This is a genomic window from Moritella sp. 5 (assembly GCF_018219455.1).
GTDB lineage: Bacteria > Pseudomonadota > Gammaproteobacteria > Enterobacterales > Moritellaceae > Moritella.
Genome location: NZ_CP056122.1, coordinates 115,344 through 173,014, shown reverse-complemented (window position 1 = coordinate 173,014; position 57,671 = coordinate 115,344). Strand labels below are relative to the sequence as shown.

The following is a 57,671-nucleotide window of genomic DNA, read 5'->3' as shown; positions in this document are numbered from 1 at the left end:
GAAGGGATATTTACAACTTTACCGTTTACAACGATTGCTTTGTGGCTTACTAACTGGCGCGATTCCGCACGAGTTGAACCAAAGCCCATACGATAAACAACGTTATCTAGACGGCCTTCTAATAAAGCAAGTAGGTTTTCACCAGTGTTGCCTTTTAGACGAGCAGCTTCTTTATATAAGTTACGGAATTGCTTTTCAAGTACACCGTACATACGACGAACTTTTTGCTTTTCACGTAGTTGTAAACCGTAGTCAGATAGACGAGGTTTACGAGCACCATGTACACCAGGTGCGTTATCAATTTTACACTTAGATTCAATCGCGCGTACGCCACTTTTCAAGAAAAGATCTGTACCTTCACGACGACTAAGCTTGAGCTTTGGGCCCAAATATCTAGCCATGTTCTTTCTCCAATATTCCTAAAAACGTTATACGCGACGCTTTTTAGGTGGACGACAACCATTGTGAGGGATTGGTGTAACATCAGTGATGTTAGTAATTTTATAACCAATCGCATTCAATGCACGAATAGAAGATTCACGACCAGGACCAGGGCCCTTAACCATAACTTCTAAGTTTTTAAGACCGTACTCTTTAGCCATTTCACCAGCACGCTCAGCAGCAACCTGCGCAGCGAATGGAGTTGACTTACGAGAACCACGGAAGCCTGAGCCGCCTGCAGTTGCCCAAGATAAAGCATTACCTTGGCGATCTGTGATTGTCACAATAGTGTTATTGAAAGAAGCATGAACGTGTGCAATACCGTCAGCAACTTGCTTTTTAACGCGCTTACGAGCGCGAGTTGGGGTTTTAGCCATTACTCGTCAGCTCCTATTTCTTGATAGCTTTACGCGGACCTTTACGGGTGCGCGCATTTGTTTTAGTGCGTTGACCACGTAGAGGTAAGCTGCGACGGTGACGAATACCACGGTAACAACCGAGGTCCATCAGACGCTTGATATTCATACTTACTTCACGACGTAGGTCACCTTCTACAGTGTATTTACCTACTTCTTCGCGAAGAAGTTCTAGTTGAGCTTCTTCTAGCTCTCTGATCTTAGCTGTTTCAGCGATACCAGTTGCAGCACAGATTGCTTTCGCACGTGTTGCACCAATACCGAAAACACCAGTCAGGGCAATGACTGTATGCTTTTGATCAGGAATGTTAATGCCGGCTATACGGGCCACTATACCACTCCAATTAAGGGTTTAAAAAAATTTTGCACTCTTCGAAAAGCCCGTAAGGATACTCAGAAGAGAGATGTATTGCAATAGAAACTTGGGAATAGATTAATAAATCTAGCCCAAGTTTCTATTATTGTCTAACCTTGGCGTTGTTTATGCTTTGGTTCAACACAGATTACGCGTACTACGCCGTGACGTTTAATCACTTTGCAATTACGACAAATCTTTTTAACAGATGCACGAACTTTCATTTCTTACTCCGTAACTGTTATAGGACATGCTCAAACTAATTTAGCGACCGTAGCCTTTTAAATTAGCTTTTTTAAGAACATCACCATATTGATGAGACATCATATGGGTTTGAACTTGAGCCATAAAGTCCATGATTACCACAACCATAATAAGTAATGACGTACCACCGAAGTAGAACTGCACACCCATAGCTTGTGTCATGAACAATGGTACTAAACAAATAAATGTAATATACAAAGAACCCGCTAGAGTTAATCGTGACATTACTTTGTCTATATACCTTGAAGTTTGTTCGCCTGGTCTAATACCTGGGATGAACGCCCCGCTCTTCTTCAAGTTATCTGCCGTTTCACGTGGGTTAAATACCAACGCTGTATAGAAGAAACAGAAGAAGATAATTGCTGCTGCATAAAGCATTACATACAAAGGTTGTCCTGGCTGTAGAGCCAAGGAAATGTCAGTAAGGAAAGATAAACTTTCATTCTGACCGAACCATTGTGCAAGCGTTCCAGGAAACAAAATTATACTCGAAGCAAAAATAGCTGGAATAACACCGGCCATATTAAGCTTTAACGGTAAATGCGTGCTTTGAGCTGCAAAAACACGTCGTCCTTGTTGGCGTTTTGCGTAGTTTACCACAATTCTACGCTGACCGCGCTCTACAAATACAACAAAGTATGTAACAGCAAAAACAACACCAGCTAACACTAACAATAACAGACCGTGAAGGTTACCATCGATAACCTGCTCAACCGTTTGTCCGATAGCTGGCGGCATACCAGCAACAATACCTGCAAAAATTAATATTGAGATACCATTACCAATACCGCGTTCGGTAATTTGTTCACCTAACCACATTAAGAACATAGTACCAGTTACTAAACTAACTACAGCAGTAAAGTAAAAACTTAACCCTGGATTATGGACAAGTCCATCAACCATGTTAGGTAAGCCTTTTGCAATACCAATAGCTTGGAAAGTACCTAAGAACAATGTTCCGTAACGGGTATACTGGCTAATTTTACGTCGTCCTGCATCACCGTCTTTTTTCAATTCGGCAAGTGTAGGATTAACAACAGTTAATAACTGTATGATAATAGAGGCCGAAATATACGGCATAATACCCAACGCAAAAATAGACGCACGCTCAAGCGCACCACCAGAGAACATGTTAAACATTTCTAAGATGGTACCCTTTTGCGAGTCAAACAGCGTAGCAAGTACAGAGGCATCAATACCAGGGATCGGAACAAAAGAGCCTGCGCGAAATACAATAATTGCACCTAACACGAACCATAAACGACTTTTCAATTCTGATAAGCCACCTTGAGATTTATTCGTTTCCAATCCTGGTTTTTTAGCCATTTGTACTATCCTTCGATTTGACCGCCTGCAGCAACAATCGCTTCAACAGCACCTTTCGTAGCTTTAATGCCACGAATAGTAACTGGTCGAGTGATTTCACCAGATAAAACAACTTTAACAAACAGGATGTTTTTTGTAACAAGTCCTGCTGCTTTAAGTGTGTTTAAATCAACAACATCGCCTTCAACTTTTGCGATTTCATTTAAACGTACTTCAGCTGTTACTAGCTGCTTACGTGAAGTGAAACCAAATTTAGGTAGACGTTGTTTCAAAGGCATTTGACCGCCTTCAAAACCAGGTCGAATACCGCCGCCTGAGCGCGATTTTTGACCTTTGTGACCACGACCACAAGTTTTGCCTAGACCAGAACCGATACCGCGGCCTACACGTTTAGCGCTTGGCTTAGAACCAGCTGCTGGAGATAGAGTATTTAAAAACATTACGCTTCCTCCACTTTAATCATGTAAGCTACTTTATTAATCATACCACGTACACATGCTGTATCTTCCAATTCAACAGTGTGGTTGATTTTACGAAGGCCTAAACCAACAAGTGTCGCACGGTGTTTAGGTAAACGACCGATTGCACTTTTAGTTTGAGTTACTTTAATTTTAGCCATGGTTTATTACCCCAGAATTTCTTTAACAGGTAGACCACGTTTAGCAGCGATTTGTTCTGGTGATGACATACCAGTAAGCGCGCCAATTGTAGCTCGTACAACGTTAATTGGGTTAGTAGAACCGTAACATTTAGAAAGTACGTCATGGATGCCTACAACTTCTAGTACTGCACGCATTGCACCGCCGGCAATGATACCTGTACCAGCTGATGCTGGACGCATGAATACTTTAGAACCAGAATGACGACCCTTAATTGGATGTTGAAGAGTCACACCATTTAGTTCAATGCTTACGATATTGCGTTTCGCTTTTTCCATTGCTTTTTGAATAGCAGCTGGAACTTCACGTGCTTTACCATAACCAAAACCAACGCGACCGTTACCGTCACCCACTACTGTAAGAGCAGTGAAACTGAAGATACGACCACCTTTAACAACTTTTGAAACACGGTTAACTGCAATTAATTTCTCTTGCAGATCACCTGTTTGGTTTTCAACTTTAGACATTTCCTACTCCTGCCTTAGAACTGAAGGCCAGCTTCACGAGCGGCATCAGCTAGTGCTGCAACACGACCGTGATATTGGAAACCTGAACGATCGAAAGCAATTTTAGTAACGCCTTTTTCGATAGCTCGCTCAGCAACCAGTTTACCGATTACTTTAGCTGCTTCAACGTTACCACCATAGCTGATCATTTCACGAACTGCTTTTTCTGTTGTTGTAGCAGAAACCAATACTTCCGCATTCGGTGTAATAACCTGTGCATAAGTATGGCTTGGAGTGCGGTTAATCACTAAACGTGTAGCACCCAATTCTTGCATTTTCTTACGTGCGCGAGTTGCGCGACGAAGACGTGCAGATTTCTTATCCATAGTATTACCCTACTTTTTCTTGGCTTCTTTACGACGCACAACTTCATCAGAATAACGAACACCTTTACCTTTATAAGGTTCAGGCGGACGGAATGCACGAATGTTAGCTGCAACTTGACCAACAGATTGTTTGTCAGCGCCAGTAATAACAATTTCAGTTTGGCTTGGGCAAACTGCAGTAATACCTTCAGGAAGGTTATATACTACAGGATGTGAGAAACCTAATGTTAGGTTTACATCAGTGCCTTTAACGTTTGCACGGTAACCAACACCATTTAGTTGAAGAGTTTTAGTAAAACCTTCAGCTACGCCTTTAACCATGTTATTAACGTTTGCACGAGCTGTACCAGCTTGAGCCCAAGCATCTTTTACGCCTTCAACAGGACCAAAAGAAACTTTTTCATCAGCGATCGTAAGAACAACAGATGAGTTAACAACAGCAGTTAAAGAACCTTTAGCGCCTTTAACAGTGATTTCCTGACCATTTAGAGAGATCTCTACGCCTGCAGGGATGGCAACGGGTGCTTTAGCAACACGAGACATATATAACCCCTTAAGAAACGTAGCAGATGATCTCGCCACCGATGCCAGCTTTGCGAGCTGCACGGTCAGACATCATGCCTTTAGAAGTAGAAACGATAGCAACACCTAAGCCACCCATCACTTTAGGAAGATCATTACTTCCTTTGTAGATGCGTAAACCTGGGCGACTAACGCGCTCAATTTTTTCGATTACATTTTTGCCTTCGAAATATTTCAAAGACACTTCAAGTTCAGCTTTCACTTCACCTGAAACAGCGTAACCATTAATGTAACCTTCTTCTTTAAGCACAGCTGCTAGTGCAACTTTTTGCTTAGAACAAGGCATTTTAACTGCAACCTTAGAGGCTGACTGACCGTTACGGATGCGTGTTAGCATATCCGCAATAGGATCTTGCATGCTCATTTTCGTATACTCCCGAAATTAGTGACTTACCAACTAGCCTTTTTAAGACCTGGAACTTCACCACGCATCATGTGCTCACGTAGTTTGATACGGCTTAAGCCGAACTTACGTAGGTAGCCATGAGGGCGGCCAGTGATGTTACAGCGATTACGCTGACGACATGCACTAGAATCACGAGGTAACGATTGCAATTTAAGAACTGCATTCCAACGATCTTCGTCTGAAGTATTCACACCAGAGATGATTGCTTTTATTTCAGCACGTTTCTCAGCGTATTTATTTACTAGCTTCGCGCGTTTTACGTCGCGCGCTTTCATTGATTGCTTAGCCATGACCCTACCTTACTTACGGAATGGGAAATTAAAGGCAGTCAGCAGAGCGTGACCTTCTTCATCAGAATTCGCAGTAGTAGTGATAGTAATATCCATACCACGAATTTTATCGATTTTATCGTAATCGATTTCTGGGAAGATGATTTGCTCGCGAACACCCATACTATAGTTACCACGACCATCGAACGATTTAGGGTTCAGGCCACGGAAATCACGAATACGTGGAATTGAGATACCGATTAGGCGCTCAAGGAATTCCCACATACGCTCGCCACGTAGGGTAACTTTACAACCAATAGGATATCCTTCACGGATTTTAAAGCCAGCAACGGATTTACGAGCTTTAGTAATCAATGGTTTTTGACCAGAAATTGCAGCCATATCAGCAGCAGCATTTTCTAATACTTTTTTATCATTGATTGCTTCGCCCACACCCATATTAAGGGTGATCTTTTCAATCCGAGGGACTTGCATGATAGATTTATAGCCGAACTTAGTTTTAAGTTCAGGCGCTATCGTCTCTTTGTAGTATTCATGCAGTTTCGCCACAGTTAACTCCAATTAAACAAGTTCATTATTAGATTTGAAGAAACGTACTTTTTTGCCGTCTTCAAATCGGAAACCGACACGGTCAGCCTTGCTAGTCGCAGGGTTGAATAGTGCCACGTTTGATGCGTCTAAAGCTGCTTCTTTCTCAACAATACCGCCAGCTACGCCCAATTGTGGGTTTGGCTTTTGGTGTTTCTTGATAAGATTAACGCCTTCAACGAATATTTTACCGTCTGCTCTTACTTCAGTAACTTTGCCTTGTTTACCAGCATCTTTACCTGCAACAACGATAACTTCATCATTTTTTAAAATTTTAGCTGCCATTTTTCGTTCCTTATAGTACTTCTGGTGCCAGAGATACGATTTTCATGAACTGATCAGTTCGTAGTTCACGAGTAACTGGGCCAAAGATACGAGTACCGATCGGCGCGCCGTTAGCATTAAGCATAACAGCTGCGTTACGGTCGAAACGGATAGCTGCACCGTCTGTACGACGGATTGCTGACCTAGTACGCACAACCACTGCGTTCAGAACATCACCTTTTTTTACTTTTCCGCGAGGAATTGCTTCCTTCACAGAAACTTTGATGATATCACCAACACGCGCATAGCGGCGGTGCGAACCACCTAGGACCTTGATACACTGAACGCGACGTGCGCCTGAGTTATCGGCTACGTCCAACGTAGACTGCATTTGGATCATTATTAGTGCTCCGCAATAATTTCATCTAACCCAACATGGATTAAATGAGTCCCCTCTCTTTCAAGAGGTGGCGCATTATAACACCACGGCTTTGAAAAAAGCAACGGGAATCGACTAAAAAACAAACGACCCCTATATAGGGGCCGTTATCATAAGAAGATCAGTATAAACTTAAAATTAAGCTTTTACTAATACTTCTACTAATGCCCAAGTTTTAAGCTTAGACACTGGACGAGTTTCACGAATAGTTACAACATCATTTAGTTGACATTCGTTATTCTCATCATGTGCGTGTAGTTTAGTAGTACGCTTGATGAACTTACCGTATAACGGATGTTTCACTTTACGTTCTACTGCAACAACGATAGTTTTATCGCCTTTGTTGCTAACAACACGACCCTGTACAGTACGAATAGTGCTCATATTATACACCCGCCTTTTCGTTCAGGATGGTCTTAACACGCGCGATATCGCGACGTACATTTTTGATTAAATGCGTTTGTGCTAGTTGGCCAGTACTTAACTGCATACGTAAGTTAAATTGCTCACGTAGTAGGTTAAGTAACTCAGCGTTTAGCTCTTCAACATTTTTTTGTTTAAGTTCGCTAGCGTTCATTACATTACCGTCTTAGTTACGAAAGTTGTAGAAATTGGAAGTTTCGCATCAGCTAGGCTGAATGCTTCACGTGCCAATTCTTCAGGAACTCCAGCCATTTCATAAAGGATTTTGCCAGGTTGTACTTGGCAAACCCAATACTCAACGCTACCTTTACCTTTACCTTGACGTACTTCAAGCGGCTTTTGTGTAATAGGCTTGTCTGGGAACACACGGATCCAGATTTGACCTTGACGCTTAACGTGACGAGTCATAGCACGACGTGCTGCTTCGATTTGACGAGCAGTAATTCGACCACGACCAGTAGCTTTAAGACCGAATTCGCCGAAAGTTACGTTTCCGCCTTTTGCAAGACCGCGGTTACGGCCTTTATGCATTTTGCGGAACTTCATGCGTTTTGGTTGCAACATATCAGAGTCTCCTATTTAGCAGCTTTAGGGCCACGACTGCGACGTTTAGGCTTAGAAGGTGCTTCAACTTCTTGAGTAAGCGGTAGCTTACCTAGAACTTCACCTTTAAAGATCCAAACTTTCACACCAATGATGCCGTAAGTTGTAAGAGCTTCTGCAGTTGAGTAATCGATATCTGCACGAAGTGTATGTAGAGGCACACGGCCTTCACGATACCATTCAGCACGAGCGATTTCTGCGCCGCCTAAACGACCGCTTACTTGAACTTTAATACCCTTAGCACCTAAACGCATTGCATTTTGTACTGCACGCTTCATAGCGCGACGGAACATAACACGACGTTCAAGTTGAGAAGCGATACCTTCAGCTACTAATTTAGCATCAAGTTCAGGCTTACGGATTTCTGCGATATTGATTTGTGCAGAAGTACCAGTCATCTTAGCGATAGCATTACGTAGTTTTTCTACGTCTTCGCCTTTCTTACCGATAACAACACCAGGACGAGCAGTGTGAATAGTCACACGGATGCTTTTCGCTGGACGTTCGATAACGATACGTGAAACAGATGCATTTTTCAGTTTTTTAGTTAAAAACTGACGTACTTCGAAATCACCGTACAAGTTGTCGGCGAAGTCTTTAGTATTCGCAAACCAAGTAGAATTAAACTGCTTGGTGATACCTAGGCGAATACCATTTGGATGAACTTTCTGACCCATTGTTTTCTCCTAGTCTCTTAGCGTGTTGCTACAACAATTGTGATGTGGCTAGTACGCTTCAAGATGCGATCTGCACGACCTTTAGCACGTGGCATGATGCGCTTCATAGTAGGACCAGCGTCAACAAACGCTGTAGCTACTACTAACTCATCAATATCCGCACCTTCGTTGTGTTCAGCGTTTGCGATAGCTGACTCAAGAACTTTTTTAACTTGTACAGCAGCTTTTTTAGTGCTGAAAGTTAAAACTTCAAGAGCCTTGTCCACTGGTAAACCACGGATAAGGTCAATGACCAAACGTGCTTTCTGTGGAGAGCCTGAGGCGAAACGGTGTTTAGCTAATGCTTCCATCTAATTTCTCCTAACGCTTTTTAGCTTTCTTATCTGCAGCATGGCCGCGATAAGTACGAGTCGGTGCGAATTCGCCTAACTTATGACCAATCATTTCGTCAGTAACGAAAACTGGTACATGTTGACGACCATTATGGACAGCGATGGTCAGACCAATCATATTTGGAATGATCATAGAACGACGGGACCAAGTCTTAACTGGTTTTTTTTCCCCGCTTTCCACCGCTTTCTCTACCTTCTTCAGCAAGTGTAGGTCTATGAAAGGACCCTTCTTGAGAGAACGTGGCATGGTGATACCTCTATAAAATTACTTGTTGCGACGACGTACGATAAGTTTATCAGTACGCTTGTTCTTACGAGTTTTGTAACCCTTAGTTGGCACACCCCAAGGTGAAACCGGATGACGGCCACCTGAAGTACGACCTTCACCACCACCGTGCGGGTGATCAACTGGGTTCATTACAACACCACGTACTGTTGGGCGAACACCGCGCCAGCGGCTAGCACCAGCTTTACCAAGTTGGCGAAGCATGTGTTCTGAGTTACCAACTTCACCAATCGTTGCACGACAATCTACTAATACTTTACGCATTTCGCCAGAGCGAAGACGTAGAGTAACGTATGAGTTGTCACGTGCAATGATTTGTACGTATGTACCAGCAGAACGTGCAATTTGAGCACCTTTACCTGGCTTCATTTCCACAGCGTGTACAGTTGTACCTACTGGGATGTTACGCATTGGTAATGTGTTACCAGCTTTAATAGCTGCATCAACACCAGAAACAATAATATCACCAGCTTGCATACCTTTAGCAGCTAGAACGTAACGACGTTCACCATCTGCGTAAAGAGCAAGTGCAATGTTTGCTGAACGGTTTGGATCATATTCCAGACGTTCCACAGTTGCAGGGATACCATCTTTATCATTACGTTTTAAGTCAATGATACGGTAATGTTGCTTATGACCGCCGCCGTGATGACGAACAGTAATACGACCGTTATTATTACGGCCACCAGATTTAGATTTTTTCTCTAAAAGTGGAGCATGTGGTTTGCCTTTATGCAAATCCGGGTTCACTACCTTAACAAGGTGGCGACGACCTGGAGAAGTAGGCTTACACTTAACAATAGCCATTATTCAGAATCCCCTTGATTATTCAGCACTGCCGAAATCGATGTCAGCGCCGTCAGCTAGAGTAACGTAAGCTTTTTTGATGTCTGAACGACGGCCAAAACGAGCGCCAGTGCGCTTAGTTTTACCTTTCAGTACCAATGTGCTTACATTTTTAACTTCAACTTCAAAAAGTTTTGCAATAGCTGCTTTAATTTCAGCTTTAGTTGCATCTAGTGCAACCTTGAAAACGATTGTGTTGTTGTTTTCAGCAGACATAGTGCTCTTTTCAGAGATATGTGGCGCTAGGATAACTTTCAATAAACGTTCTTCACTGATCATTTTAAGTTCTCCTCAATCTGCTTAACTGCTGCAGCAGTCATAACAACTTTGTTGAACGCGATTAAGCTAACTGGATCAATACCAGCAACATCACGAACATCAACTTTGTAAAGGTTACGAGCAGCTAAGAATAAGTTCTCATCAACTTCAGTACCTACGATTAGAACGTCGTTCAGATCGAAGTCTTTAAGTTTAGCAACTAATTCTTTAGTCTTAGGTGTTTCAACAGCGAACTGCTCAACAACAATAAGACGCTCTTGACGTACCAATTCAGAAAGGATGCTTTTGATCGCTCCACGGTACATCTTAGTGTTAACTTTTTGGCTGTGGTCCTGTGGACGCGCAGCAAAAGTTACACCACCTTTACGCCAGATCGGGCTGCTTGCAGTACCTGCACGAGCACGACCAGTACCTTTTTGACGCCATGGTTTCTTACCACCACCTGCAACGTCAGAACGGTTTTTCTGTGCACGAGTACCTTGACGCGCGCCAGCAGCATACGCTGTAACTACCTGGTGAACCAGAGCTTCATTAAACTCACGTCCGAAGGTAGTTTCTGAAACTTCAAGAGCACCTTGTGCGTCTTTCAATAACAATTCCATTACTAATTCCTCGGATTAAGCTTTAACAGCTGGTTTGATAATTACGTTGCCGTTGATCGCACCTGGAATAGCACCTTTAACAAGTACTAGGTTACGTTCACTATCAACACGTACCACATCAAGAGACAAGATCGTTACACGTTCTGCTCCCATGTGACCTGCCATTTTTTTGCCTTTAAACACGCGACCTGGAGTTTGGCATTGGCCAATTGAACCCGGTGCACGGTGAGCAAGAGAGTTACCGTGAGTAGCATCTTGCATAGCAAAGTTCCAACGTTTAATAACGCCTGCGAAACCTTTACCTTTAGATGTACCTGTAACGTCTACTTTAGCCGTTTCAGCAAAGATGTTTACGTTTAGCTCAGCGCCAACTTCAACAGCTTCGCCTTCGCCTGTTTCCAGACGGAATTCCCAAAGGCCACGACCAGCTTCAACTTTAGCTTTAGCGAAATGACCCGCTTCTGGCTTGTTTACTCTGCTAGCTTTTTTCGTGCCAGTGGTCACTTGAAGTGCGCGGTAACCGTCAGTTTCAAGTGTTTTAACTTGAGTAACGCGGTTAGGCTCACATTCAATAACGGATACTGGGATAGAAACGCCATCTTCAGTGAAGATACGTGTCATACCAACTTTACGTCCGATTAGACCAATCATTATAATAACCTCAATATAAATCGTTGTTTTAGAACTTACTAGCCAAGGCTGATTTGAACATCAACACCAGCAGCTAGATCTAAACGCATAAGAGCGTCAACGGTTTTTTCTGTTGGCTCAACGATGTCAACCAGGCGCTTGTGAGTACGAATTTCGTACTGGTCACGCGCATCTTTGTTAACGTGCGGAGAAGTAAGCACTGTGAAACGCTCTTTGCGCGTTGGTAGTGGAATAGGTCCACGTACTTGTGCGCCAGTGCGTTTTGCAGTTTCAACGATTTCCGCTGTAGACTGATCGATAAGACGATGATCGAACGCTTTTAAGCGGATACGGATTCTTTGGTTCTGCATTAGACCAGAGCTCCAATAAAGTTAAACACACACAAAAATTCGACATCCCACATCTAACTAAATAGACTGCGAGAGCGATATCTTTAACTCGATGACTCCCCTATCGGGAGTCTTGATGACTGACCACTAATACTTTAGCTCAAGGCTAAAATAATAATTTAATGATTCAGTTTCTTGCCTAAGCAAGTGGGACGTATTATACATGACCTCTTGCCTTTAGCAAGAAAAAGTTCAACATAAAGCATTTAATCATTATATCGACTTCATTAAGTCATAAAGTATTGAATCATCATAATGACGTTCAGCACAGTTAACCGTAACCCTAATTTGTCGACACAGTATATAGAGAGTAAAGATTAAGTTCAAGCTTCTTTGTCGACATTGTTTAAACCCAAAAAAAGCACCCATATCAGGGTGCTTTAAGTCGTAGAGAATAAAATTAAGACGCGAGTTTTTCCGCTTTTAAGTTTACTGTTTGGCTAACCACATTTAGCTTAAACTCTAACGCAACCTCATCACACGCATGCTGACGTGGGCAAATATCACAATCTTTCAATACTTTTTCAGGCAGCATTGACTTACTGGTTGAGCTAAAGCCCAGCTTCATGAAGAATTCAGGTACACGTGTTAATACAAACACTTTTTGGATCGCCATCTGTTCGGCTTTACGTAACATATATTCGACAACCGCTTTACCCTGCCCTCCACCTTGATAGCCAGGTTCAATACCCAATGAACGGATCTCAGCAAGACCAGTATCGTAAACATAGATAGACGCACAGCCTGTCACTTGATTATGTTTCTCTGTCACCGCAAAGGTACCGACAGCTTTAACTAAATCAGAACGGTTACGTGGTAAATTCTCACCAATATTAGCCCAGTAATTTACCATACGTTCAATATCATCGAGATCTGTCAAACGAGCAGCTCGAATACTAATACCTGATGTATCTCGTTCTTCTAAACGTTTTTCCGCATTAGTTAATGCAAACTCGACCTGCACTGGTGATACTCCCCCCTGTGCTTTACGTTTTGCTAATGTTTCATCAAGTGACAAGTGATGATAAACATCGTTTTCAATGAGTTCATCGAACGCTTTAAATTCAGCTAAGGTTAATTCCTCTAATGGCACACCCTTTTCGATTGCAGCAACAACAGCTTCACCTACAATATGGTGTGAATCACGGAAAGGTACACCTTTAGCAACAAGGTAATCAGCCAATTCTGTCGCGTTCGAGTAACCACCTAACGCTGCTTCTTTGGTTCTTTCTTCATTTATCTTCATACCGACCAGTGACATCGCTGCCATCTCTAAGCAATCACTCCAAGTATCAAGTGCGTCAAACAAGCCTTCTTTATCTTCTTGCATATCTTTGTTATATGCCAGAGGTAGGGCTTTCAACGTCATCAACATGGCACTCAGAGAACCAAATACACGACCTGTTTTACCACGAATCAATTCAAGTGCATCTGGGTTTTTCTTTTGCGGCATCAAAGAAGAACCTGATGTCACTGCATCCGCCAACTCAATAAAGTTAGATTCACCCGAATTGTAGAAAATCAAATCTTCTGCCAAACGCGATAAATGGATCATTGACATACTTGCCGTACTCATCAATTCCATTACATGGTCACGGTCAGAAACTGAATCGAGGCTGTTTAATGTCGCACTAGTAAACCCAAGTGAATGAGCTAATTCTGTTCTATCCATTGGATAAGCAGTACCCGCCAGAGCTCCAGAACCTAATGGACAGGTATCAAGACGTTTTAAGCAATCAGTTAAACGACTAAAATCACGTTCTAGCATTTCGACATACGCTAAGCACCAATGTGAAAATGTCACTGGCTGCGCACGTTGTAAATGAGTATAACCCGGCAATACAGTATGTTGATGTTCACGTGCAAGCGATACCAGTTGCTGCTGCGTTTTATCCAATTGCATTAGCAATTGATCACCTTGCTGTTTACACCACAATTTTAGATCCGTTGCCACTTGGTCATTACGACTTCGGCCTGTATGCAGTTTCTTTCCTAAATCACCGACTTTAGCTATTAACTGCGTTTCAACCCAACTATGAATGTCTTCAGCATCACTTTGCAGAATTTGTTCTGGGTTTTCTAATACAGCTAATTTAAGATCATTTAACGCAGCCTCAATGGTAAGTTGCTCATCTAGGGTTAAGATACCGACACTAACCAAAGCTTTTGACCATGCTACTGAACCTGTAATATCTTGCTCAGCTAAACGATAGTCAAACCGCAGTGAATCATTAAAATTTTTAAATCTTGCATCAGCTGCTTGACTGAATCTACCGCCCCATAGTGCCATGGTCACATCCTTATTCTTTTCTTATATTTTTATATTTTTATATTAGAAGTACATATATTCGAAGTAGAGGGCGTTTCAGCACCCTCAAATAGCGTTACTTAGTTGCTAAAGCTTTAATACGACTAGACAACGAATATAAGCGAATGAAACCTTCCGCATGGCTTTGGTCATAAACATTATCATCACCAAATGTAGCAAACTCTTCACTATAAAGGCTATTTGGCGATTGTTTTTGTACTGCTTGTACTGAGCCTTTATACATTTTAACGATCACTTCACCGTTCATCTCTTCTGCTAATGTACCTGCAGCTGCAAGTAGTGACGCACATAAAGGTGTGAACCAACGACCATCATAAACAAGATGTGAGAATTCAGCGGCAACTGTATGCTTCCATTTACGTGTGGTTTTATCTAACACTAACTCTTCTATACCACGCAACGCTTCAATCATAACAGTACCACCCGGTGTTTCATAACAACCACGTGACTTCATGCCAACTAAACGGTTTTCAACAATATCAACACGACCAACACCGTGAGCAGCCGCTTTCTCATTCAGATACATCAGTGTTTGGTACGGTGACATTGCTTCACCATTAACCGCCGTGATCTCACCTTTAACAACAGATAACGTTAAGAATTCAGGTTCATTTGGCGCATCAATTGGGTCAACCGTCATGGTCCAAACTTGTTTCGTTGGTTGATTCCATGGGTCTTCTAACTCGCCACCTTCATGAGAAATATGCCAAGCATTGGCATCACGGCTGTAAATTTTAGTCGCAGATGCAGCAGTAGGAATGTCACGTTCGGCTAAAAATTCAAGTAGAGATTCACGGCTGGTTAAGTCCCAGATACGCCAAGGCGCAATCACCGTTAGTTCAGGTGCAAGTGCAGCAAAACAAGATTCAAAACGGATCTGATCATTACCTTTACCTGTACAGCCATGACAAAGTGCATCAGCACCCACTTTGCGGGCAATTTCAACTTGTGCTTTAGCAATGATTGGACGAGCCATTGACGTACCTAAAAGATAAGTACCTTCGTAAACGGCACCAGTTTTAAGCGTTGGGTAGATATAGTCAGCGACTAATTCATCCTTTAGATCTACTACATAACACTCAGATGCCCCCGAAGCCAATGCTTTAGCTTCAATACCCTCAAGTTCTTCAGCGCCCTGACCAACATCAGCAACAAACGCGATAATCTCACAATTATCATAATTTTCTTGTAACCAAGGTAAAATCACTGAAGTGTCTAAACCACCAGAATACGCTACTACTACTTTCTTAACTGTTTGTGTCATTTCATTTTCCTTAATATGTTACTTCAGCAATGTCAGTAAAACTGCATTTTGGGCATACATTCTATTTTCGGCTTGATCAAAGATCAGCGATTGTTCGCCATCCATCACTTCCGATGTTATCTCTAACTCACGATGAGCCGGCTGACAATGCAATACATGTTTAATTCCTGTGCGAATCAGTAATTCTTTGTTTATCTGATACGGCATGTACTTTTCTTTTACTTGTTCCAGTGGAGTATCATCCCCCATTGAGACCCAAGTATCACCATAAATAACATCATAATCAACTATGTCATCAAGGTTATCTGTTACATTTATTTTACCACCGCTAATTTTAGCTAACCCCATGGCCTGCTTAACAATTTGCGCATCGGGACTACTGCCTCGAGGGCATACTGCAGTCACTTCAGCACCCAAGATAGCACCGGTTAACATTAATGAATGCGTCACGTTATTACCTTCACCCATGTAGGCTATTTTTACTTTCGAAACATCTTCATAGTGTTCCGAGATTGTTAAGAAATCAGCCAATGCTTGGCAAGGGTGATATAAATCGCAAAGTGAATTAACAACGGGCACGCTGCCATGATCCACTAAGCCTTCTAATGTTTTATGACTCATTACGCGGGCTACAATCGCATCCGCCCAACGAGAGATATTCGCAGCAAAATCTTTTACTGTCTCACGCTCACCAATTGCGCCATTTTGTGCATCAAGATAAACGGCGTGACCGCCTAACTTGTGAATCCCAATATCAAAGGTTACGCGTGTTCGTAGTGACTGTTTTTCATAAATGGTTACAACGCTTTTACCCGCTAATGCTTGTGAGTACTCTGCCGGATTGGCTTTCACTGCTTTAGCCAATGCTAATAAGTCAAGGATCTGTTGTTTACTTAAATCTTTAACTGATAATAAATTTTTCATGATCGAACTCCGTTAACTGATCAATATTAGCTAGAAACTTTCGTTCCCTCTGCTTCACCATTTAATAACGCCACTAACCGCTCAGGCACTTTCCAACTCGCTAATTTAATATCGCGATTTAAAGATGCTGCCGCCTTTAATGCCGCTTTCACTTTTACTTCCATACCGCCATGAATCACACCAGCAGTAATAAGTTCATCTGCATAGCTGCTGCTAATCTCAGTAATTAACTGCATATCCGCGTCTAAAATACCGGCCACATCAGATAACATAACTAAATCAGCATCAAGTGTTTCGCAAATAGCCGTTGCCGCTTGGTCTGCATTCACATTTAATAACTGTCCCTGAGCATCGATACCAATAGAGCTAATAATCGGTAAAAAACCACCACTGAGTAACGCCGTTAATAATGTTGGGTCACCCGCGTCACATTCTCCGACAGCACCAAGTCCTGCGTTTGATTGTGTTACTGTTGAGATACCGCCATCAGCAAGACTTAAACCAACGACTTTCGCACCCGACTTCAAACCCTGTGCCATTAATACTTTATTTGCCGTACCCGCTAACGCGCCGGTGATATAACCAATATCTGTAAATGGGGTAACACGTAAACCGTTCTTTTTCTCGCTAACAATATTCATCTTTGCTAATAGTTCATCAACAAAGCAGCCACCACCATGCACCAAAATAAGGGGACGTGACGATGTTGACTTATATTCACTTAATGCTGTGAACAGCTGTTCAAGCGCCGTTTCGTTTTCAAGTAATGCACCGCCAAGTTTTAATACTAATGGAGTTGTCACTGTTATATTCCTTATACTAATGACGTCGTCATCGCGAAACCAAAACGGATATTGATACACTGTATTGCTTGTGCCGCGGCACCTTTTAATAAGTTATCAATCGCAGAAACCACAATAAGGTCTTGTCCCTGTTGCTGCCACGCTAAATCACAGTAAGCGGTGTTCTCTACGGCTTTAATACTTGGCCAGCCACTTGGTAATAATCGCACCATAGGTTGATCTTGATATGCTTCTTGGTAAGCTTCGGTGACTTGTTCTGGTGTCACACCGACTGCAAGTTTGACGTTAATCGTTGCTAAGATGCCACGCTTAAAACAGCCTAAGTGGGGAGTGAAAATAACGTCATGTCCTAAATGAGTACTGATTTCAGGTTGATGACGGTGATTGAATACACCGTAAGGTACATGGCTAACTTCGCAAAATGCTGAACCCAATGCCGCTTTCCGACCTGCGCCACTCACACCACTAACAGCATTAATAATTGGTTTTTGATCCGCAGCAATCAGGCCATGTTTAGCTAGCGGCTTTAATGCTGATAACGATGCGGTTGGATAACATCCCGGCACCGCAATTAAGTTTGCTTCTGCAATATCAGCACTCGCCCATTCAGCTAAACCATAAACAGCACTCTTTAATTCTTTATCAAAGTTATGTTTAAAACCGTAATGATTTTCATAAAAAGCAGGGTCGTTCACTCTAAATGCACCGGATAAATCAAATACCACCGCATCCAGCGCTAAAAATTCAGCTGCTATATCATGGCTAACTTCGTGTGCAGTTGCTAACACAACAATATCAACATCATCGCAAATATTTTTTATATTGCTAACGGCTAATGGTTCAATAGTTTGGTCAACAACACCTAATAAATGACCATATAATGAAGAAAATGATTTTCCTGCATCCAAACTGTGTTCTGAAACATACAACCCTGCTAATTCGAGTTCTGGATGTTTAGTAATGTAATGGGCTAGCTCAGCACCGGTATACCCGGTTGCACCGACTAAAATGGTTTTTAACATGTTTGACTTCCGTGTTTGCTAAATTGTAAAACGACGGGCAATTTAGCCCTTTCCAATTGCGCTTACTTGCGTAAATGAAGCAGCGCTAATGCATTTTAAATACTGTCTCGTCGAAACGATGAAAAACGATTCATTATCTAACCCATACGTTGTAGAGTAAGGATGATTAAAGAATAAAACAGATTACATTTTTATGCAACTTTAATGCATAAAAAAACACTAAGTCATTACAGGAACGTAATATGCAACTGCCTAAATTTACCGAACTTTATAAATCACTGATCCTAACACCGTCGATCAGTTCATTAGAAAAAGAGTTAGATTTCAGTAATAAACCTGTTATTGATTTACTCGCAGGTTGGTTCACTGAACTTGGTTTTAGCATCAATATCACCAGCGTACCTGATACGAATGGTAAATTTAATCTAGTCGCGACTTATGGCCAAGGTGATGGCGGATTATTATTGGCAGGGCACACAGATACCGTGCCGTTTGATGACGGTTTATGGACCAAAGATCCATTTCAGTTAACTGAAAAAAATGATAAATGGTATGGCTTGGGTACGATTGATATGAAAGGCTTTTTCGCCTTTGTATTAGAAGCATGTAAAAACATTGATTTAACTAAATTAGATAAACCATTACGCATTCTTGCCACTGCCGATGAAGAGACCACCATGGCAGGAGCAAGAGCGATTGCGGCCGCACAAAGTTTCCGACCTGATTATGCCGTCATTGGTGAGCCAACTGGTATGGTGCCGGTATTTATGCACAAAGGTCATATGTCAGAAGCAATACGTATTACTGGACGCAGCGGTCACTCTTCAGATCCCGCTAATGGAATCAATGCCATTGAGATCATGCATCAAGTAACAGGACAGTTATTGCAGCTGCAACGTAAATTAAAAGAACAATACGCCTGCGATCATTTTGTTATTCCACAACCCACGCTTAATTTTGGTCATGTGCACGGTGGTGACAGCCCGAACCGCATCTGTGGCAGTTGTGAATTACACATCGACATGCGCCCTATTCCAGACGTAAGTCCCGATGAACTGTTTATGCTACTTAACCAAGCATTACTACCAATCCAAAAGCAATGGCCTGGCGCTGTTGATGTTTACCATCTACACGAACCGATCCCAGCTTATGCATGCGATGCTGATTCAACGTTGATTAAATTAGCTGAAAAACTCACAGGTGAAGCCGTTATACCTGTGAATTATTGCACCGAAGCACCGTTTATTCAACAACTTGGATGTGACACTATCGTCATGGGTCCAGGGAGTATTAATCAAGCCCATCAACCTGATGAATATTTAGATTTATCCGCAATTAAACCAACACAGGCGATTATCCAAAAACTGATTGAAGAAACATGTAAAAATTAACTAAAGAATTATCGTTTTGTAGTAAAATTACACCCTATATCACAATTAATCGTATTTATTACACGATTTCATTGACGAATGTCACTAAATATAGTTATTTTACATACATAACGATAATAGTTGTTGCCGTATTACATCACTGAATTGAAGGATTATGTATGTCAGATAAATATGCAGCGTTACGAAGTAATGTCGGCTTATTGGGCCAAGTACTAGGGAATACAATCAAGGATCATCTTGGAGAAGAGTTCTTAGATAAGATTGAAACCATTCGTCAACTAGCAAAATCATCCCGTGCAGGTAATGATAAAGACCGTGCACAATTACTCACCGTACTGCGTAGCCTCTCTGATGATGAGCTGTTACCAGTAGCGCGTGCGTTTAGTCAATTCTTAAACCTGGCTAACATTGCTGAGCAGTTCCACACCACTTCACGTAATTGTGCAGATAACACTTGCGTGCCAGACTCTATCGATGAACTCTTTGCTAAACTAAATAACTCTGAAATCAGTGAAGAAGATGTACTTTCTGCGGTTCAAAACCTTAAGATCGATTTAGTACTGACTGCACATCCAACTGAAATCACCCGTCGAACCCTGATCCATAAGCATGGCGCGATTAATAAATGCCTTAGCCAGTTAGAGCTTACTGAATTAAGTAGCAAAGAGCGTGATGTCTTCATGACGCGTATCGAACAATTGGTATCACAAGCCTGGCACACCAACGAGATCAGAACTGTTCGCCCAACGCCTGTCGATGAAGCTAAATGGGGCTTTGCAGTAGTAGAAAATTCATTATGGGATGCAGTACCAAACTTCTTACGCAGTCTTGATAAACGTCTACAAGACCGCTTAGGTTACCAATTACCTATTGACGCTTCACCCGTTAAATTTACCTCTTGGATGGGTGGTGATCGCGACGGTAACCCGTTTGTGACTTCAACGGTCACCGAAGAAGTATTATTAACCAGTCGTTGGATGGCTATTCACTTGTTCCTTAAAGATGTAAAACATCTCACCAGTGAATTATCAATGAATGACTGTGATGACACATTACGTGCATTAGTCGGTGAAAGTCATGAACCATACCGTGTGTTACTGAAAAAATTACGTAGTGAGTTAACAGAAACATTAGCGAGCTTAACTGCGCAGTTAAAAGACGAATACACAGAAAGCCGTGACATCATCACCACAACAGCACAGTTACGTGAGCCATTGTTAGCTTGCTATAACTCACTTAATGCCTGTGGTATGCGTGTTATTGCCCAAGGTGCATTACTCGATACTATTCGCCGCGTTGAATGTTTCGGTGTGAGTTTAGTGAAACTTGATATCCGCCAAGACAGTGATCGTCATACCGATGTGATCGCCGAAGTAACACGTTACTTGGGTCTTGGAGACTACGCACAATGGAGCGAGCAAGATAAACAAGCGTTCTTATTGCAAGAGCTTAATAACAAGCGCCCACTTATCCCACAATGCTGGCAACCGTCTGTAGATGTAAAAGAAGTGCTTGATACTTGTCGCACTGTGGCAAAGCAAGATCCAGAATCACTAGGGATTTACATCATTTCAATGGCACGTAAGGCCTCTGATGTATTAGCTGTGCAGCTATTATTAAAAGAAACCGGTTGTCCATTCCGTCTACCTGTTGCGCCGTTATTTGAAACCTTAGACGATTTGAATAATGCGGGTACAGTGACGGCAAGTTTATTAGCGATTGATTGGTATAAAAACTACATCAATGGCCATCAATATATCATGATCGGTTATTCTGATTCTGCGAAAGATGCAGGTGTAATAGCCGCCTCTTGGGCGCAGTATCGTTCGCAGGAAGCCTTGGTTAATATCTGTGAACAAGAAGAAATTAAGCTGACTTTATTCCATGGACGTGGTGGTAGCATCGGTCGTGGTGGTGCACCCGCACATGCAGCTTTATTATCACAACCTCCAGGTTCATTAAAAGGTGGTTTACGCGTAACAGAGCAAGGTGAAATGATCCGTTTTAAGTTTGGTCTTGCCAATGTTGCTGAACAAAGCTTAAACCTCTACACCAGTGCAATTTTAGAAGCTAATTTACTACCGCCGCCAGCACCAGAACAAGCTTGGCGTGATGCAATGGATCAAATGTCTGCGGATTCATGTGAAGAATATCGCTCATATATCCAAGGCCATGAAAAATTCGTGCCTTACTTCCGCTCTGCGACACCTGAGTTAGAATTAGGTAAACTGCCACTCGGTAGCCGCCCAGCAAAACGTAAACCAAACGGTGGAGTAGAAAGCTTACGTGCCATCCCTTGGATCTTTGCATGGACACAAAACCGCTTGATGTTACCCGCTTGGTTAGGTTGTACAGCTGCATTCAAAAACATGCTCGATTCAGGTCAGCGTGAGACACTGCAAGAAATGCAGCAACAATGGCCGTTCTTTAATACCCGTATTGAAATGTTCGAAATGGTATTTTTGAAAGCTGATGCTTGGTTAGCGGAATATTATGACCAATGTCTAGTGACTGAAGATTTATGGCATTTAGGCAAAGAACTACGTGCAAGCTTGGCGTTAGCAACTGAGTTGATCTTAGGTTTAACACCTGACACGCAATTACTTGATGCTCAACCCTGGAGTAAAAAGTCAATTGAGTTACGTAACCCGTATACCGACCCTCTGAACATCCTACAAGCAGAGCTATTAAGCCGCGCACGTAGTAGTGAAGAAGTGAACCCAGATATTGAACAAGCCTTAATGGTAAGTATCGCTGGTGTTGCTGCTGGTATGCGTAATACCGGTTAACTTTCAATTTAGTTATCAGCTAATGAATAGATAATAAAATGCCGACATCATGTCGGCATTTTTGATTCGGATAGTAAGTACAAGATAACCAGTACGATGATTATTTTGGACGTACACCCAATGTATGACAAATAGCATACGTTAGATCCGCACGGTTTAACGTATAGAAATGAAAGTCCTTCACCCCTTCGCGCGACAATACTTTCACTTGGTCAATGGCTATACTTGCGCCAACCAGATTACGTGTAGCCTGATCATTATCTAAACCTTCAAACTGGCTGTGCATCCAATTAGGCACTTTTACATTGGTCAGTTTTGAAAACTTACATAAGGTTTTATAATTTGATACAGGTAAAATACCCGGCACGATCTCTTTATCAATACCGACTGCCGCACAACGGTCTCGGAAGCGTAAAAAACTCTCGGTATCAAAAAAGAACTGTGAAATAGCACGATCAGCACCGGCATCAATCTTATCTTTTAGCGCGAGCAGATCTGCTTGCGCATTTTTTGCTTCGGGGTGAACTTCTGGATAGGCGGCAACTGAGATATCAAAATCATTTACCTCTTTTAATAAAGCAACTAAGTCAGCTGCATACATATCAGGTTGATTCAAGCCCGGTGGTAAATCACCACGTAAAGCCACGATATTACGAATACCATTATCCCAATAATCTGTTGCAATCTGCTTTAGCTCTTTGCGATTAGCGTCAATACAAGTGAGGTGTGGTGCAGCAATCAAGCCTGTTTCATGCTTAATTTGTTTAATAATGTTATGAGTACGATCACGAGTGCCGGAATTAGCACCGTATGTCACAGACACAAATTTAGGGTCTAACGCTTTTAAACGATTAATTGACTCCCATAAAGTAGACGTCATCGCTGGAGAGTTGGGCGGGAAAAATTCAAATGAAACGTTAATATCACGTCCCAATTCAGAAACACTTTGATTCAATACTTCAATATTTTGTGCGTTGTGAAAACTCATACTCTATTCCCTTAAGATGTTTAGACGTCCATACCTCTTTACGTCTCAATCATCACAAGTTTGGTGGATAAAGTCAACGCACATAATTCATCTTAAACATGAATTATATGCGCATTGGTTTTCGACAGACGAAAATGTAAAAGTTAACGCGCTAACAACTTACATAATTGGAAAAGATCAGATTGAATAGCACCCGCAGTCACATCTCGGCCAGCACCAGGGCCTTGGATCACTAATGGGTTATGGCGATACCAGTGACTATTAATTGAAAAAATATTATCGCACGGTAATAAGTTGGCAAATGGATGGGTTGGTTCTAAGAACTCTAACCCAACCTGCGCCCCTTCTTTACTACTAAAACTAGCGACATAGCGTAATACTAAGCCCTGCTTTTTGGCTTTATTAAACATATGTAATATTTTGTCATCGAGTGCTTCGCAATGTTCTAAAAACTCGTCCACTTTAAATGACATTAGATCTTCTGATACCAATGACTCGAGTTTAATATCGCCAAGCTCCATCTCATAGCCCGCTTCACGGCTTAGAATAAGCAATTTGCGCTGTACGTCCTTGCCCGATAAATCTTCACGAGGGTCAGGTTCCGTTAGCCCTTGATGCCAAGCTTGTTCCACTAATTCCGAGAACGCAATTTTACCATCATATTGTTGAAACAACCAAGATAAGGTACCAGAGAAAATACCGCTAACAGCAGTCACTTGATCACCACTGTGTTGCAGCATATCCATAGATGATTGGATCGGTAACCCAGCGCCAACCGTGGCGTTGTATAACCAATGGCTTTCATTATCACTAAAGCTCTGCTTAACCCGATTATAAAATTCACTGCTCGCCGCGCCAGCGAATTTATTTGCTGAAATCAGATGGAAACCGTGTTGGGCAAATTCAGGATAATAATAGCTGATTGCTTCACTGGGGGTAATATCGATAATCACCAGTTCATCAAACGGGTGCAATGCGAGATTCGATAATAACTGTTCCCATACAAACGATTCGGGTTGGAAGTCATCAAGTACCGTCGCTGCATCCAGACCATTAAAGTCTAATACCCCGCCCTGAGAGCCGTATACACCGCATAAACACAGTTCGACATTTTGTTGTTCGGGAACTTTATGCATTTGCTCCGCAAACAAAGATAGCCAACCAGCACCGATATTTCCTTTACCAAACAGCACCACACCAATGCGTCTTGGCTGCTTAAATAACGCCGTATGTAGCTCTTTCAATAACGGTTCTAACACCACTTTCTGCAGAACGGCACAGATACTTAAATGGTTTTCACCTGTCTGTACAAATGTCAGATTATGCTCTGAAATTAATTGATAAAACTGATGTGATTGCAACGCATTATCGGTTACACCAGAACCCACTAGCGCAACCATACAAAAACCACTCACATGCTCAATGGCTGTTACATTAGATTGCTGCTGTTTATATATTGCTAATGCAGTAAGTGCAAATTCAACAATTTCAGCGGTATAACCAAATCTAACCTTATAATCCGTCGGACGGCGTTTGATACAGATAGGAGAGAGTTGCTGCTGTGCTAACAATGCAATTAACTGATTATATTGTTGCTGGTAATCTGTATCATGATTAAACTCAACATCCACTAAATGTAGATCATCAATCGAGGTGACAATTTTAGCCCCTTTACCTTTTGGTAAACGACGGTGGATCTGGGTTGACCCCTCATCAGGAGTATAACTGCAACGTAACTGCACATGCTGTTTACTCTCGACAACAGGTTGTAATGTACGCGCATGTAATACGGGAGAGCCTAAACGCGCGAGCTCAGCAGCTTCATCAAGTGATAATTTAGTTTGCAGTTCAGCATCTTTTACACGACGTGGGTCGGCACTAAATACCCCCGCAACATCGCTCCAAATAGTGGTTTGATCAGCATCTACTAATGCAGCTAACAAGGTCGCAGAATAATCAGAGCCATTTCGCCCCAATGTCACAGTACGCTGTTGTGTATCTGCAGCAATAAAACCGGTCACGACAACGCGATTAGTCAGGGTCGCTAAACACGAGTCTAATTTTTGGCGAGACACCATTTCATCAACCACAGGTTGCGCGGCTAATTCAGTTGTTAAAAACAAGCGAGAATCTAAATCATTAGCTGGTAGTTCGCTTTGACTCAGTAAAGCTGCTAATAATCGAGCGGACCACACCTCACCATGCGCTAAAATTTGGTTTTTAGCATACACATCAAGAGTAGTTTCTAATAAATGGCCTATAGTATGAATGTCATCTTGCAATGCAGAAGTGAGTTGTGTGCATAAGGCACCTTCTAATAGTTCTGCAATTAACTTAGTTTGATACTCGCATGTCGCAATAAGACGTTCCGATGCAGCTTGATCTCCGTCTTCGGCTAATTGTAATAATTCTAATAATTGGTTGGTGGTCTTGCCCGCTGCAGAAACTACAATAAGATCGCGTGCTTTGGTATGTTGGCTAATGATCGTCAATACTCGACGATAACAGGTAGCATCAGCTAAACTACTGCCACCAAATTTATGAATACTGCGCTTAATTGCGTCCATGCGTTCTCCCGAACTTAATATCGAATTAATATATTTCCAGTAACTCAAAACATACACTATTAGGCTACAACAGGTCAACAGACGTCTAGAGCTCTTTACATACTGATTGCCAATAATCAAATTCAAAGGTAGACTTATTACTTATTCATAAATAATAATTTACGCAAAGGTCAAAAATGACGAAGTGGAACGGCGAGTATATTAGCCCCTATGCAGAGCATGGGAAAAAGAGTGAACAGGTTAAAAAGATTACTGTTTCAATTCCTTTGAAAGTATTAAAAGTGCTGACAGATGAAAGAACTCGCCGTCAGATTAATAATCAACGTCATGCAACCAACAGTGAGTTGTTGTGTGAGGCATTTTTACATGCTTACACAGGTCAACCATTACCTGCCGATGAAGATTTAACAAAAGACAAACCAGACAGCATACCAGCAGAAGCTAAAGCACAGATGTTAGCACTGGACATTAATATTGATGATTATTTAGAACAAGATGATTAGTCACTAACTAACGAGAGCTAAATAAAGAACGTCTGAAAATAAAACAGGCTCACCTTTTATAAAACAGGCCCCAATTATAGGTGCCTGTTTTGATTTAGCCTATATACAATGCGCTATCTAGCTCGCATTGTTGCTAATACCTTAAAGTGAAATCTAAAATCTAAAATCTAAAAACTAAAAACTAAAAACTAAAAGGAGCCGCGCGGCCTTTTTTCTTTTTCTCAACCGGTTTCGGTTCAGCTACTTTCACTTGTTTAGCTTCAGATTTTTTCTTTTTCTTCTTTTCAGGCTGCTCCCAGATACCTTCAGGGATGCTGTCGACAACAGGCTTAGCAACTGGTGTTGGTGCAATAAATTCGGGTTCAACAGCAACATCTTGCTCAACAGTATTGTTTCCTGTGAAATAGTCTTCAGTAACATCGTTTTCTGTAATATATGTTGCTACAGAATCAGACTCTAAAGCTGCAGGGTCCACAAATTCTTCTTCATCAGTAATATCGTATTCTGCAAGTTCTTCCGCAGACATGACTTGATAAGCTTCACCATTAAAACCAATGATATCGCCAAACATGATCTTTTTACGTTTGCGTGTTTCAACTTCACCATTCACATACACATAACCGTCTGCAATATAGTTCTTCGCTTCACTGCCCGAGGTCACTAAATTTTCGATTTTTAAGATCTTATATAATTCAATCGGTTCTTCAGAAACAACAACAGGGATAACTTCAATTTCATATTCTTCAGACATGGGAACCTTAAATGTGGGCAAATAGCAGAACTTTATACAAGTATAAACCTAGAAATGCAAACGCCAAGGATAAACCTTGGCGTTTGTGAAAATCATACTGGTTAGTTACAGCATGTAATTCTCTGGTAAATCGATACGCGATACACCCGTTTCAACTGCCGCTAATGCAACAGCACGTGCAACACGTGGCAATAAACGAGGATCCATTGGCTTTGGAATAATGTACTCTTTACCAAACTCTAACGATGTCGCACCAGACGCAACTAATACTGACTGTGGCACTTCTTCTTTCGCAATTTCACGAATTGCATGTACAGCCGCGACTTTCATTGCTTCATTAATCACACTCGCTCGCGCATCTAATGCACCACGGAAGATAAACGGGAAGCACAGTACGTTATTCACCTGATTTGGATAATCAGAACGACCCGTTGCCATGATCAAATCTTGACGTACCGCGTGAGCCAATTCAGGTTTAATTTCTGGATCAGGATTCGAACATGCAAAAATAATTGGATTATCGGCCATTAATTTAACATCGTCAGCAGACAATACATTTGGACCTGATACACCAACAAATACGTCAGCACCGTTAATTGCATCTTGCAATGTACGCTTATCAGTATTATTAGCAAAACGTTGCTTATACTCGTTAATGTCATCACGACGTGTGTGGATCACGCCTTTACGATCTAACATGTAGATTTTTTCACGTTGTGCGCCACATGAAATTAGTAATTCCATACATGCAATTGCAGCAGCACCAGCGCCCATACAAACAATAGCCGCTTCAGTGATGTCTTTACCTTGAATATCTAGCGCATTAATCATACCTGCAGCGGTTACGATTGCAGTACCGTGCTGATCGTCATGAAATACTGGGATCTGACAACGTGCAATTAACGCTTTTTCAATTTCAAAGCATTCTGGCGCTTTAATATCTTCAAGATTAATACCACCGAATGTATCGGCAATATTGGCAACTGTATCAATAAATTCTTCTGTCGTACGGTGTTTCACTTCAATATCAATCGAATCGATATCTGCAAAGCGCTTGAATAGTAGTGCTTTACCTTCCATTACCGGCTTTGAAGCCAGTGGGCCTAAATTACCGAGACCTAAAATCGCAGTACCGTTAGTGATCACCGCCACTAAGTTGCCTTTGGCCGTATATTTATAAGCATCATCAGGGTTAGCAGCAATTTCACGCACTGGTTCTGCGACACCTGGGCTATATGCTAAAGAAAGATCATCAGCGGTTTCTGCTGACGTAGTAAGTTGAATAGCAATTTTGCCTGGTTTAGGGTTCGCATGGTAATCCAATGCTTGCTGTCTAAGGTCTGACATACACAATATCCTGAGTGAAATGAATACACATAACTCAACGCCTTAATTCAAGAATAACAAGGAGTGAGAAACAACGTTGGGGGAATTAAAATAATAATCGAATGTAACGCCAAATATTTAACTTTAATTTAACACAGGTCACTTTTGTTTTACACTGAGCTAAACTAGCTAATAATACTGTTACCATGATTCTACAGTAATTTAAGTTGTTTATTCTACCTTTGTACTGGTATGAAGTGTTTATTTTTATATGATTTACTAATTTTAGAAGAACATTTTTATCCAAATGAAAGCATTTAAGTTAAATATAAGTTTTATAAATGTTTCAAACTATTTTTAAGATATAAAAAAAGGTACCCTAAGGTACCTTTTTGATTCACTACAACAAATTGTATAAATACAATTCTTATTTTGCAGAAAGAGCGCCAAAACGCTTGTTGAACTTATCAACACGACCACCAGTATCAACATTACGTTGCTTACCAGTGTAGAATGGGTGACAGTTTGAACATACGTCTAGCGTGATGTTTTTACCGCGAGTTGAACCAACAGCGAAAATGTTACCGCATGAACATTTTGCTTCCATAGAAGCATATTCTGGGTGGATACCTTGTTTCATAGAAACCTCAATTTAGTTATGTCGCCATCTGAAACACTGCCAGACACCACATAAAGTTATAGAATTTTTAGGCTGCGAATAATATAGGATCTTGCCCCTAAATATCAATAGCTGATGCATAAATAAACCACAATTAGAAGATTAAACAGAAAATATCAAGACATTACCTAGTTAACAGCCGTAAACTGTTTACTGAAGTACAGATACAGTCCGTAAAAGAGAGTTAAGTTCATGCCAGTTGTTGCCGTCGCCGTTCCCATACATTTAAGCAGAACTTTTGATTATACCTATTCTGAGAATGAACATATTCAGCCAGGCATGCGTGTCTGTGTTCCCTTTATGAATAAGCAATTAGTTGGTATTGCATTGGTAACCAAAAACGACAGTGAATTTCCGCTCGAAAAACTAAAGCCAATCATTAATGTACTCGATGACAACGCTATTTTATCAGCTGACATGCTAGCATTTTTTAGTTGGTGCGCTGATTATTACCATTACCCGATTGGTGAAGTGATCGCACAAGCCCTACCGGTATTATTACGTAAATTAGAATCTGCAAAATTAAACAGCTACACATTCTGGCAATTAACCGATAACGCGCATGAATTAACAGCCCAAGAATTAAATCGTTTAACACCGGCTCAATTACAAACCATCAAGTTACTGGCTGAAACAAGGCTAACCCAATCACACTTAAAGTTAGCCAATATAAAATCAACGACCATCAAAGCATTGCAAGACAAAGGGCTAATTAGCCAAGAATACATAGAGGTCCAAGATAACGATGCTCAACACTGGCGCCAGAATCTCGTTATTAGTGATAATCGCCCCTCACTCAATACCGAGCAAGCGATCACCATTGCGGCGATTGATATTAATCACTTTGCCACTTATCTGCTTGATGGTGTTACTGGCAGTGGTAAAACCGAAGTCTATCTTAATGTCATAGAAAAAGTATTAAAGACCGGTAAACAAGCGCTCGTATTAGTTCCTGAAATCGGTCTCACGCCACAAACTATTTCACGCTTCAAACGTCGTTTCAACGTACCAATTGTCGCGTTGCACTCTGGTTTAAATGACGCAGAACGTCGTGAGGCTTGGCTTGAAGCACAAGCAGGTGTCGCAGGTATCGTAATTGGTACACGATCTGCAATATTTACTCCCATGCATGATTTAGGGGTGATCATTATTGATGAAGAACATGATGGGTCCCTGAAACAGCAAGAAACATTTCGTTACCATGCGCGAGATCTAGCCATCGTCAGAGCACAGCGTAATAACATTGCCGTGGTATTAGGTTCAGCCACCCCTGCGTTAGAAACGCTGCACAATGCCATGACAGGAAAATATCGTCATTTGCAACTAACCCAACGCGCTGGTAATGCCCAGATGCCAAACCATCACCTCATCGACATCAAAAATCAGTCCTTAGATTCAGGCCTCTCTGCTGAGTTCATCGCATTAATGGCGACCCATTTAGCCGCAGGTAATCAAGTACTGCTATTTCTAAACCGTCGTGGTTATGCACCAGCAGTCATGTGCCATACCTGTGGTTCGATGGCGGAATGTCAGCGTTGTAATACCTATTACACCTATCATCAATCACGTAATATATTGCACTGTCATCATTGCGATGAACAATTTCCAAAACCACGTCGTTGCCCAAGTTGTGATTCCAATGAGATAATCACCGCCGGATTTGGTACTGAACAATTAGAAACAATGCTCAATAATCACTTCCCACAATACCCAATTATTCGTATTGATCGGGATAGTACCAGCCGTAAGGGCAGCTTAGAAAAATCATTAGAAGCCGTACGCAAACGAGAGTTTCGAATTTTAATTGGTACCCAAATGCTCGCCAAAGGTCATCATTTTCCAGATGTCACCTTGGTAGGGCTCATTGACGTGGATAGCGCCCTATTTAGCAGTGATTTTCGCGCCCCTGAAAAACTCGCGCAACTGTTTGTGCAAGTATCTGGTCGTGCCGGACGTGCAGCCAAACAAGGGGAAGTGGCTATTCAGACCCATCATCCTGAACACGAACTTATTCAAGACCTGATCAATAACGGGTACAGCCATTTTGCCCAAACAGCATTACACGCCCGTTCTATGGCCAATTTACCGCCTTATAGCTTTCAAGCTTTGTTCCGTGCTGAAGCCCATCAGTTCAGTGATGCGAACGCTTTTTTAGTCGAAATAAAACAACTTGTTCAAGAGTATAACCACAATCCACAACTGCTTTGTTTAGGTCCAATGCCAGCCCCGATGGAGAAACGTGCGGGTAAGTACCGTTTACAATTATTGCTGCAAAGTCCACAGCGTCAGCATATCACTCACCTATTACGTCAAATAATGCCCAAAATAGAAGCATTAAAGTCTGCACGTAAAGCCCGTTGGTCATTAGATGTAGATCCAACCGAAATGTTGTAATGATATCGGCATTTATCCATTGATTAACTAGTCAAATGCCCCTAATCACGCTAAAATGTTTGGTCTATTTCACTCATCATTGCTAGTTAAGAGAACCCATGAAAGAGCATATTATACAGCTGCTAGAGCAGACAGTTACGATCTTAAAAGAACAACAAATCATTCCTGCAGATGCACAACCTCGCATTGCAGTAGATCGTACCCGCGACAAAGCTCATGGTGATTTAGCAACAAATTTAGCAATGATGATGGCAAAACCTGCGAAGAAGAATCCGCGTGAGTTAGCACAATTAATCATTGATAACCTGCCAGAATCAGACTTAGTAAGCCGTACTGAAATCGCAGGACCAGGCTTCATCAACATCTTCTTAAACCAAAACTGGTTAGCACAACAGATTGATATCGCGCTTGAAGACGATAACCTTTCAGTTCAAAAAACAACAACGCCAGATAACGTCGTTGTTGATTTATCATCACCAAACTTAGCCAAAGAAATGCACGTAGGTCACTTACGTTCATCAATCATTGGTGATTCTGTAGCTCGTACATTAGAGCTACTTGGTCATAACGTCATCCGTCAAAACCACGTAGGCGATTGGGGTACTCAGTTCGGTATGCTACTCGCATACATGGAAGAAAAACGCGCTGAAAATGCAGAAATCAGTATGCAACTTTCTGACCTAGAAGTATTCTATCGCGCAGCAAAAGGTCGTTTCGACGAATCTGAAGATTTTGCAACTCGCGCTCGTGAAATGGTTGTAATGCTACAATCCGGCGATGAAGATTGTAATAAACTATGGCAAGAATTTAATAATGTGTCACTTGCACACTGTCATGACATCTACAAACGCCTAAACGTAAAACTAACACGTGAAGACGTGCGTGGTGAAAGCTTCTATAACAGCGACCTACACAACGTTGTTAACGAACTTGAAGCACAAGGTCTACTCACAGAATCAAACGGCGCTAAATGCGTATTCTTAGATGAGTTTAAAAATAAAGACGGCGACCCACTACCAGTTATCATCCAGAAAAACGGTGGCGGTTTCCTCTACGCAACAACAGACCTTGCCGCAATGCGTTTCCGTCAGCAGAAACTCAATGCTAACCGTATTATGTATTTTGTTGACCAACGTCAAGCTCTGCATTTCCAGCAAGTATTCTCAGTAGTACAAAAAGCCGGTTTCGTTAAACCAGAAACATCGTTGGAACACCTTGGTTTTGGTACAATGAACGGTGCAGATGGCCGCCCATTCAAAACCCGTTCAGGTGGCACAGTAAAACTGGTAGATCTGTTAACAGAAGCTGAAGAGCGTGCTTATACACTGGTAAAATCGAAAAACCCAGATCTTGCTGAAGATGAACTTAAACACATCGCTCGTGTTGTTGGTATCTCATCGGTTAAATACGCCGATTTATCAAAGAACCGTAGCAGTGACTACATCTTCAACTTTGACTCAATGTTAAGCTTTGAAGGTAATACAGCACCTTACCTACTTTACGCTTGTACGCGTGTTGGCAGTATCTTTAATAAAGTCGATGCTGAAACAGCAGCGAAATTAGCAACTGCGAAAGTACAACTAAACGAAGATAAAGAACAAGAGCTAGCAGGTAAACTTATTCAGTTTAACGAGATTGTTCATCAAGTAGCAAAACGTGCGACACCAAACACCTTGTGTACTTATCTGTTTGAATTGGCGGGTGTATTCTCAAGTTTCTATGAAGCTTGTCCAATATTAAGCACTGAAGAAGAAAACGTTAAACTTAGCCGCTTAAAACTGGCGCAGTTGACTGCTAAAACACTTAAACAAGGCTTAGATTTACTGGGCATTGAAACTTTGGAACGCATGTAAATTATGGCTCGTAAGGATTACGCGGGGCACGCCCCAAAGCCAAGAAAGAAGCGTGGTGCTAAAAAAGCACCACCAACTAAAAAGAAACGTCCGGTATTGGCTATCTTGCTATTTTTATTGCTTGCGATTGGCCTTGGTTATTTTTTAGCACAAGTAAGTGGCACAGCAGAAAAATCAGCACCGGAACCCGTGAAAAAAACACAACCTAAAAAGCTTAAGGTAAAACCATTACCCCAAAAGCCAAAGGAAGTGTGGCAATATCCGCAAGACTTGCAAGAAAAAGAAGTCATTGTTGAAATACCGCCACAACAAGACACGGGTATTCGTTACCAAATGCAATGTGGTTCATTCCGTCAGCAATCACAAGCTGAAGCAATGAAAGCAACGATAGCCTTTCAAGGTTATACCGCCAGTGTTCGTCACACCGGTAATTGGTATCGTGTTGTTTTAGGTCCTTACGAACGTAAACGAACTGCAGAAAAAGAACGCCACCAGATTAAACGAGCTGGTGTCACAACTTGTGAAATTTGGCTGTGGAAGCCTTGAAAAACTAAAGAGATATACCCACCTTAGTTTGTATATTGTAATGAAATCGCTTCATATCATATGAGGCGTTTTTTTTACCTAACATAATGAAGCGTGGCTAATTCCAATCCAGCCGCGCTCGAATTTATTAGAGTGGAGTTTATCGTGACTACTATTGTATCTGTACGCCGTGAAGGCAAAGTCGTAATGGCCGGAGACGGACAAGTTTCTCTTGGCAACACGGTAATGAAAGGCAACGCAAAAAAAGTTCGCCGTTTATACAACGGCCAAGTTATCGCTGGTTTCGCCGGTGGTACTGCTGACGCATTTACCCTCATCGAACGTTTTGAAGCTAAATTACAAGCTCACCAAGGTAACCTAGAGCGTGCAGCTGTAGAACTTGCTAAAGATTGGCGCACCGACAAAATGTTACGTAATTTAGAAGCCTTACTGGCTGTTGCTGATAAAAAAAGTTCTTTCATCATCACCGGTAATGGCGATGTTGTGCAACCAGAAAACGATCTTATTGCTATCGGCTCTGGTGGTAATTTCGCCCAAGCATCAGCAATGGCATTACTAGAAAACACCGAATTAGACGCTGAACAAATCGCTCAAAAATCCCTGACTATTGCAGGTAATATCTGTGTATTCACCAACGGTTTCCATACAGTTGAAACTATCGATTACTAAATTTTACCGAATTAAAGGAAGTTTATTATGTCGTCAATGACACCAAGAGAAATCGTTTCTGAATTAGACCGCCATATTATCGGTCAACAAAATGCTAAACGTGCCGTAGCAATCGCCCTCCGTAACCGCTGGCGCCGTATGCAGTTAGATCAAGAACTTCGCCAAGAAGTATCTCCAAAAAATATTTTGATGATCGGTCCAACGGGTGTCGGTAAAACAGAGATCGCGCGTCGATTAGCAAAACTAGCAAACGCACCATTTATCAAAGTTGAAGCAACTAAATTTACTGAAATTGGCTATGTCGGTAAAGAAGTTGAACAAATCATCAAAGATTTGACCGATGTTGCAGTAAAACTAACACGCGAACAGGAAATGAAAAAATACCATGTTCGAGCAGAAGAAAATGCCGAAGATCGCGTATTAGATGCCTTGCTACCAAACCCACGTAATAACTGGGGCGAAGAAGAAAAAGCAAGTAATGATAATACCCGTCAGGTTTTTCGTAAAAAATTACGTGAAGGAAAATTAGACGACAAAGAAATTGATATCGAGCTTGCCGCACCACAAGTAGGTGTTGAAATTATGGCGCCTCCTGGCATGGAAGAAATGACCAACCAATTACAAGGTATGTTCCAAAATTTATCAGGCGGTTCAACGACTAAAACACGTAAAATGAAAGTCAAAGAAGCTTTCAAACAACTTGTTGAAGACGAAGCAGCAAAACTGGTTAACCCTGAAGAATTAAAAGAAAAAGCAATTTATGCCGTAGAGAATAACGGTATCGTATTCCTTGATGAGATCGATAAGATCTGTAAACGCAGCGATTCAAATGACGGGGGTGTCTCGCGCGAAGGTGTACAACGTGATTTATTACCGCTTATCGAAGGTTCAACAGTCACAACCAAACACGGTATGGTGAAAACAGATCACATCTTATTTATCGCATCTGGTGCTTTCCAAGTAGCAAAACCGTCTGACCTGATCCCTGAATTACAAGGTCGTTTACCTATTCGGGTTGAATTGGATGCACTTAAAGCAGAAGATTTTGTACGTATCCTAACCGAACCAAACGCATCATTAACAGAACAATACACTGCGATGCTGAAAACTGAAGGGGTGGATGTTAACTTTACTCAAGAAGGTATTGATGGTATCGCCAATGCAGCGTGGAACGTCAACGAAAAAACCGAAAATATCGGTGCTCGTCGTTTACACACAGTGATGGAACGCTTAATGGAAGAAATTTCATTCGATGCATCAGATAAAAATGGCGAAGAACTTGTAGTTGATAGGGATTACGTAAGTAAATACCTGGACGAACTCGTAGAAGATGAAGATCTAAGTCGTTATATTCTTTAATTTACGCCTAGCTATAGGCTATAGTTGAGTAGAGTAAAGCAAAAAGGCGCTTATCATAAGCGCCTTGTTTACCTTAAAATTCACAAAAACTAACGTCTATGTAGCAATGCACTTTGACTAGCCTCTATCGGTTTAAACTTTTCTGTAAGCTGACACCAATGACAACGAATCCGTCGAAGTGAATTAAGTTTCTTCTTAAGCCTAGAACGTTTCATTAGCAATCCTCTGAGTTGTCGAAATATGATGTCAAAATTCACCGATTATCAATTTAATAAGATTAGTTTAGCTTTCACTAATTACCAACCTAGTTTGGCCTTAATTAACGATAAACATATTCAGTGTAATTTAAGTCACCATTTTGTTAATTAAATTATGGTAGTCTAGTAACAGACGTTCACAGATAAAACTAATAAGAAGCTCCGGTAACCATGTCCAGTAAATACCCATGTGTCGAATTTGATAATCCATACAATTTAACTACTGAATCACAACTTGAAGATAAATATCATGATGAAATTTCACAGTTTTGGGATGCGACTATCACCGAGCATTCACTGCAAGGCGTTGATAACATAACGCTACGTTATGCATCAGCGGTAATCAATGAAACCGGTCCTGCAATTGTGCTCTTAGGCGGGCGTTCTGAATCTTATCAAAAGTTTCGCGAGCTAATTTATGACTTTTGCAAACAAGGTTACTCGGTATATTGCGTAGACCATCGTGGTCAAGGCATGTCAGATCGATTACTGAAAAATCTGCATAAAGGCCATGTCGAACATTTTCGTGATTACGTCACCGATTTGAAATTATTTATCGATAAAGTCATTAGCCCAACCCAACACAGTAAACAATATTTATTATGCCATTCCATGGGTGGCGCAATTGGTAGTTTATACTTACAAAGCTATCACCATGACTTTGATGCGGCAGTGCTAGCATCACCGATGTTTGGGATCAATTTTGGTCAAATACCCCGTCCAATAGCCAATATTTATAGCCGAGCGATGCATATCGTTAATAAAATTATTCATACCGAATCTTTTTATGCGCCAGGTAAAGGTGACTTTGCCCATTCGCCTTTTGAAAATAATCAACTGACACACAGTCCACTACGATTTGATATTTTCCGTCGTAGTTATGGATTTTACCCACAAACGCAATTAGGTGGACCAACGATTAACTGGCTACAGCAAAGTATCAAAGCCTGTCGTCGCGCGATCCAACACGCGGGGGACATTAAAACCCCAACATTGGTCTTACAAGCTGGCGGCGATGAAGTGGTACTTGCTGAAGCGCAACAGCAATTCTGTCGCGCATTAAGCCATGAAAACAATCAACACCAACCTGCAGAACCCGTTTTGATCCCTGGTGCTGCACACGAGTTATTCTTAGAAACGGATATTTTTAGGATCCCGGCGCTCACAGTCGCGTTAAATTATTTTGCCAAACATTAAATCAATTACTACGGACAGTAATCACGGTAGAACTCTTTTAAATAAAATAAAGTCAATATTGAGGTTAAGATGTATAAAGTTATCGTTTCTGATTTAGATGGTACGCTACTGACACCTGCACATATAGTCTCAGAGCAAACCAAAATCACCATTCACAAACTACTGAAGCAAGGCAAAAAATTTATCATTGCCACAGGCCGTCACAATGTCGACGTCGAAGCGATCAGAAAAACCATTGATGCTGAAATTTATCTCATCACCTCCAATGGAGCGAGAGTGCATAACAACAAAGGTGAACTGATTTACAGTAAGAATGTGCCAGCAGATATAGCACAAAAAATTGTTGAAATTGAGTTACCTGAAACTATTCAAGCTAATATTTACCGTGATAACGAATGGTTTGTGAATAAGCCTAACCCAGAGATCCTCAGTTTTAGTCAAGATTCTACATTTTGCTACCAAGTAGTCGATCTCTCGACATTAGAAAAAACAGGTATCGCGAAATTCTTTTTCTGCGGACCCCATGACGATCTTGTGCAACTAGCAGCGCAAATTAACGCGCAATACAGCTCACAACTCAACGTTTCGTTCTCGCTACCTGAATGCCTAGAAGTAATGGACATCAAGGTCAATAAGGCCGAAGCACTGACTGAAGTACTTAAAATAAAAGGCTTCACCATGGCGGAAACAATTGCGTTTGGCGATGGCATGAATGATGTGGAGATGCTACAAGCCGTTGATAAAGGGTTAATAATGGGGAATGCTTCAGTCATGCTTAAAGCTGCATTACCCGACTTTGAAATGATAGGTCATTCCGCAGAAGACGGTGTAGCCCATTATATTGAAAAAAATATATTGTAGTTAATAACAGCCAACTGCATAATAAATTAGAATTAGTTGCCCTGAAAGGAACTCTCGGTAACTGATTAGCAACAAATAATTTAAGGCCTCGATATAAAATAAATCTCGACACGATATAACAAACTTATATTTATAAAGTAATTAGAATAGATGACTAAATTTAGTAAGAACCTGAAAGTTAACTTATAATTTCTAAATGCTATGATATACATTAACCTATTATATTCTTTTACTTATATAGGTTTGATGTGTCAGATTTTACTTACCCCACTACCAATAAAGGTTTTGCATTAAAATTAATTGATGATCGCCAAGCATCATCATCTCAACGGATCGAATTAAAAGAAAAGCCACTTCCGAAACTAAAATCAGGGCAGGTACTAATAAAAATGTTAGCAGCGCCAGCCAATCCATCCGATCTAGTATACTTATTAGGTCGATATGGCATCGCGCCCGTTGATTCTGCGTTTGTGGGGTTTGAAGGTTGTGGCGTTGTCGTAAAAGCCAATGCTGGATTATACGGAAAATGGCTGGAAGGTAAGCGGGTATCACTGTCAGCAGTGCCAGGTCTAGATGGTGTATGGGCTGAATACGCCATTACGAGAGCCAATTACTGCCTACCAATAAGAAAAGACATTAGCGATGAACAAGCATCTACAATTATCGTCAATCCATTAACATCAATTTGTATGATCGATCGCGCTATCGAACTCGGGGCTAAAGCAGTAGTCATTAATGCTGCAGCTAGCCAAGTCGGCAAAGGAGCGATTCGTTATGCAAAAATGAAGAACCTAAAAACTATAGCAACAGTCCGTAGTATCTCCAATGTCGATGTATTAGAAAAACTAGGAGCAGATTGCGTATTGTTAACAACTGCCGACGATTATAAGCAACAGTTGACCGATGCTTGTCAGCGTATAAAGCCAACCGTACTATTAGACGCGGTTGCAGCACTGGATACACCGCAAATACTTCACGCAATGCCAAAACGCTCAACAGCAATCGTTTATGGGCGATTAACCGAAAATCATGATCCAATTGGTGGTCAATTTGGTGTATCTGATGTTATTTTTAAAGATATTAAAATCGAGGGATTTTGGTTGGCGAATTATTTTTCAAAATCAAAACCATGGCATATATATGCACTAAGCAAAAAAGTTCAGAAGCTATTCGCAGAAGGGATTTTTCAGACAGATATCTATGGCACCTTTAACTTTGATACCTTCTCAAGCGCACTTGATCATTATGCTAATAATAAAAGTGACGGTAAAGTCATCCTAAAGTTCACGTAGCTATTACTCACTATAATGAATCAAATCAAAAAACTGACATTTGATAATGTGATGAGCGTCATCGCATTATCAAATTGTTCACTGACAAACATCGGGGCCGTATAATAATGGCAACCTCACTCATTTAGAGGACGTTAGCGATTGTATCTAACCACTACGCTGTTATATTACATATATCAATTACACAAACTGACCACAGCTCCAGCCTGAAGACCAGGCCCACTGAAAGTTATATCCACCTAACCAACCACTTACGTCCATTACTTCACCAATAAAGTATAAACCTGCGGTTTTTTTTGCTTCCATAGTTTTCGAAGAAAGTTCATTGGTATCAACACCACCTAAAGTCACTTCAGCAGTACGATAACCTTCTGTCCCATTCGGCTTTACTTGCCAGTTATGCAAGAGTGTTGAAATATCATTAAGATCTTTATGCTGTAACTGCTTAAGTGTGCATTCAGGCAATAATCCATCAGCATAGAATATCTCAACAAGACGTTTCGGTAAGACACGCGCTAATGCTGTTTTTAACGCTTGGTTAGGGCTCGACTCAGTCATTATCGATAAGGTATCGGTTATTTCAGTATCTGGCAATAAGTTAATGCTAATCGCTTCACCTGGATTCCAGTAAGATGATACTTGCAGAACTGACGGTCCAGACAGCCCACGATGAGTAAACAACAAAGCTTCTTTAAAGCTAACACCTGATTCTGTTGTAATACGCGCAGGTAAACTGACACCTGAAAGATCCGCATATTTATCTTTATCATGTTGTTGTAACGTAAATGGAACAAGACCCGCTTTCGTTGCATTTACTTTTAAACCAAACTGCTCTGCAATTTTATAACCATAAGGAGTGGCCCCAAGTTTAGGCATAGATAAACCACCCGTAGCCACTACCAAGGACTCACAATTTAGAGGACCTTGACTTGTTTGTAGATGAAAGCGGCCGTCATCTGCTTTTTCAATAGATAGTATTTCAGTGCGTAATTGGATCTTCACGCCAGCCCAATCACATTCGGTATGCAACATATCAACAATATCTTTTGCTGAGTCGTCACAGAATAACTGTCCATGTTCACGTTCATGATAAGCAACACCATGGCGCTCGACCATATCAATAAAGTTCCACGCAGTATAACGACTTAATGCAGACTTGACGAAATGCGGGTTAGCACAAATAAATGCATCGGTAGAAAGAGCATTGTTGGTAAAGTTACAACGACCACCACCACTAATTAAAACTTTACGACCCGCTTTCTTGGCATTATCGAGAACCAATACAGAGCGACCTCGGTAACCAGCACTTGCCGCACACATCAATCCTGCAGCACCTGCACCAATTACTATCACATCACAACTTTGGCTCATCGAAGACCTCTATAATTTAACTAGAATACAAAAATGGAGCCGCAGAATAGCATTAATTATCCAGATACCCAAACGACTTCAGTCAGTAGATAGAGAGATTAATTATTGCTGGTTAATACGCTCTTCGACTCCAGGCTCTAAGTATGCCATTTCATCGAGATCTGCCGCCCATTCATGCTTTTCAGCTAACAAACGTAACATACGGATCGCAGTCACTTGTACAATAGCAACTTCAGACCACATAGATTTATTTAGACAACGCCAATGGTCAGCATCAATACGTTTCGGGTTGTTAAGCTGTTCACTACAAGTATCACAAATTAAAATACAATCATCATAATCGGGGGTTGTCGGTACCGGCGAAACTTCAAAAATATTTAGTTTCACACCTGATGCATCACATGTTTCACAATGCGAACGCGCACGTCGTGCTAAGTTTTTACCGAATGCATTTAATGCATCTTTTCTATGTTGATGTTTGTCTAAGCCTTTAGCCATAATCTTCAATTCCTATATATTTAAACTGTGTTGAAAATACGTTTATTTGTCAGGAATAGCAAACGTTAGCAGCAATAAAACACGCTATAAAATATCGCGAGTTTAAATACTTCATAGATGACAAGTGGATTGCTATAATCGATTCATATGGATAGAATTTTAGTAAAGGAATAACAAATGATCCCAGCTAACAAACCCCTGAACCCAAACTTTTCTTCAGGCCCTTGTAGTAAGCGTCCTGGCTATGAATTAACACAACTAGATATATGTACTCTCGGTCGTTCACACCGTTCTAATATCGGTAAAGCAGCGCTACAAAAAGCCATTGAGCAAACCAAAGAACTCTTAAAGATTCCGGAGGACTATCACATCGCTATAGTCCCAGCTTCTGATACTGGTGCAATGGAGATGATGCTGTGGTCATTACTCGGGGCAAGAACGGTTGATGTTTGCTACTGGGAATCGTTTGGTAAAGGCTGGTTCAGTGATATTAAAAATGAACTTCAACTTAGCAATGTGAATGCAATCACCGCTGATTATGGCCAACTCCCTGATTTAGAAACGACGAATCCAGAGCATGACATTGTGTTTACTTGGAATGGCACTACATCTGGCGTTAAAGTGCCAAACGCAGACTGGATCAGTGACCAACGCACAGGTTTAACAATTTGTGACGCCACTTCAGCTGTATTTGCCATGCCGATAGCATGGGATAAACTCGATGTAACCACATTCAGTTGGCAGAAGGTATTAGGTGGTGAAGGAGCTCACGGCATGATCGTGCTTAGCCCTGCAGCAGTTAAACGTTTAGAGTCTTATACCCCACCTTGGCCATTACCTAAGATCTTTCGTTTAACTAAAAATGGCAAATTGATTGAAGCGATTTTTACTGGAGCCACTATTAACACACCGTCAATGCTATGCGTAGCGGATTATTTAGATGCATTAAACTGGATAGACAAGATCGGTGGCGTTGACGCTGCAATTAACCGTTCTGAAAATAATTTAGCGATTTTAAGTAACTTTGTTGCCCAACATGAATGGATAGATTTTCTTTCGGTGCGAGCTGAATATAGATCAAATACCAGCGTATGCTTGCGTTTAGCACTAAGCGATATTCAATTAAAAGCATTCAGTAATCTATTAGCTCAGCACCAAGTTGCTTATGATATTAACTCATATAAAGATGCACCGTCAGGACTACGTATTTGGTGTGGAGCTACAGTAGAATCACATGATCTCGAGTTACTATTACCTTGGCTCATTTGGGCTTATGAAAGCGTTCGAGATGAACAATAATAACGTTTCGATTTACGCATCGTAATATACACAAAACCGGCCGTAGGCTGGTTTTTTATCGGTCGCTGACTTAAATCTCAGACACAAAAAAGCCGATATCATTGCTGATATCGGCTAATTCTAATTTGGCGCTTGGCGATGCCCTACTCTCACATGGGGAAGCCCCACACTACCATCGGCGTTATTACGTTTCACTACTGAGTTCGGAATGGGATCAGGTGGTACCGCAACACTATGGTCACCAAGCAAATCTGGTTTGCTTTCTATATAGAAACTTACGTTTCATTTTAAATCTGAAAAGCTATAAATAAAGAAGTCTTTAAAACCTATCTTTCGATAAATAGTAGTGTTCAATCTATTCTTAAGTCGATATTTCAATTAATCATACTTTAATTTGTATGGTTAAGCCTCACGGGTAATTAGTACAAGTTAGCTCAATGCCTCACAGCACTTACACACCTTGCCTATCAACGTTGTAGTCTCCAACGGCCCTTCAGGGGACTTAAAGTCCCAGTGAGAACTCATCTCGAGGCCTGCTTCCCGCTTAGATGCTTTCAGCGGTTATCAGTTCCGAACTTAGCTACCGGGCAATGCTATTGGCATAACAACCCGAACACCAGTGGTTCGTCCACTCCGGTCCTCTCGTACTAGGAGCAGCTCCTCTCAATTCTCAAACGCCCACGGCAGATAGGGACCGAACTGTCTCACGACGTTCTAAACCCAGCTCGCGTACCACTTTAAATGGCGAACAGCCATACCCTTGGGACCAACTTCAGCCCCAGGATGTGATGAGCCGACATCGAGGTGCCAAACACCGCCGTCGATATGAACTCTTGGGCGGTATCAGCCTGTTATCCCCGGAGTACCTTTTATCCGTTGAGCGATGGCCCTTCCATTCAGAACCACCGGATCACTAAGACCTACTTTCGTACCTGCTCGACGTGTCTGTCTCGCAGTTAAGCTGGCTTATGCCTTTGCACTAACCACATGATGTCCAACCATGTTTAGCCAACCTTCGTGCTCCTCCGTTACTCTTTGGGAGGAGACCGCCCCAGTCAAACTACCCACCAGACACTGTCCGCAACCCCGATAAGGGGCCTACGTTAGAACATCAAACGTACAAGGGTGGTATTTCAAGGTTGACTCCACATCATCTAGCGACAATGCTTCAACGTCTCCCACCTATCCTACACATGTAGGTTCAATGTTCAGTGCCAAGCTATAGTAAAGGTTCACGGGGTCTTTCCGTCTAGCCGCGGGTACACTGCATCTTAACAGCGATTTCAATTTCACTGAGTCTCGGGTGGAGACAGCGTGGCCATCATTACGCCATTCGTGCAGGTCGGAACTTACCCGACAAGGAATTTCGCTACCTTAGGACCGTTATAGTTACGGCCGCCGTTTACCGGGGCTTCGATCATGAGCTTCGACCTAAGTCTAACCCAATCAATTAACCTTCCGGCACCGGGCAGGCGTCACACCGTATACGTCATCTTTCGATTTTGCACAGTGCTGTGTTTTTAATAAACAGTTGCAGCCACCATTTCTCTGCGACCAACAATAGCTTACGGAGCAAGTCCTTCACCATCATTGGCGTACCTTCTCCCGAAGTTACGGTACCATTTTGCCTAGTTCCTTCACCCGAGTTCTCTCAAGCGCCTTAGTATTCTCTACCTAACCACCTGTGTCGGTTTGGGGTACGATTCTCTTATATCTGAAGCTTAGAGGTTTTTCCTGGAAGCCGGGTATCAACTACTTCATCTCCGTAGAGACTCGTCATCAGTTCTCAGCCTTAATGTGCGCCCGGATTTACCTAAGCACACAGCCTACAACCTTAAACATGGACAACCATCGCCATGCTAGCCTAACCTTCTCCGTCACCCCATCGCAATATAAGTGAGTACAGGAATATTAACCTGTTTCCCATCGACTACGCCTTTCGGCCTCGCCTTAGGGGTCGACTCACCCTGCCCCGATTAACGTTGGACAGGAACCCTTGGTCTTTCGGCGTGGAGGTTTTTCACCCCCATTATCGTTACTCATGTCAACATTCGCACTTCTGATACCTCCAGCAAGCTTCTCAACTCACCTTCGACGGCTTACAGAACGCTCCTCTACCATGCAAAGAACAAGTCTTTGCATCCGTAGCTTCGGTGGTATGTTTAGCCCCGTTAAATCTTCCGCGCAGACCGACTCGACCAGTGAGCTATTACGCTTTCTTTAAAAGATGGCTGCTTCTAAGCCAACTTCCTGGCTGTCTGAGCCTTTCCACATCGTTTCCCACTTAACATACACTTTGGGACCTTAGCTGACGGTCTGGGTTGTTTCCCTTTCCACGACGGACGTTAGCACCCGCCGTGTGTCTCCCGCGATTGAACTTATTGGTATTCGGAGTTTGCAAAGGGTTGGTAAGTCGGGATGACCCCCTAGCCTTAACAGTGCTCTACCCCCAATAGTTAGACGCGAGGCGCTACCTAAATAGCTTTCGAGGAGAACCAGCTATCTCCCGGTTTGATTGGCCTTTCACCCCCAGCCACAAGTCATCCGCTAATTTTTCAACATTAGTCGGTTCGGTCCTCCAGTTGATGTTACTCAACCTTCAACCTGCCCATGGCTAGATCACCGGGTTTCGGGTCTAATCCCAGCAACTATTCGCGCAGTTAACACTCGGTTTCCCTACGGCTCCGCTATTCGCTTAACCTTGCTACTGAAATTAAGTCGTTGACCCATTATACAAAAGGTACGCAGTCACAGAACAAGTCTGCTCCCACTGCTTGTACGTATACGGTTTCAGGTTCTATTTCACTCCCCTCACAGGGGTTCTTTTCGCCTTTCCCTCACGGTACTGGTTCACTATCGGTCAGTCAGTAGTATTTAGCCTTGGAAGATGGTCCTCCCATATTCAAACAGCATATCACGTGTGCCGTCCTACTCGATTTCACAGTAAGGTCGTTTTCATGTACGGGACTATCACCCTGTATCGTGAAACTTTCCAGAATCTTCCACTAACTTCCAAACTGCTTAAGGGCTAGACCCCGTTCGCTCGCCGCTACTAAGGGTATCTCTATTGATTTCTTTTCCTCGGGGTACTTAGATGTTTCAGTTCTCCCGGTTCGCTTCGTAACGCTATGTATTCACGTTACGATACTCTACAAAGTAGAGTGGGTTCCCCCATTCGGAAATCTGTGGATTAACGCTTTTTATCAACTCCCCACAGCTTAACGCAGATTAACACGTCCTTCATCGCCTCTGACTGCCTAGGCATCCACCGTATACGCTTAGTCACTTAACCATACAATCTAAAGTCGACCGTACAATTGAAATAACTAGGTATTATCTAGTTTTTTTCGCCTCAAGAATACTCAAGAACACTATATTGTTATTACCGAAGTAATAACGTGTTTTAAGAACTTCTTTATTTATTCAGCTTTCCAAATTTTTAAAGAGCAATTTGCTAAAAAGCAAAGATAAACAAGCGATTGCTTATCTTTGCTTACTAGCGTCTTACTATTAGTAAGACATACTATTCAACTTTCTATTCAAGCAATTTGTGTGGGCACTTACAAAAATTAACAACTTTACGTAAGGAGGTGATCCAGCCCCAGGTTCCCCTAGGGCTACCTTGTTACGACTTCACCCCAGTCATGAACCACACCGTGGTCATCGCCCTCCCGAAGGTTAAGCTAATGACTTCTGGTGCAGCCCACTCCCATGGTGTGACGGGCGGTGTGTACAAGGCCCGGGAACGTATTCACCGTGACATTCTGATTCACGATTACTAGCGATTCCGACTTCATGGGGTCGAGTTGCAGACCCCAATCCGGACTACGACGCACTTTATGGGATTCGCTTACCATTGCTGGTTTGCAGCCCTTTGTATGCGCCATTGTAGCACGTGTGTAGCCCTACTCGTAAGGGCCATGATGACTTGACGTCGTCCCCACCTTCCTCCGGTTTATCACCGGCAGTCTCCTTAGAGTTCCCACCATTACGTGCTGGCAAATAAGGATAAGGGTTGCGCTCGTTGCGGGACTTAACCCAACATTTCACAACACGAGCTGACGACAGCCATGCAGCACCTGTCTCATAGTTCCCGAAGGCACCAATTCATCTCTGAAAAGTTCTATGGATGTCAAGAGTAGGTAAGGTTCTTCGCGTTGCATCGAATTAAACCACATGCTCCACCGCTTGTGCGGGCCCCCGTCAATTCATTTGAGTTTTAACCTTGCGGCCGTACTCCCCAGGCGGTCTACTTAATGCGTTAGCTTAAGAGCCCAGTTCTCAAGGAACCAAACTCCGAGTAGACATCGTTTACGGCGTGGACTACCGGGGTATCTAATCCCGTTTGCTACCCACGCTTTCGCATCTGAGCGTCAGTTACTTGCCAGGTGGCCGCCTTCGCCACTGGTATTCCTTCAGATCTCTACGCATTTCACCGCTACACCTGAAATTCTACCACCCTCTCAAGAACTCTAGTTTGCCAGTTCGAAATGCAGTTCCCAGGTTGAGCCCGGGGCTTTCACATCTCGCTTAACAAACCGCCTGCATGCGCTTTACGCCCAGTAATTCCGATTAACGCTTGCACCCTCCGTATTACCGCGGCTGCTGGCACGGAGTTAGCCGGTGCTTCTTCTGCGAGTAACGTCACAGTAGCAGAGTATTAATCTACTACCTTTCCTCCTCGCTGAAAGTACTTTACAACCCTAAGGCCTTCTTCATACACGCGGTATGGCTGCATCAGGGTTTCCCCCATTGTGCAATATTCCCCACTGCTGCCTCCCGTAGGAGTCTGGACCGTGTCTCAGTTCCAGTGTGGCTGATCATCCTCTCAGACCAGCTAGGGATCGTCGCCTTGGTGAGCTCTTACCTCACCAACAAGCTAATCCCACTTGGGCTCATCTAGTCGCGAGAGCTTTCAAGAAGAGGCCCCCTTTCACCCGTAGGTCGTATGCGGTATTAGCAGTCGTTTCCAACTGTTGTCCCCCTCGACTAGGCAGATTCCCAAGCATTACTCACCCGTCCGCCGCTCGACGCCAGAATAGCAAGCTATTCTTCGTTTCCGCTCGACTTGCATGTGTTAAGCCTACCGCCAGCGTTCAATCTGAGCCATGATCAAACTCTTCAATTAAAAGTTTTTGACTAATCACCTAAGCGATTAAGTCGGCTCAATGAATTCTGTACTTCAACAACAAACCGAAGTTTGTTGTTTATAAAACCAAATCTTTCGATTTAATTTAATGTTCACAATTACATTGATATAATTTTTGGTCATTATATCTCTGCAAGTGCTCACACAGATTGCTTGAATAAATTGTTAAAGAGCATTGGCGTGTTAAACACGGCAATTTTCAAATATCACTCAAAGAGTATTATCTGAAAATTGCTGTAACTATCGTTACAACAATTTAATTTGGCGCTTGGCGATGCCCTACTCTCACATGGGGAAGCCCCACACTACCATCGGCGTTATTACGTTTCACTACTGAGTTCGGAATGGGATCAGGTGGTACCGCAACACTATGGTCACCAAGCAAATTTGGTTTGCTTTCTATATAGAAACTTACGTTTCATTTTTAAATCTGAAAAGCTATAAATAAAGAAGTCTTTAAAACATAAAGTGTTCTGTCTATTCTTAAGTCGATATTTCAATTAATCATACTTTAATTTGTATGGTTAAGCCTCACGGGTAATTAGTACAAGTTAGCTCAATGCCTCACAGCACTTACACACCTTGCCTATCAACGTTGTAGTCTCCAACGGCCCTTCAGGGAGCTTAAAGCTCCAGTGAGAACTCATCTCGAGGCCTGCTTCCCGCTTAGATGCTTTCAGCGGTTATCAGTTCCGAACTTAGCTACCGGGCAATGCTATTGGCATAACAACCCGAACACCAGTGGTTCGTCCACTCCGGTCCTCTCGTACTAGGAGCAGCTCCTCTCAATTCTCAAACGCCCACGGCAGATAGGGACCGAACTGTCTCACGACGTTCTAAACCCAGCTCGCGTACCACTTTAAATGGCGAACAGCCATACCCTTGGGACCAACTTCAGCCCCAGGATGTGATGAGCCGACATCGAGGTGCCAAACACCGCCGTCGATATGAACTCTTGGGCGGTATCAGCCTGTTATCCCCGGAGTACCTTTTATCCGTTGAGCGATGGCCCTTCCATTCAGAACCACCGGATCACTAAGACCTACTTTCGTACCTGCTCGACGTGTCTGTCTCGCAGTTAAGCTGGCTTATGCCTTTGCACTAACCACATGATGTCCAACCATGTTTAGCCAACCTTCGTGCTCCTCCGTTACTCTTTGGGAGGAGACCGCCCCAGTCAAACTACCCACCAGACACTGTCCGCAACCCCGATAAGGGGCCTACGTTAGAACATCAAACGTACAAGGGTGGTATTTCAAGGTTGACTCCACATCATCTAGCGACAATGCTTCAACGTCTCCCACCTATCCTACACATGTAGGTTCAATGTTCAGTGCCAAGCTATAGTAAAGGTTCACGGGGTCTTTCCGTCTAGCCGCGGGTACACTGCATCTTAACAGCGATTTCAATTTCACTGAGTCTCGGGTGGAGACAGCGTGGCCATCATTACGCCATTCGTGCAGGTCGGAACTTACCCGACAAGGAATTTCGCTACCTTAGGACCGTTATAGTTACGGCCGCCGTTTACCGGGGCTTCGATCATGAGCTTCGACCTAAGTCTAACCCAATCAATTAACCTTCCGGCACCGGGCAGGCGTCACACCGTATACGTCATCTTTCGATTTTGCACAGTGCTGTGTTTTTAATAAACAGTTGCAGCCACCATTTCTCTGCGACCAACAATAGCTTACGGAGCAAGTCCTTCACCATCATTGGCGTACCTTCTCCCGAAGTTACGGTACCATTTTGCCTAGTTCCTTCACCCGAGTTCTCTCAAGCGCCTTAGTATTCTCTACCTAACCACCTGTGTCGGTTTGGGGTACGATTCTCTTATATCTGAAGCTTAGAGGTTTTTCCTGGAAGCCGGGTATCAACTACTTCATCTCCGTAGAGACTCGTCATCAGTTCTCAGCCTTAATGTACGCCCGGATTTACCTAAGCATACAGCCTACAACCTTAAACATGGACAACCATCGCCATGCTAGCCTAACCTTCTCCGTCACCCCATCGCAATATAAGTGAGTACAGGAATATTAACCTGTTTCCCATCGACTACGCCTTTCGGCCTCGCCTTAGGGGTCGACTCACCCTGCCCCGATTAACGTTGGACAGGAACCCTTGGTCTTTCGGCGTGGAGGTTTTTCACCCCCATTATCGTTACTCATGTCAACATTCGCACTTCTGATACCTCCAGCAAGCTTCTCAACTCACCTTCGACGGCTTACAGAACGCTCCTCTACCATGCAAAGAACAAGTCTTTGCATCCGTAGCTTCGGTGGTATGTTTAGCCCCGTTAAATCTTCCGCGCAGACCGACTCGACCAGTGAGCTATTACGCTTTCTTTAAAAGATGGCTGCTTCTAAGCCAACTTCCTGGCTGTCTGAGCCTTTCCACATCGTTTCCCACTTAACATACACTTTGGGACCTTAGCTGACGGTCTGGGTTGTTTCCCTTTCCACGACGGACGTTAGCACCCGCCGTGTGTCTCCCGCGATTGAACTTATTGGTATTCGGAGTTTGCAAAGGGTTGGTAAGTCGGGATGACCCCCTAGCCTTAACAGTGCTCTACCCCCAATAGTTAGACGCGAGGCGCTACCTAAATAGCTTTCGAGGAGAACCAGCTATCTCCCGGTTTGATTGGCCTTTCACCCCCAGCCACAAGTCATCCGCTAATTTTTCAACATTAGTCGGTTCGGTCCTCCAGTTGATGTTACTCAACCTTCAACCTGCCCATGGCTAGATCACCGGGTTTCGGGTCTAATCCCAGCAACTATTCGCGCAGTTAACACTCGGTTTCCCTACGGCTCCGCTATTCGCTTAACCTTGCTACTGAAATTAAGTCGTTGACCCATTATACAAAAGGTACGCAGTCACAGAACAAGTCTGCTCCCACTGCTTGTACGTATACGGTTTCAGGTTCTATTTCACTCCCCTCACAGGGGTTCTTTTCGCCTTTCCCTCACGGTACTGGTTCACTATCGGTCAGTCAGTAGTATTTAGCCTTGGAAGATGGTCCTCCCATATTCAAACAGCATATCACGTGTGCCGTCCTACTCGATTTCACAGTAAGGTCGTTTTCATGTACGGGACTATCACCCTGTATCGTGAAACTTTCCAGAATCTTCCACTAACTTCCAAACTGCTTAAGGGCTAGACCCCGTTCGCTCGCCGCTACTAAGGGTATCTCTATTGATTTCTTTTCCTCGGGGTACTTAGATGTTTCAGTTCTCCCGGTTCGCTTCGTAACGCTATGTATTCACGTTACGATACTCTACAAAGTAGAGTGGGTTCCCCCATTCGGAAATCTGTGGATTAACGCTTTTTATCAACTCCCCACAGCTTAACGCAGATTAACACGTCCTTCATCGCCTCTGACTGCCTAGGCATCCACCGTATACGCTTAGTCACTTAACCATACAATCTAAAGTCGACCGTACAATTGAAATAACTAGGTATTATCTAGTTTTTTTCGCCTCAAGAATACTCAAGAACACTATATTGTTATTGCCGAAGCAATAACGTGTTTTAAGAACTTCTTTATTTATTCAGCTTTCCAAATTTTTAAAGAGCAATTTGCTAAAAAGCAAAGATAAGCATTAACTGCTTAGCTTTGATTTTTAATCAGAAAGAAAAGTGGTATCCCGTACGAGATTTGAACTCGTGTTACCGCCGTGAAAGGGCGGTGTCCTAGGCCTCTAGACGAACGGGACACTATTTACTTTCTACGTTTGGATTTCATCCCAAACGTTGTCTTATTTTCATAAGACTGTCTTTAACGTTTCTATTCAAGCAATTTGTGTGGGCACTTACAAAAACTAACAACTTTACGTAAGGAGGTGATCCAGCCCCAGGTTCCCCTAGGGCTACCTTGTTACGACTTCACCCCAGTCATGAACCACACCGTGGTCATCGCCCTCCCGAAGGTTAAGCTAATGACTTCTGGTGCAGCCCACTCCCATGGTGTGACGGGCGGTGTGTACAAGGCCCGGGAACGTATTCACCGTGACATTCTGATTCACGATTACTAGCGATTCCGACTTCATGGGGTCGAGTTGCAGACCCCAATCCGGACTACGACGCACTTTATGGGATTCGCTTACCATTGCTGGTTTGCAGCCCTTTGTATGCGCCATTGTAGCACGTGTGTAGCCCTACTCGTAAGGGCCATGATGACTTGACGTCGTCCCCACCTTCCTCCGGTTTATCACCGGCAGTCTCCTTAGAGTTCCCACCATTACGTGCTGGCAAATAAGGATAAGGGTTGCGCTCGTTGCGGGACTTAACCCAACATTTCACAACACGAGCTGACGACAGCCATGCAGCACCTGTCTCATAGTTCCCGAAGGCACCAATTCATCTCTGAAAAGTTCTATGGATGTCAAGAGTAGGTAAGGTTCTTCGCGTTGCATCGAATTAAACCACATGCTCCACCGCTTGTGCGGGCCCCCGTCAATTCATTTGAGTTTTAACCTTGCGGCCGTACTCCCCAGGCGGTCTACTTAATGCGTTAGCTTAAGAGCCCAGTTCTCAAGGAACCAAACTCCGAGTAGACATCGTTTACGGCGTGGACTACCGGGGTATCTAATCCCGTTTGCTACCCACGCTTTCGCATCTGAGCGTCAGTTACTTGCCAGGTGGCCGCCTTCGCCACTGGTATTCCTTCAGATCTCTACGCATTTCACCGCTACACCTGAAATTCTACCACCCTCTCAAGAACTCTAGTTTGCCAGTTCGAAATGCAGTTCCCAGGTTGAGCCCGGGGCTTTCACATCTCGCTTAACAAACCGCCTGCATGCGCTTTACGCCCAGTAATTCCGATTAACGCTTGCACCCTCCGTATTACCGCGGCTGCTGGCACGGAGTTAGCCGGTGCTTCTTCTGCGAGTAACGTCACAGTAGCAGAGTATTAATCTACTACCTTTCCTCCTCGCTGAAAGTACTTTACAACCCTAAGGCCTTCTTCATACACGCGGTATGGCTGCATCAGGGTTTCCCCCATTGTGCAATATTCCCCACTGCTGCCTCCCGTAGGAGTCTGGACCGTGTCTCAGTTCCAGTGTGGCTGATCATCCTCTCAGACCAGCTAGGGATCGTCGCCTTGGTGAGCTCTTACCTCACCAACAAGCTAATCCCACTTGGGCTCATCTAGTCGCGAGAGCTTTCAAGAAGAGGCCCCCTTTCACCCGTAGGTCGTATGCGGTATTAGCAGTCGTTTCCAACTGTTGTCCCCCTCGACTAGGCAGATTCCCAAGCATTACTCACCCGTCCGCCGCTCGACGCCAGAATAGCAAGCTATTCTTCGTTTCCGCTCGACTTGCATGTGTTAAGCCTACCGCCAGCGTTCAATCTGAGCCATGATCAAACTCTTCAATTAAAAGTTTTTGACTAATCGCCTAAGCGATTAAGTCGGCTCAATGAATTCTGTACTTCAACAACAAACCGAAGTTTGTTGTTTATAAAACCAAATCTTTCGATTTAATTTAATGTTCACAATTACATTGATATAATTTTTGGTCATTATATCTCTGCAAGTGCTCACACAGATTGCTTGAATAAATTGTTAAAGAGCATTGACCTTGACGCCTTGCGTCGTAGTCAGGCTGCGTATTCTACGCAAACCAAATTTGAAGTCAAGCACATATTTATGCTTTATTCAGGACGTTTAAAAAGTAACCAAAGTTAATTTGTAAACACCTTACTGAGCGACTGTTACCGTGTCAGTGAGGCGCTATTATAGGGATTTAACGTTTACAGGCAAGTGATTTCTAAAAAATAATATAGCGCTATCTAGCTTGGTTGTTTACTATGCTATTTGAGTATTTGACTAACATTAATAACTATAAATGACTATATAGGGACAACAATGAGCACTTCACTTCGAAAATACCAAGGCGTATCTCCACAATTAGCGAATTCAGCTTATGTTGATAAGTCAGCCGTCCTCATCGGAGATATAACTATAGATGAAGATGCCAGTATATGGCCACTAGTAGCAGCACGTGGTGATGTAAATAAAATCTTCATTGGTGCGCGTACAAATGTTCAAGATGGTTGCGTATTACATGTAACTCGTAAAAGTCCAGCAAACCCGCATGGTATCCCGCTTATTTTAGGTAACGATGTGACTGTTGGCCATAAAGCACTGTTACATGCATGTACAATTGGTAATCGCGTATTAATAGGCATGGGGGCGATAGTGCTTGATGGCGCTATAATTGAAGATGACGTTATGATTGGTGCAGGAACTTTAGTTCCACCAAGAAAAACATTAGCAAGTGGTTATCTTTATATCGGCAGTCCAGCGAAACAGGCAAGAAAATTAACGGATGATGAGATCGCGTTCTTGAAACTATCCGCTGATAACTACGTACTGCTAAAAAATGAGTATATAGAAGATAGCCAGTAATCAATTCGAAAAGTAACCAACATTAGTAAAGTACGCATACCCTCTAACCTAGCGTAGAGGGTAAAGCATTATACTATTTAATCATTTTTCTTAATGCTTCAAGTACTGGTGACATAGATGGCGTAACCCCACGCCAAACTTTAAAGCTTTCAGCTGCCTGTCCAACCAGCATACCAAGTCCATCGATCACCAACTCAGCACCTTGTTCCGAGGCCCATAAGTTGAATGCTGTAGCGTCGGCTTTATACATCATGTCATAACAGATAGTTTTTTTATCAACTAATATTGGTGAAATTGCAGGAACTAAACCCGATAAACTTGCAGACGTAGAATTAATGATAAGATCAAACTTTCCCGTTAATGCAGCAAAACTACATGCTGTTATCTTCCCATTATCATTAAATAATGTGGCTAATTTTTGCGCTTTAGCATCTGTCCGGTTAGCAATAACAAGTTCCAGTATGCCTTGTTCTAGCAATGGACCAATTACACCGCGCGCTGCACCACCTGCACCTAATAATAATATCCGTTTATTCGTGAGCGTCGTATATTGCAACAAGTCATGCACCAGACCAAACCCATCCGTATTATCACCTATAACACAGCCGTCATCTGTAAGCACCAAAGTATTCACAGCTCCCGCTAGTTGCGCCCGTGGGGTTAATTGTTGAGCAAACGAAAAGGCTTCTTCTTTAAAGGGGACTGTTATATTACAACCCTTCCCTCCCTGAGAAAAAAACTCATTAATCGCAGTGTTAAAGTCATTAATTGGTGCTTCGATTGCTTGATAACTAAGATCCTGTGCAGTCTGCTCGGCAAATAATCCATGGATCATTGGTGATTTACTGTGGTTTATTGGGTTACCAAATACGGCATAACGATCCATACTGCACAACTCCTGTAATGAGATAGATAAAGAACTTAGTAAACAATAATTTGACTATCACGGTCAATAGAAAACATCAGAGTAAAGTAATTATTAACGATAGACTTTACCAGTAAGCGCATCAGTAATAGTAGTGGGCTGCGCCAGACCACCTACGGGTTCATCAACAACAGCACCAAGTAGAGAAGCTAACTGACGGTTAACTTCAGCAGCCGTCACGCAAGGTGTGCGGCCAGTTAAGTTAGCACTTGTAGACGTTATTGGACCACCAAAAGCAGTGCATAATGCCTGTACAGTAGGATGGGCTGAAACACGCACTGCAATACTATCGAACTGTCCTGTTAACCATTTAGGTACTTGAGATTTGGCGGGCATAACCCAAGTTGCGGGACCAGGCCATGTTTGATTAATATGATCTATTTGCGTTGTCGACAATAGCGTTAAATCAACATAATCATTTAATTGCGATAAATTTGCTGCAATTAAGATCAAACCTTTTTCAACAGGGCGTTGTTTGATGGATAGTAAGCGTTGAACCGCTTTTTCACTCATTGGATCACAACCTAAGCCAAAAACAGCTTCTGTTGGATAAGCAATAACTTGCTGATTGTATAACGCAGTAACCGCGTTGCTAATGGCAGTTGAATTATTCACAGTAATATATCTATTATTAATAGTCATAAATAAAAATGGTAGCTTACGCTACCATTTCTTACTCTATAACGACAGTTATAAGCTTAATTTCTTACTAATTACAGCTATAGTGCTTTTAATTTAGCTTGTAATGCTTCGTCTTTAGCAATAATGCTTGCAGCATTAGCTTGACGCTCAGCTTTAACTTTAGCCGCCATTTCAGGGTTACCAATTGCAAGCATTTGCGCAGCAAGATAACCCGCATTTTTAGCACCCGCACTACCGATTGCTACAGAAGCAACAGGTACACCACCAGGCATTTGCACTGTTGATAATAATGCATCCATACCTTGTAATGGACCTGCATCAATTGGCACGCCAATAACAGGATGTGTAGTGATACCAGCAACAGCACCAGCTAAATGTGCAGCTAGACCTGCAGCACAGATAAATACAGCACAGCCACGGCTTTCAGCATCAGTCACATACTGGTGTGTAGCTGCTGGAGTTCGGTGAGCAGAAGTGACTTTTACTTCGTACTGGATTTCAAATGATTTTAGTACATTCAGTGTCGCCTGCATGACAGGTAAATCTGAATCTGAGCCCATTAATACTGCAACAAATGGTGTAGACATAATTATTCCCTTTCCGTATGAGTTATTTTTAATCGTTTAAATTAATTGATAGTGTTTATCACTATTCTAATAAAGCACGCTTATAGCCACAGCTTTTCTGCGGACAGATAAGTTGTTTTCCATTACTGGTTTTTTTTTCAACTAAAATGCCCCAATGACATTCAGGGCAAGTTTCTGAAATAGGTTTGAAATTAATAATGTATTTACACTTAGGGTATTTATTACAAGAATAAAATATTTTTCCGAAACGTGATTTTTTCTGCATCAAATCACCCGACTTACACTGCGGACAACATATACCAGTTTCGTCTGGCGTTTCTGTTTTAGACATGTAACTGCAAGTGGGAAATTGGGTACAACCAATAAAAAAGCCATAACGGCCACGTTTCAATACGAGTTCATGCTGACACTCAGGACATTCGGAACCAACCAACACTTTGTCATCTTCGAAATGTGATTGATTTGATAGCGGGCGTGAATACCCACAAGTAGGATAATTATTGCAACCTAAAAATGGCCCTGATTTGGCATTTTTAATACTTAACTCAGCACCACATTGCGGGCACGTCTCGTACTCTTTTTCCAAGGCATGTTCATGAACTGTAAATAGTTTGTCGTCATTTTTAGACATTTGAACAATTTTTAAGTAAATAATTGATGGGCTGATTTTATCAAAGTTGACATTTTATGCCAGTAATTAATATAATTTAAATCACCCAGTCACTGGTTATCGAGTTTTAATGCAGGTAATTATGCGCTTTAGCCTGTACTAATTCTTCCATCTGTAAATATGCTGCTTCACCGTTTGGCACATTAAATAATACCATTAAGATAACCCATTTAATGTCCTCAAGATCCAAATTGGTATTCTCAAGTTCAATTAAACGTGCGATGGCCATTTCTCTAGTTTCAATATTAAGCACGTCAATATGCTCTAAAAATAATAAGAAACCACGGCACTCGGTATTTATATAAAGTTGCTCGGCCTCTGTATAAATCCGCATTGAACTCACACTCGAA

Annotated in this window: 56 protein-coding genes, 1 tRNA gene and 6 rRNA genes (2 of these 63 cut by a window edge); 13 read left to right on the top strand and 50 right to left on the bottom strand. The window is 42.4% G+C overall.

What is annotated here, in order from left to right:
* The 31 genes from rpsD to argC form a co-directional block, all read right to left on the bottom strand.
* Positions 1–401: the 5' portion of a 30S ribosomal protein S4 gene (rpsD, locus tag HWV01_RS00830; RefSeq protein WP_045112203.1), read on the bottom strand. Its footprint begins 220 nt before the window's first position; 401 of the gene's 621 nt are visible here — the first part of the coding sequence; it begins with the start codon at positions 399–401; its stop codon lies beyond the left edge, outside the window.
* A 27-nt stretch (positions 402–428) separates the two neighbouring features.
* Positions 429–818: a 30S ribosomal protein S11 gene (rpsK, locus tag HWV01_RS00825; protein WP_017223604.1), complete on the bottom strand. Its 390-nt coding sequence runs from the start codon at positions 816–818 to the stop codon at positions 429–431.
* Positions 819–831: 13 nt separating this feature from the next.
* Positions 832–1,188, bottom strand: coding sequence for a 30S ribosomal protein S13 (gene rpsM / locus HWV01_RS00820; RefSeq protein WP_045112204.1), 357 nt, complete (start codon positions 1,186–1,188; stop codon positions 832–834).
* A gap of 134 nt (positions 1,189–1,322) precedes the next feature.
* Complete coding sequence (gene rpmJ, locus HWV01_RS00815) at positions 1,323–1,436, bottom strand: 50S ribosomal protein L36 (RefSeq protein ID WP_011770886.1); 114 nt, start codon at positions 1,434–1,436, stop codon at positions 1,323–1,325.
* A 40-nt stretch (positions 1,437–1,476) separates the two neighbouring features.
* Positions 1,477–2,802 carry a preprotein translocase subunit SecY gene (gene secY / locus HWV01_RS00810; protein WP_211673648.1) on the bottom strand — a complete coding sequence of 442 codons (1,326 nt, stop codon included), beginning with the start codon at positions 2,800–2,802 and terminating at the stop codon, positions 1,477–1,479.
* A gap of 5 nt (positions 2,803–2,807) precedes the next feature.
* Complete coding sequence (gene rplO / locus HWV01_RS00805) at positions 2,808–3,242, bottom strand: 50S ribosomal protein L15 (RefSeq protein WP_019442277.1); 435 nt, start codon at positions 3,240–3,242, stop codon at positions 2,808–2,810.
* Positions 3,242–3,421, bottom strand: coding sequence for a 50S ribosomal protein L30 (gene rpmD, locus HWV01_RS00800; protein WP_045112208.1), 180 nt, complete (start codon positions 3,419–3,421; stop codon positions 3,242–3,244). The genes rplO and rpmD overlap by 1 nt, the downstream gene beginning before the upstream one ends.
* A gap of 6 nt (positions 3,422–3,427) precedes the next feature.
* On the bottom strand, positions 3,428–3,928 hold the full coding sequence (gene rpsE / locus HWV01_RS00795; RefSeq protein WP_067046255.1) for a 30S ribosomal protein S5: 501 nt from the start codon (positions 3,926–3,928) through the stop codon (positions 3,428–3,430).
* Positions 3,929–3,942: 14 nt separating this feature from the next.
* Positions 3,943–4,293, bottom strand: a complete 351-nt coding sequence (rplR, locus tag HWV01_RS00790; protein ID WP_019442274.1) for a 50S ribosomal protein L18 — start codon at positions 4,291–4,293, stop codon at positions 3,943–3,945.
* A gap of 9 nt (positions 4,294–4,302) precedes the next feature.
* Positions 4,303–4,836: a 50S ribosomal protein L6 gene (gene rplF / locus HWV01_RS00785; RefSeq protein WP_211673647.1), complete on the bottom strand. Its 534-nt coding sequence runs from the start codon at positions 4,834–4,836 to the stop codon at positions 4,303–4,305.
* 10 nt (positions 4,837–4,846) lie between these two features.
* Complete coding sequence (rpsH, locus tag HWV01_RS00780; RefSeq protein ID WP_045112211.1) at positions 4,847–5,239, bottom strand: 30S ribosomal protein S8; 393 nt, start codon at positions 5,237–5,239, stop codon at positions 4,847–4,849.
* Between the two features lie 26 nt (positions 5,240–5,265).
* On the bottom strand, positions 5,266–5,571 hold the full coding sequence (gene rpsN, locus HWV01_RS00775) for a 30S ribosomal protein S14 (protein ID WP_067046251.1): 306 nt from the start codon (positions 5,569–5,571) through the stop codon (positions 5,266–5,268).
* Positions 5,572–5,580: 9 nt separating this feature from the next.
* Positions 5,581–6,120: a 50S ribosomal protein L5 gene (rplE, locus tag HWV01_RS00770; RefSeq protein WP_211673646.1), complete on the bottom strand. Its 540-nt coding sequence runs from the start codon at positions 6,118–6,120 to the stop codon at positions 5,581–5,583.
* Between the two features lie 12 nt (positions 6,121–6,132).
* Positions 6,133–6,444: a 50S ribosomal protein L24 gene (gene rplX, locus HWV01_RS00765; protein WP_101060770.1), complete on the bottom strand. Its 312-nt coding sequence runs from the start codon at positions 6,442–6,444 to the stop codon at positions 6,133–6,135.
* Positions 6,445–6,454: 10 nt separating this feature from the next.
* Positions 6,455–6,823: a 50S ribosomal protein L14 gene (gene rplN / locus HWV01_RS00760; RefSeq protein WP_211673645.1), complete on the bottom strand. Its 369-nt coding sequence runs from the start codon at positions 6,821–6,823 to the stop codon at positions 6,455–6,457.
* 177 nt (positions 6,824–7,000) lie between these two features.
* Positions 7,001–7,246, bottom strand: coding sequence for a 30S ribosomal protein S17 (rpsQ, locus tag HWV01_RS00755; RefSeq protein ID WP_017223593.1), 246 nt, complete (start codon positions 7,244–7,246; stop codon positions 7,001–7,003).
* A 1-nt stretch (position 7,247) separates the two neighbouring features.
* Positions 7,248–7,439, bottom strand: coding sequence for a 50S ribosomal protein L29 (gene rpmC / locus HWV01_RS00750; protein WP_006034643.1), 192 nt, complete (start codon positions 7,437–7,439; stop codon positions 7,248–7,250).
* The gene (gene rplP / locus HWV01_RS00745; RefSeq protein WP_019442267.1) at positions 7,439–7,849 is read right to left on the bottom strand and encodes a 50S ribosomal protein L16; all 411 of its coding nucleotides are present in this window, start codon (positions 7,847–7,849) and stop codon (positions 7,439–7,441) included. Before rplP ends, rpmC begins: the two co-directional genes overlap by 1 nt.
* A gap of 11 nt (positions 7,850–7,860) precedes the next feature.
* Entirely contained in the window at positions 7,861–8,565 is a 705-nt protein-coding gene (gene rpsC / locus HWV01_RS00740) for a 30S ribosomal protein S3 (RefSeq protein WP_019442266.1), read from the bottom strand.
* 17 nt (positions 8,566–8,582) lie between these two features.
* On the bottom strand, positions 8,583–8,915 hold the full coding sequence (gene rplV / locus HWV01_RS00735; RefSeq protein ID WP_045112216.1) for a 50S ribosomal protein L22: 333 nt from the start codon (positions 8,913–8,915) through the stop codon (positions 8,583–8,585).
* Between the two features lie 10 nt (positions 8,916–8,925).
* Positions 8,926–9,204: a 30S ribosomal protein S19 gene (gene rpsS, locus HWV01_RS00730; RefSeq protein ID WP_019442264.1), complete on the bottom strand. Its 279-nt coding sequence runs from the start codon at positions 9,202–9,204 to the stop codon at positions 8,926–8,928.
* An 18-nt stretch (positions 9,205–9,222) separates the two neighbouring features.
* Complete coding sequence (rplB, locus tag HWV01_RS00725; protein ID WP_211673644.1) at positions 9,223–10,050, bottom strand: 50S ribosomal protein L2; 828 nt, start codon at positions 10,048–10,050, stop codon at positions 9,223–9,225.
* 18 nt (positions 10,051–10,068) lie between these two features.
* The gene (gene rplW / locus HWV01_RS00720) at positions 10,069–10,368 is read right to left on the bottom strand and encodes a 50S ribosomal protein L23 (protein ID WP_019442262.1); all 300 of its coding nucleotides are present in this window, start codon (positions 10,366–10,368) and stop codon (positions 10,069–10,071) included.
* Positions 10,365–10,970: a 50S ribosomal protein L4 gene (gene rplD / locus HWV01_RS00715; protein ID WP_067046237.1), complete on the bottom strand. Its 606-nt coding sequence runs from the start codon at positions 10,968–10,970 to the stop codon at positions 10,365–10,367. Before rplD ends, rplW begins: the two co-directional genes overlap by 4 nt.
* Before the next feature lie 15 nt (positions 10,971–10,985).
* Positions 10,986–11,624, bottom strand: a complete 639-nt coding sequence (gene rplC / locus HWV01_RS00710) for a 50S ribosomal protein L3 (RefSeq protein ID WP_211675591.1) — start codon at positions 11,622–11,624, stop codon at positions 10,986–10,988.
* A 35-nt stretch (positions 11,625–11,659) separates the two neighbouring features.
* Positions 11,660–11,971, bottom strand: coding sequence for a 30S ribosomal protein S10 (gene rpsJ / locus HWV01_RS00705; protein WP_017223583.1), 312 nt, complete (start codon positions 11,969–11,971; stop codon positions 11,660–11,662).
* Between the two features lie 439 nt (positions 11,972–12,410).
* Positions 12,411–14,300: an argininosuccinate lyase gene (gene argH, locus HWV01_RS00700; protein ID WP_211673643.1), complete on the bottom strand. Its 1,890-nt coding sequence runs from the start codon at positions 14,298–14,300 to the stop codon at positions 12,411–12,413.
* A gap of 94 nt (positions 14,301–14,394) precedes the next feature.
* Positions 14,395–15,603, bottom strand: a complete 1,209-nt coding sequence (locus HWV01_RS00695) for an argininosuccinate synthase (protein WP_211673642.1) — start codon at positions 15,601–15,603, stop codon at positions 14,395–14,397.
* Between the two features lie 18 nt (positions 15,604–15,621).
* Complete coding sequence (locus tag HWV01_RS00690; RefSeq protein WP_211673641.1) at positions 15,622–16,527, bottom strand: ornithine carbamoyltransferase; 906 nt, start codon at positions 16,525–16,527, stop codon at positions 15,622–15,624.
* Positions 16,528–16,553: 26 nt separating this feature from the next.
* The gene (gene argB, locus HWV01_RS00685; protein WP_211673640.1) at positions 16,554–17,330 is read right to left on the bottom strand and encodes an acetylglutamate kinase; all 777 of its coding nucleotides are present in this window, start codon (positions 17,328–17,330) and stop codon (positions 16,554–16,556) included.
* A gap of 11 nt (positions 17,331–17,341) precedes the next feature.
* Entirely contained in the window at positions 17,342–18,352 is a 1,011-nt protein-coding gene (argC, locus tag HWV01_RS00680) for an N-acetyl-gamma-glutamyl-phosphate reductase (RefSeq protein WP_211673639.1), read from the bottom strand.
* 242 nt (positions 18,353–18,594) lie between these two features.
* On the opposite strand from argC, the gene argE reads away from it, so the two are divergent.
* Together argE and ppc are read left to right on the top strand one after the other, a co-directional pair.
* Positions 18,595–19,743 carry an acetylornithine deacetylase gene (gene argE, locus HWV01_RS00675; protein ID WP_211673638.1) on the top strand — a complete coding sequence of 383 codons (1,149 nt, stop codon included), beginning with the start codon at positions 18,595–18,597 and terminating at the stop codon, positions 19,741–19,743.
* Positions 19,744–19,901: 158 nt separating this feature from the next.
* Positions 19,902–22,532 (top strand): phosphoenolpyruvate carboxylase, encoded by a 2,631-nt coding sequence (ppc, locus tag HWV01_RS00670; RefSeq protein WP_211673637.1) that lies wholly within the window; start codon positions 19,902–19,904, stop codon positions 22,530–22,532.
* A gap of 100 nt (positions 22,533–22,632) precedes the next feature.
* Here ppc and metF read toward each other — a convergent pair whose 3' ends face one another.
* Positions 22,633–23,520 carry a methylenetetrahydrofolate reductase gene (metF, locus tag HWV01_RS00665; protein WP_211673636.1) on the bottom strand — a complete coding sequence of 296 codons (888 nt, stop codon included), beginning with the start codon at positions 23,518–23,520 and terminating at the stop codon, positions 22,633–22,635.
* Between the two features lie 143 nt (positions 23,521–23,663).
* Complete coding sequence (locus HWV01_RS00660; RefSeq protein ID WP_211673635.1) at positions 23,664–26,087, bottom strand: bifunctional aspartate kinase/homoserine dehydrogenase II; 2,424 nt, start codon at positions 26,085–26,087, stop codon at positions 23,664–23,666.
* A gap of 176 nt (positions 26,088–26,263) precedes the next feature.
* Between HWV01_RS00660 and metJ the strand changes: the two genes are divergently transcribed.
* Positions 26,264–26,590 carry a met regulon transcriptional regulator MetJ gene (metJ, locus tag HWV01_RS00655; RefSeq protein WP_211673634.1) on the top strand — a complete coding sequence of 109 codons (327 nt, stop codon included), beginning with the start codon at positions 26,264–26,266 and terminating at the stop codon, positions 26,588–26,590.
* Positions 26,591–26,771: 181 nt separating this feature from the next.
* Here the strand turns inward: metJ and HWV01_RS00650 are convergent, their stop codons facing one another.
* The 3 genes from HWV01_RS00650 to rpmE form a co-directional block, all read right to left on the bottom strand.
* Complete coding sequence (locus tag HWV01_RS00650) at positions 26,772–27,341, bottom strand: RNA-binding S4 domain-containing protein (RefSeq protein WP_211673633.1); 570 nt, start codon at positions 27,339–27,341, stop codon at positions 26,772–26,774.
* Positions 27,342–27,446: 105 nt separating this feature from the next.
* On the bottom strand, positions 27,447–28,688 hold the full coding sequence (locus tag HWV01_RS00645; RefSeq protein ID WP_211673632.1) for a malic enzyme-like NAD(P)-binding protein: 1,242 nt from the start codon (positions 28,686–28,688) through the stop codon (positions 27,447–27,449).
* A 406-nt stretch (positions 28,689–29,094) separates the two neighbouring features.
* A complete protein-coding gene (rpmE, locus tag HWV01_RS00640; protein ID WP_211673631.1) occupies positions 29,095–29,307 on the bottom strand; it encodes a 50S ribosomal protein L31 in 213 nt (70 codons plus the stop codon).
* A 231-nt stretch (positions 29,308–29,538) separates the two neighbouring features.
* On the opposite strand from rpmE, the gene priA reads away from it, so the two are divergent.
* The 8 genes from priA to HWV01_RS00600 all read left to right on the top strand — a co-directional run bounded on the left by priA (position 29,539) and on the right by HWV01_RS00600 (position 39,774).
* Positions 29,539–31,740, top strand: coding sequence for a primosomal protein N' (gene priA, locus HWV01_RS00635; RefSeq protein WP_211673630.1), 2,202 nt, complete (start codon positions 29,539–29,541; stop codon positions 31,738–31,740).
* 98 nt (positions 31,741–31,838) lie between these two features.
* Positions 31,839–33,593 (top strand): arginine--tRNA ligase, encoded by a 1,755-nt coding sequence (gene argS, locus HWV01_RS00630; RefSeq protein ID WP_211673629.1) that lies wholly within the window; start codon positions 31,839–31,841, stop codon positions 33,591–33,593.
* A 3-nt stretch (positions 33,594–33,596) separates the two neighbouring features.
* The gene (locus tag HWV01_RS00625; protein ID WP_211673628.1) at positions 33,597–34,139 is read left to right on the top strand and encodes an SPOR domain-containing protein; all 543 of its coding nucleotides are present in this window, start codon (positions 33,597–33,599) and stop codon (positions 34,137–34,139) included.
* A 144-nt stretch (positions 34,140–34,283) separates the two neighbouring features.
* Positions 34,284–34,808 (top strand): ATP-dependent protease subunit HslV, encoded by a 525-nt coding sequence (gene hslV / locus HWV01_RS00620; protein WP_211673627.1) that lies wholly within the window; start codon positions 34,284–34,286, stop codon positions 34,806–34,808.
* A gap of 27 nt (positions 34,809–34,835) precedes the next feature.
* Complete coding sequence (hslU, locus tag HWV01_RS00615) at positions 34,836–36,167, top strand: ATP-dependent protease ATPase subunit HslU (RefSeq protein ID WP_211673626.1); 1,332 nt, start codon at positions 34,836–34,838, stop codon at positions 36,165–36,167.
* Positions 36,168–36,595: 428 nt separating this feature from the next.
* Positions 36,596–37,621, top strand: a complete 1,026-nt coding sequence (locus HWV01_RS00610) for an alpha/beta fold hydrolase (protein WP_211673625.1) — start codon at positions 36,596–36,598, stop codon at positions 37,619–37,621.
* A gap of 69 nt (positions 37,622–37,690) precedes the next feature.
* Positions 37,691–38,482 (top strand): Cof-type HAD-IIB family hydrolase, encoded by a 792-nt coding sequence (locus tag HWV01_RS00605; RefSeq protein WP_211673624.1) that lies wholly within the window; start codon positions 37,691–37,693, stop codon positions 38,480–38,482.
* A gap of 248 nt (positions 38,483–38,730) precedes the next feature.
* Positions 38,731–39,774: a zinc-binding dehydrogenase gene (locus HWV01_RS00600; protein ID WP_211673623.1), complete on the top strand. Its 1,044-nt coding sequence runs from the start codon at positions 38,731–38,733 to the stop codon at positions 39,772–39,774.
* A gap of 180 nt (positions 39,775–39,954) precedes the next feature.
* Here HWV01_RS00600 and HWV01_RS00595 read toward each other — a convergent pair whose 3' ends face one another.
* Together HWV01_RS00595 and HWV01_RS00590 are read right to left on the bottom strand one after the other, a co-directional pair.
* Positions 39,955–41,145: an NAD(P)/FAD-dependent oxidoreductase gene (locus HWV01_RS00595; RefSeq protein ID WP_211673622.1), complete on the bottom strand. Its 1,191-nt coding sequence runs from the start codon at positions 41,143–41,145 to the stop codon at positions 39,955–39,957.
* A 102-nt stretch (positions 41,146–41,247) separates the two neighbouring features.
* Positions 41,248–41,643, bottom strand: a complete 396-nt coding sequence (locus tag HWV01_RS00590) for a phnA protein (RefSeq protein ID WP_211673621.1) — start codon at positions 41,641–41,643, stop codon at positions 41,248–41,250.
* Positions 41,644–41,820: 177 nt separating this feature from the next.
* Between HWV01_RS00590 and HWV01_RS00585 the strand changes: the two genes are divergently transcribed.
* Positions 41,821–42,942 (top strand): phosphoserine transaminase, encoded by a 1,122-nt coding sequence (locus HWV01_RS00585; RefSeq protein WP_211673620.1) that lies wholly within the window; start codon positions 41,821–41,823, stop codon positions 42,940–42,942.
* A 130-nt stretch (positions 42,943–43,072) separates the two neighbouring features.
* Here the strand turns inward: HWV01_RS00585 and rrf (HWV01_RS00580) are convergent.
* The 7 genes from rrf (HWV01_RS00580) to HWV01_RS00550 form a co-directional block, all read right to left on the bottom strand.
* Positions 43,073–43,188, bottom strand: a 5S ribosomal RNA gene (gene rrf / locus HWV01_RS00580).
* A gap of 152 nt (positions 43,189–43,340) precedes the next feature.
* Positions 43,341–46,234, bottom strand: a 23S ribosomal RNA gene (locus HWV01_RS00575).
* A 291-nt stretch (positions 46,235–46,525) separates the two neighbouring features.
* A 16S ribosomal RNA gene (locus HWV01_RS00570) occupies positions 46,526–48,070 on the bottom strand.
* Between the two features lie 287 nt (positions 48,071–48,357).
* Positions 48,358–48,473: ribosomal RNA gene (rrf, locus tag HWV01_RS00565) — 5S ribosomal RNA — on the bottom strand.
* A 138-nt stretch (positions 48,474–48,611) separates the two neighbouring features.
* Positions 48,612–51,505, bottom strand: a 23S ribosomal RNA gene (locus tag HWV01_RS00560).
* Positions 51,506–51,725: 220 nt separating this feature from the next.
* A tRNA-Glu gene (locus HWV01_RS00555) sits at positions 51,726–51,801 on the bottom strand.
* Between the two features lie 119 nt (positions 51,802–51,920).
* Positions 51,921–53,465, bottom strand: a 16S ribosomal RNA gene (locus tag HWV01_RS00550).
* Together the 16S, 23S and 5S rRNA genes with 1 tRNA gene alongside form the textbook arrangement of a ribosomal RNA operon.
* A gap of 489 nt (positions 53,466–53,954) precedes the next feature.
* Between HWV01_RS00550 and HWV01_RS00545 the strand changes: the two genes are divergently transcribed.
* Positions 53,955–54,497, top strand: coding sequence for a gamma carbonic anhydrase family protein (locus HWV01_RS00545; RefSeq protein WP_211673619.1), 543 nt, complete (start codon positions 53,955–53,957; stop codon positions 54,495–54,497).
* A gap of 73 nt (positions 54,498–54,570) precedes the next feature.
* Here the strand turns inward: HWV01_RS00545 and aroE are convergent, their stop codons facing one another.
* From aroE to HWV01_RS00520, 5 genes are all read right to left on the bottom strand, one after another.
* On the bottom strand, positions 54,571–55,383 hold the full coding sequence (gene aroE / locus HWV01_RS00540; RefSeq protein WP_211673618.1) for a shikimate dehydrogenase: 813 nt from the start codon (positions 55,381–55,383) through the stop codon (positions 54,571–54,573).
* Between the two features lie 93 nt (positions 55,384–55,476).
* Complete coding sequence (locus HWV01_RS00535) at positions 55,477–56,064, bottom strand: L-threonylcarbamoyladenylate synthase (protein ID WP_211673617.1); 588 nt, start codon at positions 56,062–56,064, stop codon at positions 55,477–55,479.
* 77 nt (positions 56,065–56,141) lie between these two features.
* Positions 56,142–56,651: a 5-(carboxyamino)imidazole ribonucleotide mutase gene (gene purE / locus HWV01_RS00530; protein WP_211673616.1), complete on the bottom strand. Its 510-nt coding sequence runs from the start codon at positions 56,649–56,651 to the stop codon at positions 56,142–56,144.
* 61 nt (positions 56,652–56,712) lie between these two features.
* Positions 56,713–57,282, bottom strand: a complete 570-nt coding sequence (locus HWV01_RS00525) for a type I DNA topoisomerase (RefSeq protein ID WP_211673615.1) — start codon at positions 57,280–57,282, stop codon at positions 56,713–56,715.
* A gap of 106 nt (positions 57,283–57,388) precedes the next feature.
* Positions 57,389–57,671: the 3' portion of a DUF494 family protein gene (locus tag HWV01_RS00520; RefSeq protein WP_211673614.1), read on the bottom strand. 194 nt of this gene lie beyond the right edge of the window; the window shows 283 of its 477 coding nt (coding positions 195–477); the start codon falls outside the window, past its right edge; its stop codon occupies positions 57,389–57,391.

What these genes read in the sequence shown, in the direction of transcription:
- HWV01_RS00525 (WP_211673615.1), bottom strand. Translation starts at nt 57,282, where the DNA reads ATGTCTAAAAATGACGACAAACTATTTACAGTTCATGAACATGCCTTG.
- rplD (WP_067046237.1), bottom strand. Translation starts at nt 10,970, where the DNA reads ATGGAATTGTTATTGAAAGACGCACAAGGTGCTCTTGAAGTTTCAGAA.
- hslU (WP_211673626.1), top strand. Translation starts at nt 34,836, where the DNA reads ATGTCGTCAATGACACCAAGAGAAATCGTTTCTGAATTAGACCGCCAT.
- HWV01_RS00590 (WP_211673621.1), bottom strand. Translation starts at nt 41,643, where the DNA reads ATGGCTAAAGGCTTAGACAAACATCAACATAGAAAAGATGCATTAAAT.
- rplO (WP_019442277.1), bottom strand. Translation starts at nt 3,242, where the DNA reads ATGTTTTTAAATACTCTATCTCCAGCAGCTGGTTCTAAGCCAAGCGCT.
- rplN (WP_211673645.1), bottom strand. Translation starts at nt 6,823, where the DNA reads ATGATCCAAATGCAGTCTACGTTGGACGTAGCCGATAACTCAGGCGCA.
- HWV01_RS00650 (WP_211673633.1), bottom strand. Translation starts at nt 27,341, where the DNA reads ATGTCTGAAGAATATGAAATTGAAGTTATCCCTGTTGTTGTTTCTGAA.
- HWV01_RS00595 (WP_211673622.1), bottom strand. Translation starts at nt 41,145, where the DNA reads ATGAGCCAAAGTTGTGATGTGATAGTAATTGGTGCAGGTGCTGCAGGA.
- rplW (WP_019442262.1), bottom strand. Translation starts at nt 10,368, where the DNA reads ATGATCAGTGAAGAACGTTTATTGAAAGTTATCCTAGCGCCACATATC.
- rplB (WP_211673644.1), bottom strand. Translation starts at nt 10,050, where the DNA reads ATGGCTATTGTTAAGTGTAAGCCTACTTCTCCAGGTCGTCGCCACCTT.
- priA (WP_211673630.1), top strand. Translation starts at nt 29,539, where the DNA reads ATGCCAGTTGTTGCCGTCGCCGTTCCCATACATTTAAGCAGAACTTTT.
- HWV01_RS00535 (WP_211673617.1), bottom strand. Translation starts at nt 56,064, where the DNA reads ATGACTATTAATAATAGATATATTACTGTGAATAATTCAACTGCCATT.
- HWV01_RS00625 (WP_211673628.1), top strand. Translation starts at nt 33,597, where the DNA reads ATGGCTCGTAAGGATTACGCGGGGCACGCCCCAAAGCCAAGAAAGAAG.
- argC (WP_211673639.1), bottom strand. Translation starts at nt 18,352, where the DNA reads ATGTTAAAAACCATTTTAGTCGGTGCAACCGGGTATACCGGTGCTGAG.
- rpmE (WP_211673631.1), bottom strand. Translation starts at nt 29,307, where the DNA reads ATGAAACAAGGTATCCACCCAGAATATGCTTCTATGGAAGCAAAATGT.
- metJ (WP_211673634.1), top strand. Translation starts at nt 26,264, where the DNA reads ATGACGAAGTGGAACGGCGAGTATATTAGCCCCTATGCAGAGCATGGG.
- rplX (WP_101060770.1), bottom strand. Translation starts at nt 6,444, where the DNA reads ATGGCAGCTAAAATTTTAAAAAATGATGAAGTTATCGTTGTTGCAGGT.
- rpsJ (WP_017223583.1), bottom strand. Translation starts at nt 11,971, where the DNA reads ATGCAGAACCAAAGAATCCGTATCCGCTTAAAAGCGTTCGATCATCGT.
- HWV01_RS00610 (WP_211673625.1), top strand. Translation starts at nt 36,596, where the DNA reads ATGTCCAGTAAATACCCATGTGTCGAATTTGATAATCCATACAATTTA.
- rpsK (WP_017223604.1), bottom strand. Translation starts at nt 818, where the DNA reads ATGGCTAAAACCCCAACTCGCGCTCGTAAGCGCGTTAAAAAGCAAGTT.
- argE (WP_211673638.1), top strand. Translation starts at nt 18,595, where the DNA reads ATGCAACTGCCTAAATTTACCGAACTTTATAAATCACTGATCCTAACA.
- HWV01_RS00605 (WP_211673624.1), top strand. Translation starts at nt 37,691, where the DNA reads ATGTATAAAGTTATCGTTTCTGATTTAGATGGTACGCTACTGACACCT.
- rpsC (WP_019442266.1), bottom strand. Translation starts at nt 8,565, where the DNA reads ATGGGTCAGAAAGTTCATCCAAATGGTATTCGCCTAGGTATCACCAAG.
- rpmC (WP_006034643.1), bottom strand. Translation starts at nt 7,439, where the DNA reads ATGAACGCTAGCGAACTTAAACAAAAAAATGTTGAAGAGCTAAACGCT.
- rpsQ (WP_017223593.1), bottom strand. Translation starts at nt 7,246, where the DNA reads ATGAGCACTATTCGTACTGTACAGGGTCGTGTTGTTAGCAACAAAGGC.
- rplV (WP_045112216.1), bottom strand. Translation starts at nt 8,915, where the DNA reads ATGGAAGCATTAGCTAAACACCGTTTCGCCTCAGGCTCTCCACAGAAA.
- rplF (WP_211673647.1), bottom strand. Translation starts at nt 4,836, where the DNA reads ATGTCTCGTGTTGCTAAAGCACCCGTTGCCATCCCTGCAGGCGTAGAG.
- HWV01_RS00585 (WP_211673620.1), top strand. Translation starts at nt 41,821, where the DNA reads ATGATCCCAGCTAACAAACCCCTGAACCCAAACTTTTCTTCAGGCCCT.
- argH (WP_211673643.1), bottom strand. Translation starts at nt 14,300, where the DNA reads ATGGCACTATGGGGCGGTAGATTCAGTCAAGCAGCTGATGCAAGATTT.
- HWV01_RS00545 (WP_211673619.1), top strand. Translation starts at nt 53,955, where the DNA reads ATGAGCACTTCACTTCGAAAATACCAAGGCGTATCTCCACAATTAGCG.
- rpsS (WP_019442264.1), bottom strand. Translation starts at nt 9,204, where the DNA reads ATGCCACGTTCTCTCAAGAAGGGTCCTTTCATAGACCTACACTTGCTG.
- metF (WP_211673636.1), bottom strand. Translation starts at nt 23,520, where the DNA reads ATGAGTTTTCACAACGCACAAAATATTGAAGTATTGAATCAAAGTGTT.
- HWV01_RS00660 (WP_211673635.1), bottom strand. Translation starts at nt 26,087, where the DNA reads ATGGACGCAATTAAGCGCAGTATTCATAAATTTGGTGGCAGTAGTTTA.
- HWV01_RS00645 (WP_211673632.1), bottom strand. Translation starts at nt 28,688, where the DNA reads ATGTCAGACCTTAGACAGCAAGCATTGGATTACCATGCGAACCCTAAA.
- argS (WP_211673629.1), top strand. Translation starts at nt 31,839, where the DNA reads ATGAAAGAGCATATTATACAGCTGCTAGAGCAGACAGTTACGATCTTA.
- HWV01_RS00695 (WP_211673642.1), bottom strand. Translation starts at nt 15,603, where the DNA reads ATGACACAAACAGTTAAGAAAGTAGTAGTAGCGTATTCTGGTGGTTTA.
- rpmJ (WP_011770886.1), bottom strand. Translation starts at nt 1,436, where the DNA reads ATGAAAGTTCGTGCATCTGTTAAAAAGATTTGTCGTAATTGCAAAGTG.
- HWV01_RS00690 (WP_211673641.1), bottom strand. Translation starts at nt 16,527, where the DNA reads ATGAAAAATTTATTATCAGTTAAAGATTTAAGTAAACAACAGATCCTT.
- rplR (WP_019442274.1), bottom strand. Translation starts at nt 4,293, where the DNA reads ATGGATAAGAAATCTGCACGTCTTCGTCGCGCAACTCGCGCACGTAAG.
- rpsE (WP_067046255.1), bottom strand. Translation starts at nt 3,928, where the DNA reads ATGTCTAAAGTTGAAAACCAAACAGGTGATCTGCAAGAGAAATTAATT.
- rpmD (WP_045112208.1), bottom strand. Translation starts at nt 3,421, where the DNA reads ATGGCTAAAATTAAAGTAACTCAAACTAAAAGTGCAATCGGTCGTTTA.
- purE (WP_211673616.1), bottom strand. Translation starts at nt 56,651, where the DNA reads ATGTCTACACCATTTGTTGCAGTATTAATGGGCTCAGATTCAGATTTA.
- aroE (WP_211673618.1), bottom strand. Translation starts at nt 55,383, where the DNA reads ATGGATCGTTATGCCGTATTTGGTAACCCAATAAACCACAGTAAATCA.
- ppc (WP_211673637.1), top strand. Translation starts at nt 19,902, where the DNA reads ATGTCAGATAAATATGCAGCGTTACGAAGTAATGTCGGCTTATTGGGC.
- rpsH (WP_045112211.1), bottom strand. Translation starts at nt 5,239, where the DNA reads ATGAGCATGCAAGATCCTATTGCGGATATGCTAACACGCATCCGTAAC.
- rpsN (WP_067046251.1), bottom strand. Translation starts at nt 5,571, where the DNA reads ATGGCTAAGCAATCAATGAAAGCGCGCGACGTAAAACGCGCGAAGCTA.
- secY (WP_211673648.1), bottom strand. Translation starts at nt 2,802, where the DNA reads ATGGCTAAAAAACCAGGATTGGAAACGAATAAATCTCAAGGTGGCTTA.
- rplP (WP_019442267.1), bottom strand. Translation starts at nt 7,849, where the DNA reads ATGTTGCAACCAAAACGCATGAAGTTCCGCAAAATGCATAAAGGCCGT.